This window comes from Dechloromonas hortensis, assembly GCF_009469765.1.
Lineage (GTDB): Bacteria > Pseudomonadota > Gammaproteobacteria > Burkholderiales > Rhodocyclaceae > Azonexus > Azonexus hortensis.
This window is the reverse complement of record NZ_SSSQ01000013.1, coordinates 55967-112330: the sequence shown is the minus strand read 5'-3', so window position 1 is coordinate 112330 and position 56364 is coordinate 55967. Positions and strand designations below refer to the sequence as shown.

Here is a 56364-nt window from a genome sequence, read left to right as displayed (position 1 = left end):
AAGGGCAAGGCGATCTGGGCCAATGTCGGGCGCCATCAGACGCGGCTCGATTTCGAACTGGTGGCCAAGGATGCCGGCAAATTGCTCGACCGCCTCGGGTTTGCCGACGCCGTCCGCCGCGGCACGGCAACGCTCGGCGGCGAGCTGCAATGGGCCGGGCCGCTGACCTCGATTCACTATCCCTCCTTGACCGGGCAGATGACGGTCAATGCCGAAAAGGGCCAGTTCAACAAGCTGGAGCCGGGGGTCGGCAAGCTGCTCGGGCTGATTTCGCTGCAATCGTTGCCGCGCCGGTTGACCCTCGATTTTCGCGATATTTTCAGCGACGGCCTTGCTTTCGACAGCATCGAAGGCAAGCTGGCGATCCGCAAGGGCATCATGCGGACCACCGAGCCGTTGCGCATCTACGGGCCGGCAGCACAGATCGAAATGCAGGGCGAAACCGATCTGCAGCGCGAAACGCAGGACCTGCAAGTCGTCGTCCGCCCGGAAATCGGCGGCCTGGCCGCAGTCGGTACTGCCGCCCTGATCAACCCGGTGGTCGGGGCGGCGGCGCTGGTCGCCAACACGGTGCTGCAGAAACCGCTCAATCGCCTGTTCAGCTATCGTTATCATGTCACCGGCAGCTGGAGCGATCCGCAGGTCGATAAGGCCGGCGAGACCCGGCTGGAAGTGCCCGCTGGGGCGGAGCCAAAACTGCCGGAAGAGGGGAGCAAACCTTGAGCAAACAGAATTGCCGTATCGCCGCCTTGCAGATGGTCTCCGGGCCGCGCGTCGGCGACAACCTGGCGCTTGCTGGCCGGCTGGTCGACGAGGCGGTGGCGCAGGGCGCACAACTGGTTGCCCTGCCCGAATATTTCCCGATCATCGGCGCGGCCGATGCCGACCGGGTGCGGGCGCGCGAGGATTTCGGCCACGGCCCGATCCAGGACTGGCTGGCGGCAACGGCGCAAAAGCACGGCATCTGGGTTTTTGCCGGCTCCATCCCGTTGACCGCAAGCCTGCCCGACAAGATGCGCAATTCCAGCCTGGCCTACAACCCGGCCGGCGAATGCGTCGCCCGTTACGACAAGATGCATTTGTTCGGCTTCAGCAAGGGCGAGGAGTCCTACGACGAGGCCGCCTTCATCGAGGCCGGCAGCCAGCCGGTCGCCGTCGACACGCCGTTCGGCCGCATCGCCCTGTCGATCTGCTACGACCTGCGCTTCCCGGAACTGTACCGGGCGCTGGGGGCGGTCGACCTGATCCTGATGCCGGCCGCCTTCACCGACACCACCGGCCGGGCGCACTGGGAAATCCTGCTCCGCGCCCGGGCCATCGAGAACCAATGCTACCTGCTGGCAGTCGGACAGGGGGGACGCCATGAAAACGGCCGCCTGACGCACGGCAACAGCATGATCGTCGACCCTTGGGGCGAAATTCTCGACCGCAAACAAAAAGGGCCGGGCGTCGTCATTGCCGACCTCGACCATGGCCGTATTGCCGAAATCCGCGAGAGCCTGCCGGCTCTCGCCCACCGTATTCTCTGACGGAGTTTCAATGAATCCTAACAGCGCCCTGGCCCAAGCCGAATCCCTGTTGCTCGCGCCCTTCTCGCTGACCGAAGGCGATCTGTCGCGCACCTTCGGCCAGATCCTGACGCATCAGGTCGATTACGCCGATCTCTATTTCCAGTATTCCCGTTCCGAGGCCTGGAGCCTCGACGAAGGCATCGTCAAGTCGGGTAGCTTCAACATCGATCAGGGCGTCGGCGTGCGCGCCATCTCCGGCGAAAAGACGGCCTTTGCCTACTCCGACGACATCAGTTCGCATGCCCTCGGCGACGCCGCCAATGCCGTGCGCGCCATTGCCGCGGCCGGCCAGAGCGGCAAGCTGCCGGCGCTGAAGCACGGCGCCGCAGCGCGCAACCTGTACGTGCCGCACGACCCGATCGCCTCGCTGCCGGCGGAGGCCAAGGTCAAGCTGCTCGAACGCCTGGAAAATTTCGCCCGCGCTCTCGATCCGCGCGTGCTGCAGGTCATGGCCTCGCTGGCCGGCGAGTACGAAGTGATCCTCGTTGCCGGCTCCGATGGCCGGCTGGCTGCCGACATCCGGCCGCTGGTCCGCTGTTCGATCTCGGTCATCGTCGAGGAAAACGGCAAGCGCGAGCAGGGCAGCGCCGGCGGCGGCGGACGTTTCGACTTCGGCTATTTCGACGACGAAATCCTCCAGCGCTACGCCAAGGAAGCCGTCCATCAGGCGGTCACCAACCTGCATGCCGAGCCGGCCCCGGCCGGCCAGATGACGGTGGTGCTCGGTTCCGGCTGGCCCGGCATCCTGCTCCACGAAGCGGTCGGCCACGGCCTCGAAGGCGACTTCAACCGCAAGGGCAGTTCCGCCTTCAGCGGCCGCCTCGGCCAGCGCGTCGCGGCCGAAGGCGTCACCGTGATCGACGATGGCACGATTGCCGACCGCCGCGGTTCGCTGAACATTGACGACGAAGGCAACACCACCCAGCGCACCGTGCTGATCGAGGACGGCATTCTCAAGGGCTACATGCAGGACAGCCTGAACGCCCGCCTGATGGGCGTCGCCCCGACCGGCAACGGCCGCCGTGAATCCTTCGCCCACCTGCCCCTGCCGCGCATGACCAACACCATGATGCTGGCCGGCAAGCACGATCCGCAGGAGATCATCCAGTCGGTCAAGAAGGGCATCTACGCTGCCAATTTCGGTGGCGGCCAGGTCGATATCACCAGCGGCAAGTTCGTTTTCTCGATGAGCGAGGCCTACCTGATCGAAGACGGCAAGGTGACGCGGCCGATCAAGGGGGCGACGCTGATCGGCAACGGGCCGGACGCGCTGACCCGCGTCTCGATGATCGGCAACGACCTCAAGCTCGACCCCGGCGTCGGCACCTGCGGCAAGGACGGGCAGAGCGTGCCGGTCGGCGTCGGCCAGCCAACGCTGCGTATTGATGGACTGACGGTGGGCGGAACGGCATAATTCCATATTCTTGTCATGGGATTGCCGATGAAAACACTCCTTGCTCTCGCCGCCTGGCTGCTCTGCGGCGCCGCTCTGGCCCAGCCGGCCGCCCAGGATCGTCTGAAGGCCATCCAGGCCGACCCGGCGGCACTCAAGGCCGCCGTCGAAGCCGGTAAGAAAGCCTCCTTCTTTTGTGCCAATTGCCACGGCGAAGACGGCGTCAGCAAGTCGCCGGAAATTCCCAATCTGGCCGGCCAGAACCCGGCCTATCTACTCGAACAGGTGCGCAAGTTCGGTAGCGGCGAACGCAAGGATCCGTTCATGCAGGGCCTGATCAAGGTTCTGAAGGACGAGGAGCGGGTGCAGATTGCGCTGTTCTACGCCAGCACCACGGTACTGCCGTCGCGCAGCGATGCGGCGCAAGCGGCGCAGGGCAAGGTGCTGTTCGGCAAGCTGTGCTCCCGCTGTCACGGCGAGCAGGCCCATGGCAACGAGACCTTTCCGCGGCTGGCCGGCCAGAAGCAGCCCTACCTGCGGACCTCAATCATGCGCTATCGCGACGGCACCGGCGAACGCAACAACCAGCTGATGTCGATTGCGACGGCGAGTCTGAAAAACGAGGACATCACGGCGCTGACCAATTACCTGGGCCAGTTGCCTTAATCTTTTGTCATTGTTGTGACAATGTTGATGGACATCATGGATAGCCGCTAGGGCGGCCGCTACATTGTCAGGCCTTGAAAACGCCTGACATTGCGGAGATGCCATGAAGTCCTTGTGCAAATTTGTGTTGGCGGCCTGTATTTTTGCCGCCGCCGGCGGCGAAGCGCTGGCCCAGATCGGCGATCTTCATTCGGCAATCAACAAGGCGGGCCGCGAGCGCATGCTGTCGCAGCGCATGGCCAAGGCCTATTTCCAGATCGGCCAGCAGATCGAAGTCGAGCGCTCAAGCAAGCTGCTCGACGCCTCGATCGCCCAGTTCGACCGCCAGCTGGTCGAATTGAAGAACTACGCGCCGACCGCCGAAATCAAGGACACCTACCTGAAGCTGGAAAAAGTCTGGCTGGCCTACAAGGACGTCCTGCTCGGCACGACGCCGTCGGTGGCGAACGGTCGCAAGGTGCTGGAAATTTCCGAACAGGTACTGGCCCTCGCTCACCAGGGCACGGTCCAACTGGAAAAGCAGTCGGCCAGCCAGTCCGGGCGGCTGGTCAATGTTTCCGGCCGGCAGCGCATGCTGTCGCAACGCATGGCCAAGTTCTATCAGGCGATGGCCTGGGGCATCGGCGACATGAACAGCGCCGCCGAACTGGACAAGGCGCGCAAGGAGTTTGCCGCGGCCCAGCAGGAACTCTCGGCGGCCCCGGCCAATACGCAGCAGATCAAGGATGCGCTGGAACTAGTCCGCCAGCAGTGGTTCTTCTTCGAAAATGCGCTGAACCAGAAATCCGCCGGCGACAAGCGGGCGCAGACTGCGGTGGCGACGACCAGCGAACGCATCCTCGAAGAAATGGAAAGCACGGTCGGGCTGTACGAAAAGCTCGGCCGCTGAGGCGCGGCACCGGGGCGGGCTCGAAATCCGGGCCGCGCATCCGGTAGAATGCTGGGTTTTCAGCATTTTCTGATTGGGGCTGGCCATGACGCCGCAGAACAAACCGAATACCGACGACGTTCGCATCAAGGAAATCAAGGAGCTGGTCCCGCCAGCGCACGTCTTCCGCGAATATCCGGTATCGAACCGTGCGGCGCAGACGACCTACACCGCCCGCCAAGCCATCCATCGCATCCTGCACGGCGCCGACGACCGCCTGCTGGTCGTCATCGGCCCCTGCTCGATCCACGACTACGACGTGGCGATGGACTACGCCAAGAAACTGGCCCGCGAAGCCGAGAAGTACGCCGACGACCTGGTCGTCGTCATGCGCGTCTATTTCGAAAAGCCGCGCACCACGGTCGGCTGGAAAGGCCTGATCAACGATCCGCGCTTAGACAACACCTTCCGCATCAACGAAGGCCTGCGCCTGGCCCGTCGCATCCTGCTCGAAATCAACGAGATGGACCTGCCCTGCGCCACCGAATTCCTCGACACCATCACGCCGCAATACACCGCCGACCTGATCGCCTGGGGCGCCATCGGCGCCCGCACCACCGAGTCGCAGGTGCACCGCGAACTGGCCTCCGGCCTGTCCTGCCCGGTCGGTTTCAAGAACGGCACCGACGGCAACATGCGGATCGCGGTCGACGCCATCCGCGCCGCCAATTCGCCGCACCACTTCCTGTCGGTGACCAAATCCGGCCACACCGCCATCGTGTCGACGGTCGGCAACGAGGACTGCCACGTCATCCTGCGCGGCGGCAAGGAACCGAACTACGATGCAGCCAGCGTCGATGCCGCTGGCCAGGAAATCGCCAAGGCCGGCCTCGCCGCCCGCCTGATGGTCGATTTCTCGCATGGCAACAGCCGCAAGCAATACAAGCTGCAGATGGAAGTCAGCGACAGCGTCGCCGCCCAGCTGGCGGCCGGCGAGGAGCGCATCGTCGGCGTCATGGTCGAATCCCACCTCGTCGAAGGCCGCCAGGACCTGTCGCCGGACAAGGACCTGACCTACGGCCAGAGCGTCACCGACGCCTGCATCGGCTGGGACGACAGCCTGAAAGTGCTCGACCAGCTGGCCGCCGCCGTCCGCGCCCGGCGGGTGGCAGAAGCCGCGGACTGAGCGCCGGCTTTCGTTGTTCCAGTAAAAAGGCCCGACACTGTCGGGCCTTTGTTTTTGCCTTGTCTGAGCAGTCGACCGGCTGACTTTACCTCTGGAATGCCAGATTTCATCGCGTGAAGTACGGCATCGGGCCAGATGATTCGGGTTGTTCGCTCATTTCATGGCATTTGGAATTTCAATGACTGAGTTGCGCCCTTTACAGCCAGATAACTTTCCAGAAGGCAGACTTTCGCGTCAAAGATAACCAAAGCAGTTTCAATCTGTTGGGCTGATCTGATTTCATTAAGGAGTTAGTTCCTTTCAGGTAATTGCAGCAAGTAGCCCTTGAAATGGTACTTTGATCCTCCGAGCAACGTCTTTTCGGATTGTTCATCCGAGGTAGCCGAGATTTCATAGAAAATCTCTGCGGGGTTGAATCCACCAACTATGCGATGGATTGTGTACGTGAAACCCGTGGATACGACATGAACGTGCTTTGATTGCGAGGAAGGACTTTCGAATATAACGTTGTCAATGTAGATCGGAGGAGGATCAAACGGGACATCCTGGGACGGTTCGCGCCGAGCACCAGCGTGTTCCTGCTTTTTTAGAACGATCCAAACAGCACGATCTAGGCAATATTTAGCGTTGCTTTCGCTGGCGTTGTTGCCTGGAAAACTGGCATCGTAGGTTACCGACCAACCGGCGTTTTTTACAGTTCTAAAAACAACTGGTGTTAGACGCTGCAAATTCTGAAGCTCAACGGTATGGATACCGAGTTCCATGGCTTGAAGCCGCAAATCTTGCTGGTCGATCTGAATATAGTCTGTCGGAACCTTAACGTAATTCTCGATCCAGTCTTTGTTTCGGGCCCATGCCGGGGCTCTCCACCCTCCGCGGAAAGCTGACGCCACCAGACCTTCTTTCTTTTGCGGGTCGTAGTCTTGCCATCCATAGACGCTATATTCTTGCTCGAACTCTACAAATATTGCTTTGCGTATTTCAATTAGAGCGTCCAAAAAGAGGCATTTTGCGATAGCCAGCTCTGCGGATTTTAGATAGTCCTTAGATTCGCTTTCAGCCAGTAGGTCTGCGATGAATAGATCCTGTAGTGATCGGCCAAGTACATTCTTGCAGGTGGCATCAATCGCAATTCTGGCTGCTTCAAAGTAGACACGGACAGTCGTGGGTTCGGCAACCTGTGCGTAATGTTTGGTGAGTACGCGTTGTTTGTTTAACGCTTTCAATGTTCCGGACTTTGGTACAGGTATTCCAGCGGATTTCAGTTCTCCGATGAGATCATCGAAGCTCTTTCGTTCGAGATTTTTCGCCTCATCGACGCCATTTTCTATTAGCAAAGCATAGAAAACACCCTCCAAAGCATCTTGGAGGATCACTAGGCCTGCTGAAGCGAGATACCTATCGTCTGACGCACATAATGACGCGGATCGCTCTAGCAGAGTGCGCGCAATGATGAGAGAGTGGACAGTTGTGTCCTTCATAAGGTGGCTTGTGAGTGCATTGAAGATTAGCGGCATCCTGCCGGAATTGAAATTGCATAGCAATCGCGATTGTCCGCTTGTGGCAGCCGATTGCCGACCATGAAAAAACCGCCTTTCGGCGGTTCTTTGCAATCAATACTGTGGCTTTCATTGCTTGAACGAGACTCCCGTTCAGCCTCAGAAAGTAGCGCGCAACCCGATCCGGAAGGTGCGCGGTTCCAGCGGGTGCACCAGTCGGCCGTCGATGCCTCCGCCGCAGGTGCCGCCCAGTGTTTCGCTGCGCGTGCATGAACCGCCCCAGTATTCGATGTCGTTGGCCTGCTTGTCGAACAGGTTGAGCACGTCGAGGGTCAGTTGCAACTGCGGGTTGATGCGGTAGCCGGCTTTCAGGTTGGCGATCCAGAACGGCGTCGATTTTTGCTCGCCGCTTTCTTCCAGCGCGTAGGCTCCGAGGTAGCGCAGGCGGAGGCCGCCGAACCAGGCGCCGCCGTGGTCGGCGCTGAGGCCGAGCGAGGCGGTGAGGGGGATGGCGTTCGGCACATGGCGGCCGCCGTTATCCGGGTTGGCCTGCTTGAAGCGGGCCTGCGACCAGGCGATGTCGGCATCGATGATCCAGCCATCGGCCGGCGTGATGTAGTTCGACCATTCGACGCCGTGCCGCTGCGAGGCACCCTTCGGTTCGGTAATCCCCTCGTCGCCGATGAAGACCAGCTCGGAGGCGAGTTCCATCTGCCAGACTGAAAGACTGCTGTTCCAGCCGGGCAGTGGCGCCGCCCGCATGCCGAGTTCGCTGCCTTTGGCCTTGACGATCAGCGGCACCGCCTCGGTCGTCGAACCGTCCTGCGGGTTGGTGCGGGCCGTCGCGCCGCGCGCGTCGTTGCTGTGGAAGCCGTGGCCCCAGTTGGCGTAGAACTCGGTCTGGCCGAGCAGATTGAAGGGGCCGAAGACGACGCCGAGTTTCGGGCTGGTTTGCCCAGCGTCGACCGAGCCGCCGTTGTCCATGTTGTACTGGCCGCCGAGGGCGGTGGCCTGGGCGCGGATCTGGTCGCGGCGCAGGCCGAGGTTGGTGCGCAGCCAGTCGTTCCATTGCGTGCGGGCGGCGAAGAAGGCGGCAACGGCGGTTTCGTCGATGCGGTCCTCGCGGACGGTGCCGGTCCGCCGGCGGTTTTCGGTGGTGTACAGGCCGACCTTGCTGATCCGGTCATGGCGCAATTGCAGGCCGGCGGTGATTTCGGTGTCCTTCCAATTGGGGCCGAGAAACCAGCTGTGGCTGGCCTGGCCGCCCCAGGTTGTCCGCTCGTCGGCCTGTTCGTGCTGGTCGCCCTGGCTGCCGCTGATGTAGCCGGAGGGCGCCGAGAACAGGTTGAGGCCGTAGTCGACAACATAGAGGCTGGCCTTGCTCGCCCCGTTGGCCCCGGTTTGTGCCCAGTCGCCGGCCAGACTGTAGCGGTGCGTGTGGCCGCCGTCGTTGGCCGACAGCGCGCCGTAGCGACCGATCTCGCCGCTGGCGATGGCGCGTTCCGGGACGTGCTCGGTCGCTGTCCAGTCCGCCTGATAGAGCATGCCGGTCAGCGAAAAACCGTTGGCGGCGGTGCCGGACGTCAGGCGCAGCACGCCGTTGTACTTTTCGAGATTTTCCGCCTGCTCCCACGGGCCGTCATTGCCGGCCACCTCGATGGCGCCAATCAGGTTGAGGTCGTTAAGTTGATGACCGCCGGCGGCAAGCAGGCGACGATAGTTGTGCTGGCCGAGGCCGATATCGACGAAGCTCTTGTCGAGCCGGCGCAGGTAGTCGATGCGGGCGCTGCCGGTGGTCGCGAAGTCGCCGTCCTCGGCGGCATAGACGCCCTTGCGGTACTTCATGGTGCCGACCAGTTCGGGAATCAGGAAATTGAGGTCCATGTAGCCCTGGCCGTGGGCGTGGCTGACCATGTTGACCGGCATGCCCATGATCTGGGTCGCGAAATCGCTGCCGTGGTCGAGATTGAAGCCGCGCAGGAAGTACTGGTTGGCCTTGCCGTCGCCGGAGTGCTGGGTGACGATCATGCCGGGCACCGTTTCCAGCACTTCGGCCGGGCGCAGCAGCGGGCGGTTGGCCAGTTGCTTGGCGGTGACCGTGCCTTCGTTGGCCGAGTCGGCGACGCCGGTCAGGTCCTGGCTGCCGCTGCTGACGACGATCTCCTGCAGCGTCGGCAGGCCGGCGGCCTGGGCGTGGCCAAGGTGGGCGAGGGCGACGGCGAGCGCCGTCGGGTAGAACAGGGGGTGTTGCATGGTCAAACTCCAGTAAACGACCGTCTGCCCGGGATGCTGCGGTCCACGCCTTGCGGCAGGGTGTTTTCGCAGCCATCCGCAACCCCGCAGACAGTCCATTGCATTTGCCGGCCGACGGTTCGGCACGGCACTCGACAACAGGCCGGTCTCCGGGCTGGCAAGTCTTGATGCATCGCCTTCCCGGAAACTTCGCGCCCATCGCCTTGCGGCCATGCCACGCCTTCCAGTGACTGGTGGCTGCTTGCAAGCCACCGTGATGCATCCGCACTCGCTTACCGTTGCGGGGGCAGCCGGGGCATTGCGGCAGTTCGTGCCGCGCACCCCGTTCCCGTTTCACCCCGGGCTTCTGACGAAACCCGCGGCACCTGTTGCTGTTTGTCCGGCGATGGTGCTGGCCTTGCTAGCGCGCCGGACGGCGTTAGCGGCCATGATTCAGGCGCCGTTTGGCCCCTGATGAAAAACCAGATCCTCGACGACGCGGCCGTGCTGCAGGTGCTCCGCAACAATGCGATCCATGTTGGCGTCCGTGACGTTGTAGTACCAGGTGCCGTCCGGCTGCACGCAGAGCACCGGGCCGCCCTTGCAGGCGGCGAAACAGCCAACGCGCGAACGCTTGACGCGCAACTCGCCGGCCTCCAGCCCGGCCGCCTTGAACTTGGCGCCGAGGCTGTCGAACAGCGCCTGCGCTTCGCCGTTGGCGGTGCAGCGCGGGCCGGTGCAGATCAACAGGTGGCGCTTGTAGCCGCCAATTTTCGGCTTGACGACTTCGCTCATGCCTCGATCTCGTTGGCTTCGCCTTCTGCCGGTATTTCCGTGGCCAGTACGGCGGCGATGTAGTCTTCCGGCAGGCGGTGCTCGGCGGCCAGCTCGGCGGCGCTGCGGCCGCTCGCCTGAATGCTCGCCATCCAGCCGTTGAGGCCGGTGGACAGCGAACGGCCGGCTTGTTCGCCGGCGTGCGTGTTGCGCTCGCCATCTTCGACGGCGTACTTGTTGGCGTAGCCGCGCGGCGTCACCATCAGGCCGTGCTTGATGAAGGTGTTGGAATTGCCGATCAGCACCGTCGACAGCATGCCGATGTCGGCCTCAGCCATCTTGTCCAGCGTCGTGAATTCGATGCGCTGCTTAGGGCGGTAACCTGACTTGACGATGGCGACCGGCGTCTGCGGATCGCGGTGGCGCAGGAAGAGGCGCTGCGCTTCGACGATCTGCTGGGTGCGGCGGCCGCTCTTCGGGTTGTAGAGGGCGACCACGAAATCGGCGTAGGCGACGGCATCGAGCCGGCGGGCGATGGTCGGCCACGGTGTCAGCAGGTCAGACAGCGAAATGGCGCAAAAGTCGTGAGTCAGCGGTGCGCCGACCAGCGCGGCACAGGTGTTGAGCGCCGAGGCGCCGGGCACGATCTCGACTTCGATGTCCGAATCCGGGGTCCAGCCGGCCTGGAACAGCACCTCGAACGTCGGCCCGGCCATGCCGTAGACACCGGCATCGCCCGAGGAAATCAGCGCCACCTTCTTGCCCTGGCGGGCACGGTCGAGCGCCTCGATGGCGCGGTCGAGTTCCTCGGTCATCGACTTCTTGATGACTTCCTTACCCTCGACCAGGTCGGCGACCAGGCGGATGTAGGTGACGTAGCCGATGATCGTGTCGGCCTCGGCGATCGCCGCCCGGGCGCGCGCCGTCAGGTGGTCGTTGCTGCCCGGGCCGAGGCCGACGAGCATGATTTTTCCGTGTTTTTGCTGGGTTTCAGGGGCGTTCATTGGGGAATCCTCGCGATGGAGACAGTGGCGTTGCGTCCGTCCGGGCCGCGCAACTTGTGTTTTTCGATAAGCAGATGAGAAAGGTCGGCGTTGGCTGCGAGTAGTGCGGCGGCTTCCGAGACCGAGGGGGTGCCGGTGTACTTGCGGACGGTTTCCGACGGATTCGGCACGTCGACCGCAGCAAGTACGCTCGCCGGGTAAAACACGCAGGACCAGCCGTTGTTCTGGATGACGGCGAGCAGGCCGTTCTCGTCGGCCTTGAGGTCGATGCTCGCCACCGCCCGCACGTCGTCGAGGCCGAGGCCGCAACTGGCCAGCGCCTCGATGATGCATTGGGTGATGGTGGTGGCGGGGGTGCCGCGGTCGCAGCCGAGGCCGAGGGTAACCTTCATGCCGGCCGTCCCCCGGTTTCAGGCGTTGCTTTCCGCCGTTGAGCGGCGTCGCACTTTCTTTGCTTCGCCAAAGAAAGTACGCAAAGAAAGGCGACCCCTGCGTTCGCGCCGGGCCGTTGGCCCGGTCCCCTGCGCTGCTCGCCCGACCGGGCGGCTCGCAAAACTCGCCTGCGGCTCAAACATTGCGAGCCGACGGCCCCCGGCCGGGCTGCGCTGCTCGGCGCTCGCGAAGGGGCAGGGGGCGCTGTGCCGGCGCTGGTCGTGTTCACGAGAAAGTCGCTAGTCAGCATGTCAGGTCAGAACCGGCCCCGGCCGATAAACCACCCGCTTGCCGGCGAGGCGGGCCGCCAGTTCGGCCGGCAGGGCCCGTTCGCTGATCCACAGTACCGCCGCGAAGCGCTCGATATCGACGTCCTCGAGCCGGGCGAAGCGCTGGATGTTGGCGGCCAGCGGGCCGCTGCGGCCATTGGCGTGGCGGCTCCACCAGTCTTCGCTGCCGGCTTCCTGGACCAGCGCCACTGCTTCGTCGTTCACCACCGCGGCGCTGCAGCGGACGATTTCGTCGTGCGTCGCTTCGAAGGTCCAGCCCAGTTCGCGGCCGAGCAGGTCGACGGCCAGGGTCTGGCGGGCGTCGGAGGCGGTGGTCAGCACCGGCGTCGCGCCGAGGGCGGTGGCGAGGTGGCCGGCGAGCGCGTTGGCGCCGCCGAGGTGGCCGGAGAGCATCGGGATGACGAACTTGCCGGCTTCGTCGATGACGACGACGGCCGGGTCGCTTTCCTTGTTCTTCAGGTGCGGCGCGATCAGGCGGACGACGGCGCCGAGGGAGACGATGGCGACGATGCCGTCGAAGGCGGCGAACAGCGCCGGCACCTGGTCGCCGACCTTGCCTTCATAGCAATGGGCGGCGCCGGGGGCGGCGGTTTCGGCTTCGCTGCGGAATTTTTCCGGGCTAAAGAGCTGGGCGCCGGACAGCGCGGCAACGACTTGGCCGGCCAGCGCGATGCCGTGTTTGGTGATGGAAACAACTGCGATTCTCATGGGGATGGGGTCCGTTTTCGGTGTTGTTGTGTTGTCATTCCGGGCTTGACCCGGAATCCAGCGTCTTTTCTGGATTCCCGCCTACGCGGGAATGACGGCTTCGCTGATCGCCGATTCTTCGGTCTTGGCGGCCTGGCGCTTGCGGCAGCCGCGGCGCAGTTCGCCGCGCACCCGTTTCGGGTTCTGGACCAGCATCAGCGACAGGTAATTGACCTTCTCTCCCTTCAGGCTGGCGACGTCGCGCACGATGCGCTGGTCCGGCGCCCCGGCCTTTTCGATGAAGACCGAGCTGGCGAGCAGGTCGCGCTGCTCGAGCAGGTCGATCACTTCGTCGACCAGCGGCTTGACCTTGAGCAGGGCCAGCGTGTCGAATTCGTCGAGCAGGTGGTCGATGACTTCGACACCGTAGGCGGCGGGAATAATGGCGAAGGTCTCGTCCTCTTCGGCCAGCGTCGTGCCGGTGATGGCGGCGGCGGCGGCGAAGGAGGAAACGCCGGGAATGGTCTCGACGGCGATTTCCGGCACCAGCTCGCGGACGACGCGGGCAAGGTGGCCGAAGGTAGCGAAGGTCGAGGCATCGCCTTCGACCAGGAAGACCAGGTCGCGCCCTTCGCCGAGCAGTTCGACGGTGCGCACTGCGGCGCGGGCCCAGGCCTTGGCCAGGATCTCGGCGTCGCGCGTCATCGGGAAGACCAATTCCTCGGCGTCGGCCGGCACGGCGAGGCCGCCGCGTTCGACGATGGACAGCGCGTAGGACGATTCCTCGGCCTTCTTGACCGGGTACAGCCAGCGGGCGCCGGACTGCAGCACCGACCAGGCGCGGCGGGTGATCAGTTCGGGGTCGCCCGGGCCGAGCGAGGCGCCGATCAGCTTGCCGTAGCGTTTGGGTTCAGTCATACGGATTCTTTCGTTCGATTGATTCACATTGGTGAAGTGGTTTGCCAGGTGCTTCGGGCGAGGCGGTATAAACAGTGTTCGCGCAAGGGGTGGGCAACCGGCAATGCGGGGTGCTGGAAGTTTTCTGCCGCACGGTGCATGCCCAGTCTTTCCATGACTGCCTGCGAGCGCAGGTTGCCCACGCTGGTGAAGGCGACAATCTCGTCCAGTGCCAGCTCGTTAAAGCCGAAGCACAACGCTGCACGTGCTGCTTCGCTGGCGTAACCCTGCTGCCAGAAAGGATGCGCTAGTCGCCAGCCGATCTCGACGCAGGGGGAAAACGGCAGTTCGGCGATTGGCGTGTGCAGGCCGACAAAGCCGATGAATTGGCCGGTGGCCTTGATTTCCGCTGCCCAGAACCCCCAGCCTTGCTGTTCGATCAGGCTCTGGCAGCGAATGGCCAGCGCATCGCTGGCCGCCCGGTCGAGCGGCGCGGGAAAATGAGCCATGACCTGCGGATCGGCATTCATCGCTGCGAAGGAAGCGAAATCCTTCTGTTGCCACTGGCGCAGCTTCAAGCGATGGGTCTCCAGCTCACTCACGCGGCAGCTCCGGTGGTGCGTCCTTGGGCAGTCGGCAGCCCTTCCAGCTTGCCGTCGCCATAAGTGCGCAATACTTGGGAAACGATGACTTCGTAGCCATCCAGCCATTCAGCCTGTGCCTGCTTGGCTTCAAGATGTTTGGGGTGATGCATCAAAGCCTGCAGCGCCGCCAGCGATTCCCAGTAATAGACGTTGGCGAACAGACCGGTTTGCGGGTTTTCCCAGGCTTCTTCGCCGAGATAGCCAGGAATGCTCTTGGCTGTCTCGGCGATGGCTTGATCGAGTTGGTGAAAGCGCTCATCGAACTGTTTCTTGCCGAAAATGAAGGTTGAGGAGTACATGCCTTATTCCTTGCTTGCGGTAACGATCCACACCGGGTTCTGGGCGGCCAGTCGGTGCATGTCGAGAATGGGCTGGCTGCGACTGGCCTGCAGTTGGACGACGTCCCAGGCAGCGCCGGCTTCCTTCAGCGTAGCCGTCGCCACCGCCAGGTTTTCAATCGTGACGAAATTCATCACTAGCCGGCCGCCGGGCTTCAGGCGGCCGAGGATCAGCTTGATCAGCTCGCCCAGTTCGCCGCCCGAGCCGCCGATGAACACCGCGTCCGGGTCGGGCCAACCGTCGAGCAGGGCCGGCGCCTTGCCTTCGCACAGCGTGTAATTGCCGACCCGGAAGCGAGCGGCATTGGCGCGGGCGTTGGCGGCATCGCCTTCGTTCTTTTCGATCGCCCAGACATGGCCGTGCGGGGCGAGGCGGGCGCATTCGAGGCCGACCGAGCCGGAGCCGGCACCGATGTCCCAGACGATGGCGTCGGGAGCGAGGCGCAGCTTGGCCAGCGACAGGGCGCGCGCTTCCTGCTTGGTGATCAGGCCTTTCTCGGGCGAACGCTGGATGTATTCGAGATCCTCCAGCCCGAAGGTCGGGCGGCCGACATCCGGCTGGCGTTCGACGAGCACGACGTTCGGTTCGGGAAAAGCCATTTTTGCGACGTCGACCGCCGGCATGGCGCGATGGATCGTTTCATCGGGCAGCAGCAGCCGGCAGGCCACCGACATCGTGACGTCGTCGCCGTAGCCGGCGGTGATCAGCGCCCGGGCCAGCCGGGCCGGGTTGTTGTCGGGGCCGGTGAACAGCGCGACGCGCGGGTGCAGCGCAATCGCCCGCATCAGCTTGTAGAGGCCGTGCGCCGGCGTCGCGCCGACGAACCATTCGCCGGCATCGGCCGAGTGGCAGGTCGAAATCCTGATGTCCTGCCAGGGCGTTTTGAAACGGGCGAAAGCCAGTTGCAGCGTGGACACGGCGGGGATGATCGCGAAGCCGTCGGCCCCCAGCTTGCCGGTCAGCCAGGAGGCGATACCGTGGCACAGCGGGTCGCCGGTGGCCAGCGCGACGACCGACTGGCCGGCGGCGCGGGCGGCGACGATCCAGCCCGGGACCTGGCCGAGCAGTCCGTCCATGTCCTTCAGTTCGGCGTCGGCCGCCAGGTGCGGGCGGACCAGGGCTAGCGTGCGCCCGGCGCCGATCACGACATCGGCCGTGGCCAGCCGCTGGCGGGCGCTGTCGGCCAGGCCGGCCCAGCCGTCATCGAGGATGCCGAGCAGGCAGCAGTTTTCAGTAGGCTTCATCTTCTTCCAGACGGCAAATGAACTGTCCCTCGAAATCGCAGACGAGGATGGTCAGGTGGTAAGGGCCGGGGTAACAGGCTTTCAGGCTGCGGATCGCCTTGCTCGCCAGGGCGCGGTGGAAGGCGACGGTGAGACCGAGGCCGGCCAGGCGTTCGGCGGCGAAACGGGCGGTTTCGGCGGCGCGGATTTCCTCGACCAGATCGGCCGGGGCGCCGACTTCCCGCGCCGACTCGGCGAGCAGGTCGCGGTCGATCTCGGCCTTCCAGGCGTGGGTGACGGCCAGGCCCTGGCACATCTTGGTCAGCTTGCCGACCATGGCGCCGACATAGACCTTCGGAAAGTCGCGTTTGACTGCCGACTGGAAGGCCGCCTTGACGAAGTCGCCCATCTGCACGAAGCAGGATTCGTCGAGGTCCGGCAACTGGCGCATGGCGAATTTCTCGGTGCGGCCGCCGGTGGTGAACACGACGCTGGTCTGTCCTTGCTTGGCGGCGACATCGACGGCCTGGACGACGCTGGCCCGGAAGGCGGCGGTCGAATAGGGACGGACGATGCCGGTGGTGCCGAGGATGGAAATGCCGCCGAGGATGCCGAGCCGGGCGTTCAGCGTCTTCTTCGCCATCTCGTCACCACCCGGTACGGAAATGGTCACTTCCAGGCCGTCCACCGCCAGCATCTCGTCGGCGACGGCGCGCACGTTGTCGCGGATATTGCGTTGCGGCACCGGGTTGATCGCCGGGCCGCCGACTTCGAGGCCGAGGCCGTCCTTGGTGACGAGGCCGACGCCGAAACCGCCCTTGAGGACGATTTCGCCGACGCGGTGCGGCAGTAGCCGGACGGCGGCCGTCATGTGGGCGCCGTGCGTCGCATCCGGGTCGTCGCCGGCATCCTTGACGATGACGGCGTGGGCGATGCGCGCCTCGCCCTCACCCTCGATCCGGCTTTCGTGCACGGCAAAGGTCGCCTCGCTGCCGTTGGCCAGGCGGCAGACGACGCTGGCCGGTACTTCGCCGAGCAGCAGGCCGAGCGTCGCCGCCCGTGCCGCCGCCGCCGAACAGGTGCCGGTCGTGAAGCCGGTGCGGTTGCCGCGTTCGCGCCGGCCGTCGCCCTTGCGGACCTTGGCCGGTGCGCTGGCGTCGCTGCTGTCGCTCATGCTGCCCGTTTTTGCTCGGCTTCGGCCAGGCCGAGCAGGGCGTGGATGGCGGCGACGACCAGGGTCGAACCGCCCTTGCGGCCGGCAATGGCAACCCAGGGAATGTCGTGCAGGGTCATCAGCAGGTCCTTCGATTCGGCGGCCGAGACGAAGCCGACCGGCATGCCGACGATCAGCGCCGGTTTGGCGCCTTCTTCGCGAACCAGGCGGACGATTTCGATCAGTGCGGTCGGCGCATTGCCGATGCCGACGATGGCGCCGTCGAGCTTGCCCAGTCGGTGCGCCTTGCGCATGGCCTGGACGGCGCGGGTGGTTTCCTCGGCCTTGGCCTGCTCGATGACGTCCGGATCGGAAATGTAGTGGTGGGTGGTCATCCCGAAATGCTTCAGGCGCGGCGCCGAGAGGCCGACGCAGATCATCTCGACATCGGCGACGATCGGCGTGCCGCCCTTGAGCACGGCGGCCAGGCCGGCCTGCATCACGGCCGGATGGAAGCGGGTCAGGCCGTTGAATTCGAAATCGGCGTTGGCGTGGATCATCCGGCGCACCAGCGGCCATTGCTCGGCGCTGTAGTCGTGCGGGCCGACTTCGGCGTCGATGATGGCGAAGGAGTCGTGCTCGATGGCACGGCCGGCGGCGGTCAGTTGTTCGGTAACGATATTGGCGGTCATGGCGATTCAGGCGTGGGCGTGTTGGCAGTGGGTGGCGGGGGCGTGATCGTGGTGGTGCTCATGGCCATGGTCGTGGCCATGGGCGTGGCCGCAGCCGCCGGTGGCTGTGTGGCTGTGGTCGTGCAGGTGTTCGGCCTCGGCCGCTTCGCGGTACTTGCAGCCGTCGCATTCGAGCAGGCTGCCTTCGGGCAGTTCATTGCCGCCGACCTTGCTGTCGAGCAGGTCGAAAATGCCCTTGTCGAAGCCGAAGTGGGTGCCGAGCGCGAAGGCGACCTGCGGGTACTGGCTTTGCAGGCGTTCGAGCTGGCCCTTGATGCGCTCGATCAGCACGCCGGTGAACAGATAGACCGGGACGACGCAGATCTGCGTCATGCCGAGCCGGACCTGGCGCTGGACGACCGTTTCCAGGCGCGGCCAGGTGATGCTGGTGAAGGCCAGGTCGACCAGTTCGTGGTCGTTGGCTTCGAACACCCAGCGCACCATCTTGGCCAGTTCGCCGTTGGCGCCGGCGTCGGACGAGCCGCGGCCGAGCAGGATGACGCCGGTGGTCTGCGGGTCCGGCATGGCCAGCACTTTCATCAGGCGGTCGAGCTGGCCCTGCAGCACGGCGAAAATCTCGCGGCCCATGCCGAGGTGACGGGTGACTGCGAAGTCGATACCGGGGTGGCGCAGGCGGGCGGCTTCCAGCGCCGCCGGCAGTTCCATCTTGACGTGGCCGGCAGCATTCAGGATGAAGGGGATGACGACGACCTGGCGGCTGTTTTTCGCCGCGCGGTCGAGGCCGTCGTCGAGTAGCACCTCGGCGTGCTCGATGAAGCAGACCTCGATCCGCCAGTCCGGGTGGCGCTCGCGCCACTGCGCGGCGAAATGCAGGATTTCCTTGTTGCCGTCGCGGTTGCGCGAACCGTGGCCGACCAGCAGCAGGGTGGTGTCGTTATGCATGGGGAGTCTCCGTGGCTTTGCGGAAGCGGTGCGTGAAGCTGGGGTCGTAGAGTTTCGAGCGGGCGAGGTCGGTCCAGTCGGCAGCGCCCAGCGTCGGGCTGGCGACGATCATTGCCTGGCTGCCGACCTTCTCGGCTTGGCACTTCTGTTTGATGTCGGCCAGCGTGCCGCGAATGATCTTTTCCTGGCCCGGCCAGCTCGCCTTCTGGACGACCAGCATCGGTGCGTCCTCGGCCCAGCCGGCGGCGCGCAGCGCGTCCTGCACCTTGTGCAGCAGCGTGATCGACAGGTAGATGCAGAGCGTCGCCTTGTGCGCGGCCAGCGATTCGAGGTCCTCGCCCGGCGGCATCGGCGTCCGCCCGGCGACCCGGGTCAGGATCACCGTCTGCGTCACTTCGGGCAGGGTCAGCGTCTCGCCGGCGGCGGCCATCGAGGCCATCGCCGACGAGACGCCGGGCACCACCGCCCACTCGATGCCGGCCGCCGTCAGCGGCCGCGTCATCTCGATCAGCGCGCCGTAGAGGCCGGGGTCGCCGGTCTGCAGGCGGAGCACGGTGGCGTGCCGGCTGGCCTGGTCGAGCAGCCAGGCCGTCATTTCTTCCAGCGTCATGTCCTTGGAGTCGCGGATGACGCAGCCGGCCGGCGCGTACAGCGTCGCCGCCTGGTCGACCAGCGAGCCGGCGAACAGCACGGCACCTGCCTGCTCAAGCAGGCGGCGGGCTTTGACGGTCATCAGGTCGGGGTCGCCGGGGCCGGCGCCGACGAACCAGATCTTGCCGGCCATCAGGCTGGCCTCCGGCGCACAGTCCGGCGGTCGACGGTCAAATCAGGGCAAATTGGCATGGGCTTTCCTTGGTTTGGTTCAGTGCAGCGAGCAGGTCGGCGGCGCAGCGCGGTCGGGCGCCGGCCGGCAGCAGGCCTTGGCCGGCCAGGGCGCGCTGCAGGGTGATGATTTCCGGTAGCGGCAGGCCGACGGCGGCCAGTTCCGCGCCATGGCTGCCCAGTTCGCCGGCGGCCAGCGTGGCGGTGCAGCGACCGGCCGCCATCAGGTGAATGCGCTCGGCCCAGCGGTAGGCGAAGTCGATGTCATGTGTCGCCAGCAGCAGCGTGATGCCGCGGCCGTGCAACTTGTCGAGCACGGCCAGCAGTTCCTGCTGCATGGCATGGTCGAGGCCGGCCATCGGCTCGTCGAGGATCAGCAGTTCCGGCTGCATGGCCAGCACGCCGGCGATGCAGACGCGCTTCTTCTGGCCGAAGCTCAGGTTATGCACCGGCCGGCCGCCGAATTCGCCCATGCCGACCGCTGCCAGCGCATCGGCAACGCGCCGGCGGACGCTGGCGGTATCGAGCCCGAGATTGAGCGGGCCGAAGGAAACATCCTCCGCGACGCTGGCCGAGAACAGCTGGCGGTCCGGGTTCTGGAAAACGAGGCCGACCCGGCTGCGTAGCCGGCGCAAACCGGCCCGCCCGTAATCGACGGCGGCGCCGGCGTAGCGCACGACGCCGGTCTGCGGCCGCAACAGGCCGTTGGCGTGCTGGAACAAGGTGGTCTTGCCGGCCCCGTTGGCGCCGATCAGCACATTGCGGCTGCCGCGCCGGATGGCCAGCGAACAGTCGTTCAGGCCCAGGCTGCCGTCCGGATAACGGTAGCTGACCTGCTGCAGTTCGAGCAGGCAGTCGTTCATCGCAGGCTCACCGCGAGGCTGATCAGGGCGAGGCCGGCCAGCCCGGCCAGCGCGCAGTGGCGCCGGCTGTCGGCAAAATCCGGGGTGAGGAAACACAGCGGGCCGTCGTTGTTGCGGGCCTGGGCGGCGACGTGCAGGGCGGCGGCGCGCTGCCACACCTGCAGCGTCAGGTTGGCCGCCAGTTGGCCGAGCGAGCGCAGGGCGAGGCGGGGCGTCGCGTAGCCGAGGCGGGCCGACTGGGCGGTCAAGGTGTCGTGCACGGCGGCCGAAAAGACGAACAGCGTGCGGTAGCAGAGCACCATGATGTCGAGCAGCAGTTCGGGCGCTTTCAGGCGGCGCAGCAGCCCGATCAGGTCGCTGAGCGGCGTCGTCAGCACCAGGAAGAGCAGCGCCGCCAGGGCGCCGAGCGAGCGGCTGCCGGTTTCGGCCAGTTGGTCGAGGCCGCCCGGAGCGAGGCGCCAGTGCGGTGCGCCGGCGCTGACGTCGAGCGAAAAAGCCAGCGACAGGCTGCCCAGGGCGAGAAAGAACAGGGCGGGGGCGGCGACGCGCAGGTAACGGGCGGCCGGAATGCCGGCGCCAACCACGGTGAGCAGGGCCAGGCCACCGGCGACGAGGGCGGCGGTCAACGGCCGGCCGGCGGCAAAAACCGCGACGAAGCCGGCAGCCGCGAAGAGCCCCTTGGCGGCCGGCGAAATCGCGCGCCAGCGGTTGGCGTAGGCGGCCTGCTCAATCAGCACCGGCGGTTTTCTCCGGGTTTTGCGCTGCGGCCCGGCGCAGCTTTTCGCGGGTCACCGAGACGCCGAGGTAATAGCCGATGAAGCCGGCGCCAAGCGCCGCCTGCACGGCAAAGAGCAGCGAGGCGATCTCGCCGCTGGCCGGTTCGAGCAGCGGCGCGAACCACGGCTGGTAGGTCGGGGCGATCTGGCCGATCAGTTCCATGGCCTTGTTGTCGGCGCCGGCGAAGATGCTGGCGCCGCTTGCCGGTTTGTCGACCAGCCACAGCGGCAGGACGGCGAGCAGCACGACGGCGAGCAGCAGCAGGGCGTTCTGGTGGCGCTTCATGCCTGCGCCTCGCCGGCCGGCAGTAGCTTCATGTCCTGCAGTTCCTGCGGGTTGAAGCGGGCCAGGGCGTTGAAGATGACGACGGTGAGCAGGCCTTCACTGATCGCCAGGGGAATCTGGGTGAGTGCGAAAATACCGGCGAATTTGGCGAAGGAGGCGATGAAGCCGCCGGTCGGATCGGGGAAGGCCCAGGCCAGTTGGGCCGAGGTCGTGACGTAGGTGAGCAGGTCGGCCAGGCTGGCGGCGAGAAAGATGCTGAGCGCGAAGGAGGCTTTCAGGGCGCGGGCCAGCTTGAAGACGCCGGCGGCGGCGAAAGGGCCGACCACGGCCATCGAGAAGATGTTGGCGCCGAGCGTGGTCAGGCCGCCGTGGGCGAGCAGCAGCGCCTGGAAAAGGAGGACGACGGCACCGATCGGCGCCATCGCGGCCGGCCCGAAAAGCAGCGCGCCGAGGCCGGTGCCGGTCGGGTGCGAGCAGCTGCCGGTGACCGAAGGCAGTTTCAGCGCCGAAAGGACGAAGGCGAAGGCGGCGGCGACGCCGAGCAGCATCCGCTGTTCCGGCTTGGCGCGGATGCGGCGGCGGATCGTCAGCAGGCCGCCGGCGACGAAAGGCGTCGCGGCGAGCGTCCAGCCGACGGCATGCGAGAAGGGCAAGAAGCCTTCCATGATGTGCATCTTTCTCTCCCACAGCGAGAAATGGCAAACAGCACCAGACCGGGGGAAATATGCAGATCGGAAGACGGGCCGGAGACGGAAAGCCGCCGGCGCAAATCAACAGAACCACTCCCGTCACCCCGGGGATTGGTACTACGTTTGATTTGGGCCGGTCTTCTGGCTCGCCTTCAATCTTCTCCACCAACCTTCCCATGCGATGCACAGTGGCGTGAGGTGGAGTCGTCAGGCTTACAGCAGCGGGGGCTGCGCCGGAATGTCTGCGTCTGCAGAGTCACCGGCTTCCCGTTTCACCCGCCCCGCGATCGCGAGGCAAGGCACCCAAAACGGGGGCGAGTATATACGACGAAGCCGGAATGAAAAATATCTTTTCGGCATCCCGGTGGCGGGGCGGTGATGCGGGCGGGAAGTGAAAGAAAAGCAGCCGGCTGGATGGATGGTAGTTCGATGCCGGCTGCTTGGCTACCTAATCGGCGAAGTTCGCTGCCCGTTTTTCCCGCTGCGCAGCCAGGCATTCGCCGAGGTCGGCCGAGAGCAGCATTGCTGCATTCCAGGTCGCGACGTAGTTGAGGCCGTCGGCGACGCTGTGGTCGCGGCTGTAATTCATCACTTCCTTGAGACCGCGGGTGGCGAGCGGCGACTTGCCGGCGATGGCGAGGGCGATTTCGCGCACCCCGGCGGTCAACGCTTCCGGCGAGCCGAAAATGCGGTTGGCGAGACCGAGCCGGACCGCCTCTTCGGCATCGACATGGCGGCCAGTGTAGGCGAGTTCGCGCGCCATGCCGTCGCCGATCAGGCGGGGCAGGCGTTGCAGCGTGCCGACGTCGGCGACCATGCCGATGTCGATTTCCTTGATCGAGAAAATGGCGTCGGGGGCGACGTAGCGCATGTCGCAGCAGGTAACGAGATCGAGAGCGCCGCCGACACAGGCGCCCTGGATGGCGGCGAGCACCGGCTTGCGGCAGCGCTCCAGGCTGCTCAGGCAGTCCTGCAGATCGAGGATCAGCCGGCGCAGGGCTTCGCGGCTGCGCGCCCCGTCCGGGTCGGCGATCCGTTGCTGGACGCCGGCCAGCATGGCGAGGTCGATGCCGGCGCAAAAGTTGCGGCCTTCGCCGGCCAGGATGGCGACGCGAGCGGCTGGCGTGGCGTCGATCCAGTCGAAGGCCTGGCGGATTTCCTGCCACATCGCTTCGTTCATCGCATTCGAACGGTCCGGCCGGTTGAGGCGGACTTCGGCGACGTGGTCGGCGAGGCTGAGAGTGAGGGTGGTGAAAACGGGTGGGTTCATCGGGCTGTCTCCTTGGTTTTATTGGATTTGCCCGCGATCTTACGCGATTGGCGTAGCGCCGGATCAGGCCATGCTGGCCAGCGCGTTGGCGAGTTCGTCATTGCTGCCGGCGTGATCGTCGCCGGCTGTGCGCTGCGTCTCGACCCGGACGTGGTAGCCGGCCGAGCGCAACTCTTCCGCCCACTGCTCGGCAGTGTGCCGGTCGGGGTGCCACGGCCCTTTCTCGACCACGGGGTGGGTCGAGCCGTTGCGATAGGTGGTGATGACGCGATACACGATTCAGCAGCTTGTCGGCGCTTGCTGCCGGCCGGGGCCGGCAGCCGGCTCAGGTAGCGTTCTTGCCTTTCTGCCAGAGGACGTCGCCGCGGCCACCGGCCCGGTTCAGCGTGCGGCCGAGGATGAAGAGCAGGTCGGAGAGGCGATTGACGTAGCGGCGGGCGGCTTCGGACAGCGGTTCGGCGTTGTTCAGGCGAACCATCGAACGCTCGGCGCGCCGGCAGACAGTGCGGCAGATGTGGGCGATAGCGGCCGGCCGGGTGCCACCGGGCAGGATGAATTCCTTGAGCATCGGCAGGTCCTCGTTGAATTGGTCGGCCAGTTCTTCGAGGCGGGCGACCTGGGCGTCCTTCATGATGTCCATGCCGGGCAGGCAGAGTTCGCCGCCGAGGTCGAACAGGTCGTGCTGGATATCGAGCAGCGCAGCGCGGACGGGCTCCGGGAGCTCTTCGCAGAGCAGCAGGCCGAGATTGGAGTTCAGTTCATCGACTTCGCCGATGGCATCGATGCGCAGGCTGTCCTTGGTCGTCCGGCTGCCGTCGCCAAGGCCGGTAGTGCCGGCGTCGCCGGTGCGGGTGACGATCTTCGACAGGCGGTTGCCCTTGCGTTCGGATTCGGTATTGCTCACTGCGCTCTCCTCGTTGTTATGCATCCAATTATACTGGCGGGCCGGATACAGACTGTTGCCGCCATGCCAAAGTTCGCCGCCAACCTGAGTTTTTTGTTCACCGAACAGCCTTTCCCCGAGCGTTTCAAATTGGCGGCGGCGGCTGGCTTTCGCGGCGTCGAATACCTCTTTCCCTACGATTATCCGGCGGCCGATGTCGCCGGCTGGCTGCGCGAGGCCGGTCTCGAGCAGGTGCTGTTCAACCTGCCGGCCGGCGACTGGGCGGCCGGCGAGCGCGGCCTGGCCTGCCTGCCGGGGCGGCAGGGCGAGTTCGCCGAGAGCGTCGAACGGGCCTGCGAGTACGCCATGCTGCTCGATTGCTCCCGCTTGCATTGCCTGGCCGGTTTACGCCCGGCCGGCCATGACGAGGCGGAACTGGAAGCGACCTACCTCGCCAACCTGCAATTCGCCGCCGACCGTTGCGCCAGTATCGGTGCGACGCTGCTGATCGAGCCGATCAACAGCCGTATCGACATGCCCGGCTACTGGCTGGACGACGTCAAAAAGGGTTTTTGCCTGCTCGACCAGGTCGACCGCAGCAATGTGAAGTTGCAGCTCGATCTCTACCACGCCCAGATCATCCAGGGCGACCTGGCGCGGACCATCGAAGCCAACCTCGGGCGTATCGGGCACATCCAGATCGCCGACAATCCCGGCCGGCACGAGCCGGGCACCGGCGAGATCAATTACCCCTTCCTCTTCAACTTGCTCGACCGCCTCGGTTACGCCGGCTGGGTCGGCTGCGAATACAAGCCGCTGACGACGACCGAGGCCGGCCTCGGCTGGAGAGCGCAATGAGCCCGCGCGACATCCTGCGCCGCCTGTTCGATGCGGCCATCGCGGCGGCCGATCCGATGCATTGCGCTCCGCCGCACCTGCCGCCCGACGACGGTGGTCGGCTGATCGTGATCGGCGCCGGCAAGGCCTCGGCGGCGATGGCGCGGGCGGTGGAAGAACATTGGTCGGGGCCGCTCGACGGCCTGGTCGTCACCCGCTACGGCCACGGCGTGCCCTGCCAACGGATCGAGATCGTCGAAGCGGCGCACCCGGTGCCGGATGCAGCCGGCGAAGCGGCGGCGGCGCGCATGCTCGCCAAGGTGCGCGGCCTGCACGAAAACGACCGTGTGCTGGCGCTTATTTCCGGCGGTGGCTCGGCCTTGCTCGCGGCACCGGCCGCCGGCGTCACGCTGGCCGAAAAGCGGGCGATCACGGCGGCGCTGCTCAAATGCGGGGCCAGCATCGGCGAGATCAACAGCGTCCGCAAGCACCTCTCGGCGATCAAGGGCGGCCGGTTGGCGGAGGCGGCCTGGCCGGCTTCGGTGCTGACGCTGGCAATTTCCGATGTGCCGGGCGACGACCCGGCGGTGATCGCCTCCGGCCCGACGGTCGGCGATCCGACGACGGCGGCCGAGGCGCTGCAGGTGCTCGACTTCTACGCCATCGATATTCCGCCGGCACTGCGCGCCCGCCTGCAAGCCGGCGAGCTGGAAACGCCGAAGCCAGGGGCGCCGCAACTGGCGCGCAGCAGCTTCAAGCTGGTCGCCAGCCCGCTGCGGATGTTGCAGGCGGCGGCCGCCGAAGCGCAGCGCCTGGGCATCGCGCCGCTCATTCTCGGCGACGCCATCGAGGGCGAGGCGCGCGAGGTGGGCAAGGTGCTGGCCGGCATCGCGCTGTCCTGCGGTCGACATGGTCTGCCGGGCAAAAAGCCCTGCGTCCTGCTCGCCGGCGGCGAAACGACGGTGACGCTGAAAGGCGCCGGCCGGGGCGGCCGCAATACGGAATTCCTGCTCGGCCTGGCGCTGGCCCTCGATGGCGCGCCGGAAATCTCGGCGCTGGCCGCCGACACCGACGGCATCGATGGCAGCGAGAACAACGCCGGCGCCTTCGTCGGGCCGGACACGCTGCAGCGGGGGCGCGACCTTGGCTTGGACATTCGCCAGGCGATGGCCGGCAACGACGCCTGGGGCTATTTCTCGGCGCTGGGCGATTTGCTGGTTACCGGCCCGACGCGGACCAATGTCAATGACTTCCGCGCTATGCTCATCGGCATAGAATGAGGCCCATGATGACGACACCCGAACCCGACTTTCAGACCGACCGTGCGGCGCTGGCCGGGCGCCTGAAAATGATCCTGCCGGCACATTGCCTGCTAGTCGATGACGAGGATCTGCGCCCTTACGAATGCGACGGCCTCACTGCTTTTCGCCAACTGCCGCTGGCCGTCTGCCTGCCGGAAAGCGAGGCGCAGGTCATCGATGTGCTGCGCACCTGCCACCAGCTTGGCGTGCCGGTCGTTGCCCGCGGCGCCGGCACCGGTTTGTCGGGCGGCGCGATGCCGCACGCCCAGGGCGTCGTGCTGTCGCTGGCCCGTTTCAACAAGATTCTGCGCGTCGACCGCAAGGCCCGCCTCGCCGTCGTCCAGCCCGGCGTGCGCAACCTGGCGGTGTCGGAAGCGGCGGCGCCGTTCGGCCTCTATTACGCGCCCGACCCCTCGTCGCAGATCGCCTGCACGCTGGGCGGCAATGTCGCCGAAAATTCGGGCGGCGTGCATTGCCTGAAATACGGGCTGACCGTGCATAACGTGCTGCGTATCCGCGTCGTCAGCATCGAGGGCGAAGTCTTCGAGATCGGTTCGGAAGCGCCAGATGCGCCGGGCTACGATCTGCTGGCACTGATGATCGGTTCGGAAGGCATGCTCGGCGTGGTTACCGAAGTCACCGTCAAGCTGGTCCCCAAGCCGGAACTGGCGCAGGTCGTCATGGCTTCCTTCGACGACGTCGCGCGGGCCGGCGACGCGGTGGCCGACATCATCGCCGCCGGCATCATCCCGGCCGGCCTGGAGATGATGGACAAGGCGGCGACCGCCGCCGTCGAGCCTTTCGTCAAGGCCGGCTACGACCTCAGGGCGGCAGCCATCCTGCTCTGCGAGGCGGACGGCACGCCGGAGGAAGTGGCCGAGGAAATCGGCCGCGTCACCGAAGTGCTACGGGCGGCCGGCGCCCGCGAGCTGCGCGTCTCGCAGTCGGAAGCCGAGCGCCTGCGCTTCTGGGCCGGGCGCAAGGCGGCCTTCCCGGCGGTCGGCCGCATCACGCCGGACTATTACTGCATGGACGGCACCATTCCGCGCAAGCGGCTGGCCGAAATGCTGTCGGCGATCGCCGACATGGAGCACAAGTACGGCCTGCGCTGCGCCAACGTTTTCCATGCCGGCGACGGCAACCTGCACCCGCTGATCATGTACGACGCCGCCAAGCCCAGCGAGTGGCGCTGGGCCGAAGCCTTCGGCGCCGAGATCCTGGAGATGTCGGTCGCCCTCGGCGGTTCGATCACCGGCGAGCACGGCGTCGGCATCGAGAAGATCAACCAGATGTGCGTCCAGTACAAGACGCCGGAGATCGAAGCCTTCCACCGCATCAAGTTCGCCTTTGACGACAAGGGCCTGCTCAACCCCGGCAAGGCAGTGCCCAGCCTGCATCGTTGCGCCGAGTACGGCCGCATGCACGTGCACCACGGCGATCTCAAATTCCCGGAACTGGAGCGCTTCTGATGAACCTTGACGATCTGGCCGGCCGCATCCGGGCGGCGCACGACAGTCACACGCCGCTGCGCATTCGCGGCGCCGGCAGCAAGGATTTCTACGGCGGCATGCTGGCCGGCGAAGTGCTCGATGTTGCCGAGTACCGCGGCATCGTCGCCTACGAGCCGACCGAGCTTTACATCACCGCCCGTTGCGGCACGCCGCTGGCCGACATCGAGGCGGAACTGGCCGAAGAGGGGCAGATGCTAGCCTTCGAGCCGCCGCAGTTTGATGGGGCGGGTGTCGATTCCGCCGGCGCGACGCTTGGTGGCTGCGTCGCCACCGGTCTGGCTGGGCCACGCCGGCAGCAGGCCGGGGGGGTGCGCGACTTCATGCTCGGCGCCAAGCTGATCGATGGCACGGGGCAAGTCCTCGATTTCGGCGGCCAGGTGATGAAGAACGTCGCCGGTTACGATGTCTCGCGCCTGCTCGCCGGCAGTCTCGGCACGCTCGGCGTACTGGCCGAGGTTACGCTGAAGGTGTTGCCGAAACCGGTCGCCGAGCAGACGCTGCTCTTCGCGATGGACGAGGCCGAGGCCGTCGCCCGACTCAACGAGTGGGGCGGCCAGCCGCTGCCGATTTCGGCTTCCTTCTGGCACGACGGCCAGTTGTGGCTGCGCCTGTCCGGGGCGCGGGCCGCGGTCGACAAGGCGGTCGCCCGGCTCGGCGGCAGTCCGGCGGTCAACGCCGCAAAACACTGGATTTCCGTCCGCGAGCAAACGCACCCGGCCTTTGCCGCCAGCGTGCTGTGGCGCCTGGCGCTGCCCTCGGCGGCGACATCGCCCGGGCTGGACGGCTTGCGCGCCATCGAATGGGGCGGCGGTCAGCGCTGGTATGCCGGTGAAGCCGGCGATGCCGTGCGCGGTGCGGCGGCCCGCCTCGGCGGCCATGCCGTGCTCTATCGGGCGCCGGAGTCGCTGCGCTGCCTGGAAGGCCCCTTTGCCCCGCTGTCGCCAGCCCTGCTGGCGCTGCACCGCCGCCTGAAAAAGTCTTTCGACCCGCGCGGCATTCTCAATCCCGGCCGGCTTTACGCGGAGTTCTGATGGATACCCGACTCGCCGATTTCATTCGCGACACCCCGGCCGGCCAGGAGGCCGAGGCCATCCTTCGCACCTGTGTCCATTGCGGTTTCTGCACCGCGACCTGTCCGACCTACCAGTTGCTCGGCGACGAGCTGGACGGGCCGCGCGGCCGCATCTACCTGATCAAGCAGGTTCTCGAAGGTCAGCCGGTCACCGAAAAGACGCGCAGCCACCTCGACCGTTGCCTGACCTGCCGCTCCTGCGAAACGACGTGTCCGTCGGGGGTCAAATACGGCCACCTGCTCGATATCGGCCGTCAGGTCGTCGAGGAAGAGCTGCAACGCCCGTTGAGCGAAGCGCTGCCGCGCCTGCTGTTGCGCGAAGTGTTGCCGCGCCCGGCCATTTTCGGTCCGGCCATCCAGCTTGGTCGCATGCTGCGCCCGCTGCTGCCCAACGTGCTGGCCGACAAGTTGCCGCCGACGCAGCCGGCCGCCGGGCCGTGGCCGGCCAAGGGCCGGCAGCAACGACGCATGCTGGTGCTGGCCGGTTGCGTGCAGCCGACGCTGGCGCCGAACATCAATGCGGCCACCGCCCGGGTGCTGGATCGCCTCGGCATCGAACTGTTCGAGGAGGCCAAGGCCGGCTGCTGCGGCGCCGTCCGCTTCCATCTGAACGACCAGGAACGGGCCAGGGACGACATGCGGCGCAATATCGACGCCTGGTGGCCGCATGTCGAAGCCGGCATCGAGGCGATTGTCGCCACCGCTTCCGGTTGCGGCGTGCAACTGCGCGACTACGGCCATGCCCTGGCCGATGATCCGGTGTACGCCGAAAAAGCCGCTAAAATCAGCGCCCTGACGCGCGACCCGTCGGAGGTGGTGGCCGCCGAGCGCGAAAGCTTGTTGCCGCTGTTCCGGAAAAACACGGCAGACCTGGGAAAACTGGCTTTTCATTCGCCGTGCACGTTGCAGCACGGCCTGAAAATCCGCGGTGTGATCGAGGAATTGCTGCAGGCGGCCGGTTTTGAACTGACCCCGGTCGCCGATGGCCATTTGTGCTGCGGCTCGGCTGGTACCTACTCGGTTTTGCAGGCCAAGTTGTCCCTGCAGTTGAAGAGCAACAAGCTGGGCGCGCTGACCGCCGGCGGGCCGGCACAGATTGCCACCGCCAACATTGGCTGCCTGACGCATTTGCAGGCCGGGAGCACGATACCGGTCCGCCACTGGATAGAATTAATGGATGAGGTAATCGCGTAATGGGTATGTCGGTGGCCGAGGCCGTCCGGACGCTGGACGACGAAGCGGCAAAAAAAATGAAGCGCCTGATCGAGCGCGGCGTGAAGATTCCACCTCAGCCACGGGTGCTTGAGGAGTTGCGCAAGCATTTGCAGCGCAAGGAGTTCGATGTCCGCCTGCTGTCCCGGGTAATCAACCAGGATGCGGGGATTACGGCGATGTTGTTCAAGGTGGTGACGAGTGCCGCCTACAAGCAACATCAACCTTTCGAAACGGTCGAACAGATTCTGCACGCGGTCGGCGTGCGCCAGACTTTCAACCTGGTGCAGGCGATTTCCTTGGCCGCCCAAGGCGACCTTAAGAAGAACCCGCAGGTCTATGAAGCCTTCTGGGCGCGCTCGCAGGCAGTTGCCCAACTGGCCATGCTGATTGCCGACGAGCGTATCGCGGTCTGCAACATCTTTCCCGACCAAGCCTATCTGGCGGGAGTCTTCCACGATTGCGGCGTGCTGCTGCTGATGCAGCGCTTTTCGTCCTACTGTGCCGAAATGCACCTTGGCGAACCGGGGCGCTGGGTCGAACTGGCCGAGGAAGACAGCAAGTTCAGTGCCGACCACTGCGTTGTCGGTTACATTGTGGCGCGTCATTGGCATTTGCCGGATTTCATCTGCGATGCCATCCGGTATCACCACGACATTCGCGAACTCGGCATGCATGCCTCGCGCACGATGGTGGCCATCCTGCAACTGGCAGTCGATATCTACTACCGCGACCAGCGTGTCGCCAATCCGGAGTGGGAGCAGGTCAAGGACGAGGTCCTGCCCGAACTCGGCATGAGTGACGACGGTTTGCTCGAATTTGTCGATGTCATCATCGAGCGTTTCCATGCAGGCCAGCACTGAAGCGGCTTTGCGGGCTGTTTCTGTGACAGTGTTAAGCGTCGGCGACGGCTTTCATGATAATCTTTCTCCCCAAAAGGAGAGGGAATGCCGATAGCAATTGATGCCTGCGCCGCACAACATCAGGGGGATCGCAAGGAACAGCAGGACCGCGTGGCGATCCTGCCGCACACCAGGAAAAAAGGCATCGCGCTGGCCGTCGTCGCCGACGGCATGGGCGGCCATACCGGGGGCGCGCTGGCGGCCGAGCAGGTAATCCATACCGCACGCAACAATCTCGATCATTTCGCGCCGGCCGACGAGAGCCCGCAGGTCATGCTGGAAAACAGCATGCGCGAGGCGCATACGATGATCAAGGCCTCCCGCTTCATCAATGAAAAGGACCCGCACAGCACGGCGGTGATGCTGCTGCTGCAGCCCGGCAAAGTGACCTGGGCACATTGCGGTGACAGCCGCTTGTACCGTTTCAAGGGCAATAAGCTGGTCAGCCGGACGGTCGACCACTCCTATGTCGAACATTTGCTGGCCACCGGCCGCATTACGGCAGAGCAGGCGCTGACCCACCCGAATCGCAACGTGCTGCTGACCTCGCTCGGTGGCCAGGAAGAGCCGAAATTCGATTTCGCCGAGGCCGAGAGCTTTGCCGGCGGCGAAGCTTTCGTACTGTGCTCGGATGGCCTCTGGGCCTATTTCGACGATGAGGAAATGGCCAGCGTCATCGCCGAGAATTCGGCGCGCAACGCCTGCGAGATACTCATCGAACGTGCCCGCCACCGTGGCCGCGGGGCTGGCGACAACATCTCGCTGGCGATCATCAAACTGGTTGAGGTCGAGGCGCCGAAAGTCGTGCCGCCGGTCGGTTTCGTGCCGCGCCCGAAGAACTGAGCCACCTTTTGCCCGACGTAAAAACGGCGCCACGCAGGCGCCGTTTTTTTTGAGCCGGGTGACTGCCTACTTGCGGCCGAGGCCGCCTAGCAGAGCGGCAACGACCCGTTTCGGCTTGTGCGGATCGGCCTTGGCCGGGGCGTTCGGTGAGTCCGGCACTTCGCCGCGCGGCTTGGTGTCTTCGTAGGGTTTGCTGAAATCGAAACCGTCCGCTGCGATCATCGGATTGCGTCGTGGGCGACGCTCGTAACGGTCGGCGCTGCGTTCCGGACGTTCGGAACGCTCGCTGCGCTCCGGGCGCTCGGCACGATGGGCGACCGGGGCCTTGACCGGGGCCGGGGCACGTTTTTTCTTGTTGCCCGGCGGGTATTCGTATTCCGGCTCCGGCTCGAAGCCAGCCACTTCGACCTGTTCGATCGGGCGCTTGATCAGTTTCTCGATATCGACCAAGTAGCCGACTTCGTGCGCGCTGACCAGCGAGATGGCATTCCCCATCTTGCCGGCCCGGCCGGTGCGGCCGATGCGGTGCACGTAGTCTTCCGGCGTGTGCGGCAGTTCGTAATTGATGACGTAGGGCAGGTCATCGACATCGAGGCCGCGTGCCGCGACGTCGGTCGCGATCAGGGCATCAGTCTCGCCACCCTTGAAGGCTTCGAGCGCCTTGATCCGGTCGAGCTGGCTCTTGTCACCGTGGATGGCATCGGCCTTGATGCCGGCCCGTTGTAGTTCGCGAGTCAGGCGCGAGCAGCCCTGCTTGGTACGCATGAAGACGATGCACTGGCGGATTTCACCGGACTTCAGCAGCTTGGTCAGTAGACCGCGCTTGCCGTATTCCGAAACCGGGTGCACGCGGTGGGTGATGGTGTCGGAGACCTGGTTGCGGCGGGCGACTTCGATCAGGACCGGCGACTTCAGCATGGTGTCGGCCAGCTTCTTGATTTCTTCCGAGAAGGTGGCCGAGAAGAGCAGGCTCTGCCGCTGCTGCGGCAGCATGTTCAGGATGCGGGTGACATCGGGGATGAAGCCCATGTCGAGCATGCGGTCGGCTTCGTCGAGGACCAGGGCCTGTACCGAGTTGAAGCTGACGCTCTTGTTCTCGACGTGGTCGAGCAGGCGGCCCGGAGTGGCGACGAGAATCTCGACGCCCTTCTTCAGTTCGGCGATCTGCGGCTTGATATCGACGCCGCCGTAGGCGCACATGGCGCGGATCGGCGTGTGCTTGCTGTAGGACTTGACCGATTCGAAGACCTGCATCGCCAGTTCGCGGGTCGGGGCCAGGATCAGGGCGCGTACCGGGTGCTTGGCGGGCGACGGGCTGCTGCTGGCGAAGGGCAGGATGCGTTGCAGGATGGGCAGCGTGAAGGCGGCCGTCTTGCCGGTGCCGGTCTGGGCGCCGCCCATGATGTCCTTGCCGCTGATGACCAGCGGGATGGCCTGGGCCTGGATCGGGGTCGGCTTGGTATAGCCTTCGTCGAGCACGGCGCGCAGCAATTCTGGTGCCAGGCCGAGGTCGGCAAAGGTGATTTCAGGGGCGGTTTCCGTCGGTAACACCGCCGCCGGGGTGCTGGCAGCGTCGCCAGCTAACGTATTGATTTCAGACATGGGTCAGTATTATACGCTTCCCGCGACTTGATCACCCGGATATGACCGGCCAGCGATTTTTTGTTCCAATAAGCTGTCCGGCAGCGAGTCAGGGGCTGGCTCAGGCGCCGTTCACCAGTTCTGCCAGGTGCTGGCGGTTGATCGGCTTGACTAGAATGTCGTCGAAGCCGGCCGCCAGGAAACGTTCGCGCTCTTCCTGGAAGGCATGGGCGGTGTAGGCGATGATACGCATCTGCGCGCCGCCCGGTAGCTGGCGCAGCCGGCTGCAGGTCTCTTCACCGGACAGCCCGGGCATGCTGATGTCGAGCAGGACCAGTCTCGGGGCAAGGCGTTCGGCCAGTTGCAGCGCCAGTTCGCCGGACTCGGCCTCGGCGACCGTCCATCCGAGCTTTTTGAGCAGGGCGATGGCCAGCAGGCGGTTGGTGGGGTGGTCATCGACGACCAGCGCCTGACGCTCAGTCATGCTTGTTCTCGAGGGGAAGGTAAATGGTGAAGGTGGAGCCGATGCCGAGGGTGGACTCGAGCCTGACGTGACCGCCCATGTGCTCGGCCAACTGGCGGACAATGGCGAGGCCGAGCCCGGTGCCGCCGTGTTCGCGGGTCAGGAAATGCTCGAGTTGCTTGAATTTTTCGAAGACGGCCTGCTGATGTTCGGGGGCAATGCCGGGGCCGGTATCGCGGACGGCGAAGGCGATTTGCTGCTCAAACCGCTCGACACTCAGCGTGACGCTGCCGCGCACGGTGAATTTGATGGCGTTGCTCAGCAGGTTGTTGAGCAGTTGACGCAGCCGGGTCGGGTCGACCTGGAGCGTGGCGGGCAGGCCGCCGGCCACTTCCTCGGTCAATTGGATGCCTTTCGCCTGTGCGCTACTGCGGTGGTTGGCCGTGGTTTCCCGGATGAAGTCGGCGAGCGGCAGGTCGATCGGGTTCAGCGTCATTTCACCGGCTTCGATCTTGGCCAGGTCGAGAATTTCGGAAACCAGCTTGAGCAGGTGTTCGCCGCTGCCCTGGATGATGCTGGCGTATTCCTTCTGGGCCGGATCGCTCAATTCGGCGTTGAGCAGTTCGGCAAAGCCGAGGATGCCGTTGAGCGGGGTGCGCAGTTCATGCGAAACGGTGGCCAGGAAGGCAGACTTCAGGCGGCTGGCTTCCTCGGCCTTTTCCTTGGCTTCCTCGAGGCGGGTGAAGGATTCCTCGACCGAGTCGGCCATCTGGTTGAAGGAGCGGGCCAGTTCGCCCATCTCGTCCGCTGATCCGGCGTCGAGGCGGTGTTGCCGATCGCCTTGCTGGAAGGCGCGGATGCCGCTGATCATGCGGGTGATGCGCCCGGTCAGCAGATTGGCCATCCAGACCGCAATGCCGATGACGAGTAGCACCATCAGCGCTGTCGACCCCCAGAGACCGATGGCGGTCGACGTCAGGCTGCGCTGGATATCGTCGAGCATGGCGCCGCGCTGGCTCTTGAAGCTGTTGTCCTTTTCGGCGAGCAGGGTGTTGATCTTGCCGGCGGTTTCGGTCGCCGCCTTGTGGAATTCGTCGACATTGGCGCCGATCGTGACGAAACCGAAGCCCTGCGGCGTCTTGCCGTACTGCCCTGTGTAATAGGGGATGGCGGCGGCGGTGGTCAGCTTCCACAGGCCGGAGAAAAAGATGACGAAGGAGCCGGAGCCGCCGTGCTCGGTAAGGGCATTCCAGCCGTCGCATTGCGGCGAGAAGTTCAGGTAGCGGCAGTCGAGCCCGACCGTGCCGGCCTTGGCCAGTGCCTTGGCCGGCTTCTTGTTGAGGTTCTGTTCCCTGAAGCTCGGCGTGGCGGCGAGGAATTCGTGGCTCGGCTTGCCGCTCTGCTGCCATTCGGCGTACAGCTCCTCATCCAGCCATGGGGTGGCCGGCAGTCCGCTTTGCGGGTCGTAGCCGACGATGAAGTAATCGCGCGGGTGGGAAATCGAGCGGCTCTTGTAGTCCCAGAGGAAGGCGTAATTGCCCTTGATGGCGTCGGCGATCGGCGTGTAGCGCTCTTCGGTCGGCATCAGGCGGTCGGAGAACTGGCGAATGTGGTCGTGGTCCAGCGCCAGCGTCACGTAGCCGCTGATTCGACCGTCTTTGACGACCGGCATCGCCCAGCGCACGATGCCGCGAAAGCGCTTGCCGACTGGGTTTTCGGTGCCGGCGTAGGCGGATTCGGTCGGCTGGAAAGGCTTGCCGGCTTTTTCCAGGGTGGCCGGCAGGTACGGGCCGATGAACTGAGTCGGAACGTAGGCGCCGATGACATCGGAGACGTAGATTTCGCCGGGCTTCAGCTTTTTCAGTTCGGCGAAATAGGTTTCGGCCTTGACGAAGGTATTGCTGCGGTCGACGACGTTTTTGAGGCCTTTTTCAGTCAGGTTGCCGCTGGTGACCTTGATTTTTTCCTGACCGGCGAGGTCGATGTAGGTCATTTCAACGAACAGGGGCCGTTGCTCGGCCTCGCCGAAATATTCCGGCGGCCGGCTGTGGAAGTCGCGCGCATTGTCCGGCAGTACCGGGCGGGTAACCTTGGCGGTGCGTTCGATGGCCTTTTCCGGTACCCAGGACTTGCCATCTTCGGCCAGATGCCAGGCGCCATGCTGGTAAATCGGCCGATTGCGTTCGCCGAGAAAGTGGCGGAAGGAGGCATCGGAGAGTTCAATGCCGGCGGCCAGGCGAATATCGCGATCGCGGTCGTAAAGGAAACTGGCGATTTCCTTGGCGGCATCGGTGGTCAGCGCCTCGATCGCCTCGCGTGAACGGAGGTCGAGGGCGCGGATGGAGTCGTCGGTGACGGTCTTGCCGACCGTCTTGATGCTGTCGAGCATCGCATCGGCCATGCCGCCGGCCTTAACCGAAACGTCTTCGCCAAGCTGTTGCGCGGCATGCCAGGCAAACCAGGCGAGCAGAACGAGGGGGACGACCTTGATCAGGACAAAGATCGCAATCAGCTTGCCGCGTATGCCACTGAGAAAGCTGGGCAATTTCATGTCTCTTCCTCTGGGTTGGCGGCTTGGTCGCCGAAAACCGTTGGGGGCTTAGTGTTTTGTGGCGCTCTTTTCGGCGTCCTTGGGGCCGCTTTTTTCACCTTCGGCTTCGGCGCTGGCGGCTGCCGCCTCGGCTTTCTTGCGTTTCTTGGCGGCGGCCGGCGATTCCGGTGGCGGCAGTTGCGGGGCGACCGTTTCCAACTGGTTGTCCCGCATGTAGGCGTCCATTTCCTTCCAGCCCTCGTAGATGGCCGCCTTGGGCAACCAGCTGTAGATCGAATAACAGTCTTCAATGGCACGGCCGGACTGGCGGCAGGCGCTGCCGACGGCCTTGCCTTCGGCCTGCAGGTTGGCTTCCTTCTTGGCCGGGTCTTCCAGGCCCAATTTCTGGTTGACCTGGTCGCAGCCGCCAAGGGCGAGCAGGACAATGAGAATGAGGGAAGGGCGCGTCATCATGGCTTGCGATTTTCGCACAGGTTCACGGCAAAATTACAGCAAAGGACGGGGTTTCGCCCGCCTTTGCCGCTGCTTCGCTTATTTGCCCGGGGGGCGGACGCTCAGGCCCTGAAGCCAGCTATCGAGGATCGGCATGGCGTAGGTTTCGAGCGGGAACATTTGCGGATTTCGGGTCCAGTTGAACAGCATGCCGTCGAGCAGGCTGATCAATCCGATGGTGATCTGATGCGGCGTCAGGCCGAGCCGGATCTGGCCGCGTTCCTGGGCCAGCGTGAAGGCGCGTTGCAGGATGTCGATATGGTTCTCGCCTTCTTCGAGGTGGCTGTCGCGGATATTGGCCATCTCGCCGACGTACTCGCACTTGTGCCAGAGAATCTCGAACACCTTGCGGAAGTTGGCATCGCTCAGCATCTTGCCGAGAAACTCGCGTGACGCATCCTCGATGAATTGCAGCGGGTCAGCCGCTATGCGGGCTTCGCGGTCCTCGGCATTGATCAGCAAGGGGCAGATCAGGCGTTCGATCATCGCATCGAACATTGCTACCTTGTTCTCGAAGTGCCAGTAGATGGCGCCGCGGGTGACGCCGGCTTCCTTGGCAATGTCGTTGAGCGAGGTGTGGGCGACGCCCTTGTGGTTGAACACCGCGACCGCCGTATCGAGAATGCGGTTGCGGGTGACCTGGGCGTCTTCCTTGGTTCTGCGGGCCATCTTTTCTCTCCCTTCCTGCCGCTCAGCTACCGGTCGACTGCCAGCCGCCGCCGAGCGCCTTGAACAGGTCGACGGCCGCACCGAGGCGGTTCTTCCGGCTGTTCAGGTATTCCAGTTGCGCCAGATTGGTCGTCCGCTGCGAATCCAGCACATCCATGAAGCCGGCGTAGCCTGCTTCGTAACGCGCTTGCGACAGTTCGAGGGCGCGCCGTGCAGCTGTAACCTGGGCGGCATTGGCGGTCTCCACATCAGCATACTCTTTCAGGTTGACCAGGGCATCGTTGACCTCCTTGAAGGCACTTTGCAAGGTCTTGCGATAGTTGGCCAGGCTTTCCTTCTGGGCTGCCGTCGCCTGATCGACGCGGGCGCCGGTGCGGCCGGCATCGAAAATAGGCATGCTGAGACCGAGTGCCGTCGACCAGATGCCGGCATTGCCGGTGAACAGATTGGAAAGGGCCATGCTTTCGCTGCCATACATGCCCGTCAAGCTGATCGTCGGAAAGTAGGCGGCCTTGGCGACGCCGATCCGGGCATTGGCGGCGATCAGCTTTTCCTCGGCCTGACGGACGTCGGGCCGGGCTTCGAGCAGCGTGGAAGGCAAGCCGGCCGGCGGGGTCGGCGGCAACGGCAGTTGTTCAAGTTGGCCGCTGGCGATCTTCAGTCCGGGCTGGCCGGTAAGCAGGCCGATCTGGCTTTCCGAAATGGCGCGCAGGCGCTTGACCTGGCTCCATTGCGACTGGGCTGCAGCATAGGCGTTTTCGGCCTGGGCCAATTCGAGGGCGGAGGCGCTGCCAGCGTCGAGGCGAGCCTGGACGATCTTCAACGACTTCTCGCGCGAATTCAGCGTGTCCTGCGTCACGGCCAGTTGCGCGTCGTTGCTGCGCAGCGCCAGATACTCGTTGGCAACCTGGCCGAGCAGAGTCAGTCGGATGCTGTCGCGGCCGAAACGACTGGCCAGCGCTTCGGCGCGGGCGGCCTCGTTGCTGCGCCGGACGCGACCCCAGAGGTCGACTTCATAGCTCAGCGAGAGCGCGGCGCGATGGTTGCTGTAGGTGCCTGAGCCAACCCTCTTGCCGCTGAAGGTCTCGCCGCTGCTCTGGTTCCGGCCGTTGCTGGTGCCGAGACTGACATTCGGGTAGTAATCGGCACCTGCTTCGCGTGCGGCGCCTTCGGCCGCTTCGAGGCGGGCGATGGCGGCCTGCAGATCCTGGTTGGCGTCGAGGGCTTGCTGGATCAGATTGTTCAGCGTGCTGTCGCCAAACAGCGTCCACCATTCCGGATTGACCGGTGCTTCGCTGCGCGCTTCGGCAACGGCAACCGGGGGGGCGTCCTTGAAGTAATCGGGCAGCCAGGCACTCGGGCGCAGGTAGTCGGGGCCGACGGCGCAGCCGTTGAGCAGGGTTGCTGCGGTCAACGCTGCGGCGAGGCGGATTTTCGAAGCGGATTTATTCAGGGCGTGCATCTCAGTTTTCCTCCGACTGGGCAGCATGCAAGTCGCCGGCCGGGCGCACTTGCTTGCCGCGCTCCAGCCACTTGAAGAACAGCGGAATGAATATGGTGGCGATGAAGGTGGCGGCGATCATCCCGGCGAAAACGCCGGTCCCCATCGACTGGCGGGCGGCGGCGCCGGCGCCGGTGGCCTTGACCAGGGGGAAGACGCCAAGCACGAAGGCGAGCGAGGTCATGACGATCGGCCGGAAGCGGAGACGGGCGGCCTCCAGTGCGGCATCAACGACATTCATCCCTTCGGCGTACTTCTGGGCGGCGAACTCGACGATCAGGATGGCGTTTTTCGAGGCCAGCCCGATCAGCACGACGAGACCGATCTGGAAGTAGATGTCGTTCGGCATGCCGCGCAGCCAGATAGCGGTCAGGGCGCCCATCAGTGCGAACGGAACGGCCATGATGACGGCGACCGGCAGTGACCATTTTTCGTACTGGGCGGCGAGGATCAGGAAGACCATGATGATGGCGAAGACGAATGCCTGCATCGACGAGCCGGAGCTGCGCTTTTCCTGGAAGGCCTGGCCGGTCCAGGAAATTTCGTAGCCGGTGGGCAGCGTGGCAGCTGCAACTTCCTCGACGATCTTGATGGCGTCGCCGGAACTGATGCCGGTCTTGCTGTCACCCATGATCTTGGCGGCGACGAAGCCGTTGAAGCGTTCGACCTGTTCCGGGCCGACGACGCGCTTGACGGTGCTGATCGCCGACAGCGGAATCATCGCGTTGCTGGTCGAACTGCGGACATAGACCTTGCCGAGATCTTCCGGCTTCATCCGGTAATTGGCCTCGGCCTGTAGCTGGACGCGATAGACGCGACCGGACTTGTTGAAGTCATTGACGTAGAGCGCACCCATCGTGCTTTGCAGCGTGTCATAGACGTGCGACAACGAAATGCCGAGCGCCAGCGCCTTCGGCTCGTCCACTTCGACGAACAGTTGCGGCACGGTCGGGCGGAAGAAGGTGCTGATCCGGGTGAATTCCGGGCGCTTCTGCAACTCGGCCATGAACTGCTGGGTAACCTCGTTCAGCTTCTTGGTGTCGCCGTCCACGCGGTTCTGCAGATAGACCTCGAAACCGCCGGCGCTGCCCAGGCCCATGATCGGGGGCGGGTTGAAGACGAGCGCCATGCCGTCCGACTGCATCATGCCCATCCCCATGAACTTGCCGGCCAGGTCCTGTGCCTTGCCCTCGCGTTCGCTCCAGTCCTTGAGCGGGATGAAAATGGTGCCGGCATTCGGCTTGCTGCCGCCGCCGATCAGGTCGAAGCCGGAAACGATGAAGGTGTGCTTGACGGCCTCGTCCTTGCTGATCATCTGGCGCATGTTTTCGCCGGTCTTCTGGGTTCGCTTCAGCGTTGCGCCATCCGGCAGCATCAGCGCCGAGATCAGGTAGCCCTGGTCTTCGGCCGGCACGAAACTGCCGGGGATGATGCGGAAGAAGGCCACGGTCGACCCGATAACGAGGGCAAAAATGATGCCGCCGATGATGCCGTGCTTCAGGGTCAGGCCAACGGTGCTGGTGTAGGAGCGGGTAAAGCGCTCGAACAGGCGGTTGAAGGGCTTGAACAACTTGTGTTCGGTATGCTGGGCCTTGAGCAGCAGCGCGCAGAGGGCCGGGGTCAGGGTCAGCGCGACGACACCGGAGAGGACGACGGCGACGGCGACGGTGACGGCGAACTGCTTATAGAGCTGGCCGGCGATGCCGCCGAGGAAGGCGACCGGAATGAATACCGCGCAGAGCACCAGCACGATGGCGACCAGGGCGCCCTGAACCTCCTGCATGGCCTTGATCGCGGCGTCCCTTGGCGACAGCTTTTCTTCAGCCATCAGGCGCTCGACGTTTTCAAGGACGACGATCGCGTCATCGACGACGATACCGATCGCCAGCACCATCGCGAACAGCGTCAGCGTATTGATCGAGAAGCCGAACAGCCAGAGACCGGCGAAGGTACCGATCAGCGAAATCGGCACGGCGACCATCGGGATCAGCGTGGCGCGCCAGCTCTGCAGGAAGATATAGACGACCGCCAGGACCAGCACCATGGCTTCGATCAGCGTATGGACGACTTCGTTGATCGAGGCCGAGACGAAGCGGGTGGTATCGAACGGAATGACGTAGCCCATGCCTTCCGGGAACTTGACCTTCAACTCGTCCATCTTGGTCCGCACCTTGGCGGCCACATCCAGCGCGTTGGCGCCGGTTTGCAGGAAGACACCCATGGCGATGGTCGGCTGGCCGTCCAGCGTCACGCTCTGCTCGTAGCTGTAGGCACCGAGTTCGATGCGGGCGACGTCCTTCAGGCGCAGCGCGCCGCCTGGGCCGCTGGCGCGGATGACGATGTTGCCGAACTCTGCCTCGCTCAGCAGGCGACCCTTGGCGGTCACCGTGTAGACCAGCATCTGGTCGGACGGAGCCGGTTCGGCGCCGATCTTGCCGGCTGCGTTCTGGGCGTTCTGGGCCTTGATCGCAGTTGAGATGTCGCTGGTCGTCAGGCCCAGTTGGGCCATGCGGTCCGGCTTCAGCCAGACGCGCATCGAGTAGTCCTGGGCACCGAAAATGGTCACGTCGCCGACGCCCTTGACCCGCTTCAACTCGTCAACGATGTTCAGGCTGGCGTAGTTGGACAGGAACAGCGTGTTGTATTTGCCCTTGTCCGATTCGAGCGCGACGACTTGCAGAATATCGTTCGAGCGCTTCTGGACGATCACGCCATTGCGCCGCACTTCTTCCGGCAGGCGCGGTTCGGCCGCTTTGACCCGATTATTGACGTTGACCGAAGCGATATCGACATTAGTCCCGACATCGAAGGTTGCGGTAATCGTCACCGTGCCGTTGGCGGCCGCCGACGAGGTGAAGTAGGAGAGATTTTCGACCCCGTTCAGCTGCTCCTCGATCGGCGCGGCGACCGTCTTGGCCAGCGTCTCGGCCGAAGCACCCGGGTAGGTGGCGGTAATCAGCACGGTCGGCGGAGCGATCTGCGGGTACTGCGCAATCGGCAGCACCTGCGAGGCGACCAGCCCGGCGAGGACAATGATGATCGAGATGACCGACGCGAAAATCGGCCGGTTGATAAAGAACTTTGACATGCTTGCTCCTTAACCCTGCTTGGCCGGGGCCGCTGCCGCATCCTTGGCGGGGGCGGCGCCTTCCTTGGCCGGCGCAGCGCCGGGGGCTCCCGGCTGTTCGCCCGGTGCGTGCGGGGCAACCGGGGCGCCCGGGCGCAGCTTCATCAGGTTGTCGACGATGACCTTGTCGCCCGCCTTCAGGCCGCCGAGCACGACCCAGTCCTTGCCGAACCAGTCACCGGTCTTGATCGGACGCGGCGCAACCTTGTTTTCGCTATCAGCCGTCATCACCAGGTTGCCCTGTTCGCTCTGGATCACCGCGCTCTGCGGCACCAGGAAGACATCGGCCTTTTCGCCGGCGAGCAGGCGGATGCGGACGAACTGACCGGGCAGCAGAGAGCCGTCCTTGTTCGGGAATTCGGCCCGCAACTGCTGCGTGCCGAGCGTCGGGTCGATCGTGCTGGCCAGGAAGTTCAGCTTGCCGGTTACCGGATAGACGCTACCATCCGGCAGCACCATCTCGACCCCGGTCACCGTCTTCGGCGTCAGGCGGCCGCCCGGCAACTTGGCCGCTTCGCTTTCGGAAATGCTGAAACGCACCCACATCGGATCGTTCTGGTAAACCGACGTCAGCAAGCTGTCGGAGCCGACGGAAATCAGGTTGCCGACCGATTTGGCGGCCCGCCCGCTGACGCCGTCGACCGGGGCGGTAACGGTGGTCCAGGACAAGTTCAACTGGGCCTGGCGCAAGGCGGCCTGGGCCAGTTCATTGGCGCTCGTCGCATCATCAACTTCCTTGCGGCTGACGCCCTGGACTTCGATCAGCTTCTTCATCCGGGCCATTTCGCGCTCGGTCTGGTCGGCCTTGGCCTTGGCTTCGGCAAAGGCGATTTCATAGCTGGAGCGATCAATCTGGAACAGCGGTTGCCCCGCCTTGACCGGTTGGCCTTCCTGATAAAGCTGCTTGACCAGGATGCCGCCGACCCGGGCCCGTACTTCGGCTTCCTTGGCACCTTCAGTCTGGGCCATGATTTCGACGGCATTCGGCACGCTCTGTGTTTGCATCTCGATCACGGTGACCGGCATTGGACCCATCGGCGGTTTCTGCGGCGCATCGGCGCCGGAACAGGCAGTCAGTGCCAGGGCGCTGGTGATGAGGAGCGAAAGAAGCAAGGGCTTGGCTGTACGGTACGGCAAGGCGGTGTCGAGAGGCATGTCAGGGCTCCGGGAGGGGATTTGTTTTTGATGCCTGCGATTATAGATACATTCAAGAATGTATGTAAATACTCAGTTGCGAATAATTTGCATTGCCACAAAGGCCTGAGCGGCTTCTGTTTTGGACGGGTCGGGGCTGTTTTTGTAGCCAGGACGGGAGGCGGGCGCGATTGCTAGCGACGCAAAAAAAGCCCGGTGGCGGTGCCACGGGGCTTTCATTACTTTGCTGCGAGGCGCGGCGATAGCCGCTCGTCAATTAGCCGTTGCGGCCGAATTTTTCCAGCAATTGGCCGAGTTTTTCGGTGCGTTGGCGTTCAGCGGCCTCGGCGGCGCGTTCGGCCTTGCGCTTCTCGGCTTCCTTTTTCAGGCGCTCGCGGATGGTTTCGCTGGCGTGCTTGCGATGCTCGTCGGTGACTTCGTCGGTCGAGTTGCCATCGAGGTCGAAACGGACGGTCGCCTTTTCCATGACCTTGAGGTAACGCATTGAATTGGTGTGGATGCCCAGCGCGACACGCAGGATCTTGCGCTGGATTTCCGGCATCCGGGCCAGCAGTTGCTTGTCGATGCCGATCGCCAGCGGTTGGCTGTCGCGGAAGACCGCAAAGTCGGCCTGCAGTTTTTTCAGCAGGCTGCGCGGGGTCTGGGCGGGCGGGGTTTCTGGCGTGGCGTTGACGGTATTCATCGTACGGAAGCGGCTGTGTGCATATGATCGGCCGGAGCGTACCACAGCCCCCGCTCGATTCCCGATGATTCGGCTCAATGATTGTTGACGAGCGTTATAATTTCGCGTTTACCGAAACACTTGGAGTGCCCATGTACCTAATCCGCCCCCTGGTTGCTGCCGTCGCCCTGGCGCTGGCGTTTTCCGCCAATGCCGCCAAGCCCAAGCCGGCTCCGGCTGCTAAACCCGCTGCCGCCCCGGTTGCTCCGGCCGATTTGGAACTGGCCCACAATCTCGGTCCGCAGGGTGAAGAGCGCCTGCAGGCTTTCGTCGATCACTTCAACAAGGATCACAACGGTTCGATCAAGCTGGTCCGGACAAGCAAGGATGGCAAGCCGGCAGGCCTCAATCTCGTGCGTCACTATGACATGGATGATGTGCTGAGCAAGCCGGCCAACTTCATTCCGCTCCATCAGATGATGAGCAAGGCCGGCCAGCCGTTCAGCGCCGCCGACCTGTCGCCTGACCTGAAGGCAGGCGTCGTCGATGCCAAGGGGCGCCTGGTGGCGCTGCCGCTGGTCTATTCGACGCCGGTGCTGTTCTATAACAAGAATGCGTTCCGTCGGGCCAAACTCGATCCGGAGCAGCCGCCGAAGACCTGGTTCGAAATGCAGGGCGTCCTCGACAAGCTGCAGGACGCTGGCTACTCTTGTCCCTACACCTCTTCCTGGCCGGTCTGGGTGCATATCGACAACGTTAGTGCCGTTTCCGGTGTGCCGGCGATGACCGACAAGGGGCAGCTGATTTTCAACGGCCTGCCGCAGGTCAAGCATATCGCGATGATGGCGACCTGGCAGAAGGCGGGCTATTACAAGAGCTTCGGTCGTCGTGATGAAGCCAGCGCGCGGTTCAACGAAGGCGAGTGCGCGATGATCACCACCGATTCCCGCGAGCACACCGATTTCCGTGAAGCCAAGGGCGTCGAGCTCGGCGTCGCGCCGCTGCCTTACCACGACGATGTCTACGGCGGCCGCCAGAGTACGCTGGCCGATGGCGCCTCGCTGTGGGTCGGTGCCGGTCGCTCCGCCGCCGAGTACAAGCAGGCTGCCAAGTTCGTTGCCTACCTGTTGACGCCGGAAATGCAGATCGAAATGGTCCGTAGCTATGGCCAGTTGCCGCTGACGGCCGCCGCTCGCGCCGCAGTTGGCAGCAAGTTGCTACAGGATGGCGACAAGACGATGCAGGTGGCCAAAGCCTCGCTGAATGGCAACGGCGCCAAGCCGGCCGTTCGTGCTGCCAATATCGACGCAGTACGCATCATCATCAACGAAGAACTGGAAGCCGTCTGGGTCGACAAGAAGCCGGCCAAGGCGGCGCTGGATGCAGCGGTGACGCGCGGCAACGCGGTGCTGGCGGCCAAGCCGGCGCTGAAAAAAGCGCAGCCTTTCTGATGCAACAAATGCTGCCGCGCTGGTTTGCCCATCGCGGTGGCGGTAGCCTGGCGCCCGAAAATACCCTGGCCGGCATCCGCTTGGCAGCGCGAATGGGGTTTCGGGCCGTCGAGTTCGACGTCATGCTGAGTGCGGACGGTACTCCCGTCCTCATTCACGACGAAACCCTGACCCGGACGACCAATGGCGCCGGACGCGTCTGCGAGACGCCGGATGAGATTCTGTTTGGGCTCGACGCCGGGGGCGGTGAGTCGATTCCCCGTTTTGCCGAGGCGGCTGCGCTGTGCCGGGAACATGGTCTGTTGGCCAATGTAGAGATCAAGCCGGCGACCGGCCATGAGGTGCAGACGGCGACCGTCGTCGCCCAACTGACCGCCGCGTTGTGGCAGGGGGCCGCTGTACAGCCGCTGATCTCCTCGTTTTCTCTTGAGGCACTGGAGATCGCCCGCGATCTGGCGCCGGACATTCGGCGCGGTGTGCTATTCGACAGCGTGCCAGCCGACTGGCTGGCCGAAATGCGTCGCCTGCGGGCGTTTTCCCTGCACTGCGATGCCAAGCTTCTGAGCGACGAAGTTCTGGCCGAGGCCCAGGCTGCAGGTATTCCCGTGCTTTGTTATACGGTCAACGCGCCGGAACAGGCAAAAATGCTGCTCCAGCGTGGGGTCAGCGCGCTTTTTACCGACCGGCTCGACCTCTTTGTGTCGGAAGCCGGTGTTGGCCTGGGCTTGCCGTAGCCCGGCCGGCATCAGCACTCACTGAAGGCCGGCGCTTTCATTTAAAATTACGCTTTTCGAATTCAACGCCTTTGAGGCCGCCAGCTTATGAAAAGCTCAGAAATCCGCCAGCAGTTCCTCGACTTCTTCGCCTCCAAGGGCCACCAGATTGTTTCATCCAGCTCGCTGGTGCCACACGAGGACCCGACCCTATTGTTCACCAATGCCGGGATGAACCAGTTCAAGGACGTCTTCCTCGGCTTCGACAAGCGCCCCTACAGCCGGGCGACGACCTCGCAGAAGTGCGTGCGCGCCGGCGGCAAGCACAACGATCTGGAGAACGTCGGCTACACCGCGCGTCACCACACCTTCTTCGAAATGCTCGGCAACTTCAGCTTCGGCGACTATTTCAAGCGCGATGCGATCAAGTACGCCTGGGAGTTGTTGACCGAGGTCTACAAGCTGCCCAAGGACAAGCTGACCGTCACCGTCTATGCCGAGGATGACGAAGCATACGACATCTGGACGAAAGAGATTGGCGTGCCGGCCGAGCGGGTGATTCGCATCGGCGACAACAAGGGCGCCCGTTACGCCTCCGACAATTTCTGGATGATGGGCGACACCGGTCCCTGCGGTCCGTGCACCGAAATCTTTTACGACCACGGCGAAAAGCACTGGGGCGGCCCTCCGGGATCGCCGGAAGAAGATGGCGACCGTTTCATCGAAATCTGGAACAACGTCTTCATGCAGTTCAACCGCGACGAGCAGGGTGTCATGCATCCGCTGCCCAAGCCTTCGGTCGACACCGGCATGGGCCTGGAGCGCATCTCCGCCGTGCTGCAGGGCGTGCACGCCAACTACGAGATCGATCTGTTCCAGGCACTGCTCAAGGCGGCCGCGCGCGAAACCTCCGATGCCGACATGGACAGCCCGTCGCTCAAGGTGTTGGCCGACCATATCCGCGCCTGCTCCTTCCTGCTCGCCGACGGCGTCATTCCCGGTAACGAGGGGCGCGGCTACGTGCTGCGCCGGATCATCCGTCGTGCCATCCGCCACGGTTACAAGCTCGGTGCTCGCGCCGCCTTCTTCCACAAGATGGTGCCGGACCTGGTCGCCGAAATGGGCATGGCCTATCCGGAGCTGACCCAGAACCAGACACGGATCATGGCGACGCTGAAGCAGGAAGAAGACCGCTTTTTCGAAACCATCGAGCACGGCATGGCCATCGTCGAAACCGAATTGGCGGCGTTGAAGGCGGCCGGCAACAAGGTTTTCAACGGCGATACCGCTTTCAAGTTGCACGACACCTACGGCTTCCCGCTCGACCTGACCCAGGATATCTGCCGCGAGCACGAAATCACCGTCGATGCCGCCGCCTTCGATGCGGCGATGGCGCGCCAGAAGGAACAGGCGCGTGCCGCCGGCAAGTTCAAGATGGCCGCCAACCTCGAATACGACGGCCCGGCCACCACTTTCCACGGTTACGAAGCGCTCGAGCTGAAGGCCAACGTCCTTGCCCTGTACAAGGACGGTGCTGCGGTCAACCAGCTGAATGAAGGCGAAATGGGTGTCGTCGTTCTCGACAACACGCCGTTCTATGCCGAATCCGGCGGCCAGGTTGGCGACTGCGGCGTGCTGCAGTCGGTACATGGCATCTTTGCCGTGGAAGACACGCAAAAGATTCAGGCTACCGTCTTTGGTCACCACGGTGTCGTCAAGACCGGCGTCATCACGGTCGGCAACGGCGTCAGCGCCAAGGTCGATGTATTGGCCCGGGCCCGCACCGCCCGCAACCACTCGGCGACCCACCTGCTGCACAAGGCACTGCGCGAAGTGCTTGGCGAGCACGTGCAGCAGAAGGGTTCGCAGGTCGATCCGGACAAGACCCGTTTCGACTTCGTGCATAACCAGCCGATGACCGACGAGGAAATCCGCCGCGTCGAGAACATCGTCAATGCCGAAATCCTGGCCAATACGGCCAATGAAACCCGCGTCCTGCCGATTGCCGAGGCCCAGAAACTGGGCGCGATGATGCTGTTCGGCGAAAAGTACGGCGACAGCGTGCGCGTCCTCGACATCGGCTCGTCGCGCGAACTGTGCGGCGGCACCCACGTTTCCCGCACCGGCGACATCGGGCTGTTCAGCATCACCGCCGAAGGCGGCGTCGCGGCCGGCGTGCGCCGGGTCGAGGCGGTCACCGGCGATAACGCTTTGCACTACATGCAGGACATGGAAACCGCCCTTGGTGGGGTTGCCGGTACGCTCAAGGTCTTGCCGAAGGACGTCCATGCCCGTGTGGTTTCCGTCCTCGATCAGGTCAAGAAGCTGGAACGCGAACTGGCCGCGCTCAAGGGCAAGCTGGCCTCGGCCCAGGGCGACGACATGCTTGGCCAGGCAGTCGACATCAAGGGGGCCAAGGTGCTGGCGGCGAAGCTGGAAGGGGCCGATCTCAACGCGCTGCGCGAGACCATGGACAAGCTGAAGGACAAGCTGAAGTCGGCCGCCATCGTGCTGGCTTCGGTGGTCGATGGCAAGGTGACGCTGATTGCCGGCGTCACCGCCGACCTGACCGGCAAGGTCAAGGCCGGCGAACTGGTCAATCAGGTTGCCCAGCAGGTCGGCGGCAAGGGCGGTGGTCGTCCGGACATGGCGCAGGCTGGCGGCACGCAGCCGGAAAACCTGCCGGCGGCACTGGCTTCGGTCGCCGCCTGGGTCGAAGGCAAGCTGTGAGAGCAGCATTTGCGCTGATCTGCATATTGGCGGCCGGGTCGGGCCTGGCCGCCGAACTGGATCGGACTCCGCTGGAGGCGGCGACGGTCGACGGTCAAAAAGTGCGGCTTTTCCCGAATGGCCGCTGGGAGTTCGTCGATGTGGCCAAGGCCGCCGAGGCGAACAAGCTGGCCGCCGAGTATCCGGAGAACAAAACCCGTCCGATCGAAGCCCAGGGGGGGCTGTTTGGCGGCGTCGGGCGGACGATCATGCCCGGCGACAAGGATTACAACCGCGGTTCGCTGAACCCGAAAGTACGCTGAACGCAGGCGAAAAAACGGCCCCGTTTGCCTGGCAAGCGGGGCCGTTTTCTTTGCTGGATCAGCGCAGCAGGCGACCGGCCGGGGCCGGCGCTTCGTAATCCCGAATCACTTCGCCTTCGATGACGTAGCCGTCATCAGCCTTGGCCGTCGCCGCTTCGCGCAACTGCTTGCGCAGACGCCGTGTTTTCCACCACAGCCAGCCAGCCAGTGCCAGGCCGCCGACTGCGACCACGGCGAGGGCGACCAGCGAGAACATGAAGCCCAGTACCAGCAAGGCCGCGCTCAGCATGAAGGCGAGCATTTTGCCGAGCAAGCCGGCAGGCTGTGGCGTCAGGCGGGCCTGTTGGCGAAATTGAGCGTGTTCCTCAGTGGTCATCGAGACTCCGGTGCGAGGTTGGGAAAGGCGGTTTGGTCTGTCGTACTGGCTGATCTTGCGGCAGCGCGACTGGCTTGTCTGTGGCGATTTGGTGCGTCTTCTGTAACAGGTTCAGGATGGCGCCTGGTCGGCCGTGTTTTGGCCGATGCCGTTGGCCCATTGCAGCGCCCGGGTCTGGGCGCGGTTGAGCGCTTTTAGCGTCAGCCTCGGCAGGCTTTGCAGGCTGCCGGCGAGCATGTCGAGATCGCCCGTTTCACTGCTTTCAGCCAAGTGGAGCAGGGTGCCGAGCACACCTTGGCCGGTGCACAGGGCGTCGCGCACCTCGTCGGCCAGGCCGAGCGGAGCGACGATTTCTTCAATCGGCAGGCCGATCAGTGCCGGCATCAGCGACATGATGCCGACCATGAAGGCCTGGTCGGCGAGCGCGTTGTTGTCTGGCTGCAATTCCTGGGCCAGCAATTCCATCAGCCGGCCGCGCGTCGCGGCAAGCAGCAGCAGGGGGTTGGCCGTGCCGTTCTGGTTGCCGGAAGCGAAGAGCAGCAATTGCAGCCAGCGCTGCAGTTGGCGCCGACCGAGCACGGTGATGGCGTGGCGCAGCGAGGTAATGGTTTCACTGGCGCCGGCGCCGACGGAATTGGTCATCCGCAGCAGGTTGACCGTCAGACCCGGCTCCGGCTTCAAGGCTTCTTCCAGTTCGCCAGTGTCGGCATCGCCGAGCAGCAGGCCCATCAGCTTCATCAGCGATAGCTGGGAGTGATCGAGTTTCTTGCCGGCAATGATGGTCGGCTTGGCGAAGTAGTAACCCTGGAACAGCGAAAAGCCGAGCTTCAGGCATTGCTCCATCTGCTGACGCGAATCGACCTTCTCGGCCAGCAAGGTCTTGCCGAGCGGCTTCAGTTTCATGACCAGTTGCATCAGCTGGACACGTGACAGCGGCTGGATATCGACCTTGACCACTTCGACCAGCGCCAGCAGCTCGGCAAACTGCGGTTCGAGCTGGATGACGTCGTCCAGCGCCAGCGTGAAGCCGGCCGCTTTCAGAGCCTTGCAGCGGTCGACGACGGCGGGCGTCGGCGGCACCGTCTCGAGAATTTCCAGGACGACCGATTGCCGTGGCAGTAGTTCGAGCAAGTCGCTGAACAGGAATTCTTCATCGACGTTGATGAAGCCGCGGCATTGGCCGAGCGCGTCGGCGACGCCGAGTTCGGTGAAGGCGTTGGCGATGACGGTGGCCGTGGCGCGCACGCCGTCGGTGAATTCGGCAGCATTGCGAGAGCCGCTGCGAAAGAGCAGTTCGTAAGCGAAGAGCCGCTGCTCGCGATCCAGGATGGGCTGGCGCCCGAGAAACAACTGGTCAGCGGCAACTTCACTCACGAAAACTCCTTAAAACGGTAATTGAATGCCCGGCCAGGCGGCGGTGATGGCCTGCCGGAAAGCGGCCTGGATGCGCGCCAGCGCCGCGTCGTTGTCGGCTTCGAAACGCAGCACGACGACCGGCGTGGTGTTGGACGGGCGGGCCAGGCCGAAACCATCGGCGTATTCTACGCGGAGGCCGTCGATGGTGATCATTTCCTCGGCCCCGTCGAACTTGCCTTCGGCCTTTAGCTTGTCGATCAGCGCGAAGGGTTCGCCTTCGGCCATCTTGATGTTGAGTTCCGGGGTGGACGGCGAATTGGGCAGGTTTTTCAGCAGCGGATTGGCATCGGCGGCGCGAGCCAGGATTTCGAGCAGGCGGGCGCCGGTGTACAGGCCGTCGTCGAAGCCGTACCAGCGTTCCTTGAAGAAGGTGTGGCCGGACATCTCGCCGGCCAACGGGGCGCCGGTTTCCTTCAGCTTGGCCTTGACCAGCGCGTGGCCGGTGTTCCACATCAGCGGCACGCCGCCGTGTTGGCGGATCCACGGGGCGAGCAGGCGGGTGCATTTGACGTCGTAAATGATCTGGCCGCCGGGGACGCGCGACAGCACATCGGCCGCGAAGAGCATCAACTGGCGGTCCGGGTAGATGATTTCGCCGTCCTTGGTGACGACGCCGAGGCGGTCGCCGTCGCCGTCGAAGGCGATGCCGATTTCGGCGTCGGTTTCACGCAGGGCGCGGATGACGTCGGCCAGGTTTTCCGGCTTCGACGGGTCGGGGTGGTGGTTCGGGAAATTGCCGTCGACTTCGCAGAACAGCGGCACGATCTCGCAACCGAGGCGCTTGAACAGTTCAGGGGCAATCGCACCGGCGACGCCGTTGCCGCAATCCATGACGATTTTCATCGGCCGCGCCAGCTTGACGTCGCCGACGATCTTGTCGATATAGGCGGCGCCGACGTCGGCGCTGCGGCGCTTGCCCTGGCCGTGCTTGAGGTCGCCGGATTCGGCGCGCCGCTTCAGGTTCTGGATGGCGTCGAGGGCCAGTGTCGTGCCGCCGATGACCATTTTCAGGCCGTTGTAGTCGGGTGGGTTATGGCTGCCGGTGACCGAGACGCAGGAGTTGCAGCCCAGTTCGTAGGCGGCAAAATAGGTGACCGGGGTCGGCACGCAACCGACGTCGATGGCGTCCACGCCGGCGGCGCAGATGCCGTCCATCAGCGCACCGGCCAGTTCGGGGCCGGACAGGCGACCGTCGCGGCCGACAGCAATGGCGCTCTGGCCTTGTTCGGCGGCCAGCGAGCCGAGGGCGTGGCCGATCCGGCGGACGACGTCGGCGGTCAGCGATTTGTTGACGATGCCGCGAATGTCGTAGGCCTTGAAGATTTCAGCGGGGAGTTGGATCATGATTTTTGGGCTATGACGTTTGGGAAATGAAGAAGTGTAAGAGTCTTTGCGGCAACCAGTCCAGATTTCCCGGGAAGGCGCCGCTGACAAAGCCGACATGGCCGCCGCCGGCTGGCTGTTCAAGGCGGACGAAAGGGCTGACCTCGGCCGCACTCGGTAGATGATGGGCCGGCAAAAACGGGTCGTTTTTCGGGTTGACCGCAAGGGTCGGCACGGCAATCGATTTCAGCCAGGGTTTGGCCGAGGCGCGCCGCCAGTAGTCGTCGGCGCCGGCAAAGCCGTGCACCGGCGCGGTGACGGCATCGTCGAACTGGTGCAGGTTGATCGCCTGCTGCATCCGGGCTTCGTCGAACAGTCCCGGGAACTGGCGCAGGCGTGCGGCCGAGACGGCTTTCAGTGTTTTCAGGAAGTGCCGGGTATAGACGCGATTGAAGCCGCTCGCCAAATGGTGGCCGCAGGCGGCAAGATCGAGCGGAGCGCACAGCGCGACGACACCAGTGACCACCTCGGCCGCCGCCTGGCCTTGTTCGCCGGCCCATTTGAGCAGCGCATTGCCGCCCAGCGAGACTCCGGCGGCATGCAGCTTCTGGCCGTGATTGGCGGCCTGCAGGCGGCGCAGGATCCAGTCGATTTCGGGCGAATCGCCGGAATGGTAGGCCCGCGGTCGCCGGTTCAGTTCGCCGGAGCAGCCACGAAAATGCGGCATGACGAAGCGCCAGCCAATCTTCCTGCAGGCGCGCGCGGTCGAGATGGCGTAATGGCTGCCGGCACTGCCTTCGAGGCCGTGGAAGAGAACCAGCAGGGGCGCCTCGGGCGGGCCGTCGAGATGATCGACGTCGATGAAGTCGCCGTCCGGTGTCGTCCAGCGCTCACGGCGCAGCGGCAGCGGCCGGGGCTTGATGAGCAGCGGCCAGATGGTCTGGGCATGGCCGCCGGGCAGCCAGGATGGGGCGCGGTAAGGTTTGCCGGCAGCGCTCAATGCAGGGTGTGCGGCACGGCTTCGGCCATCGCCTGATGATTGTCGTCGGCGGCCGAGGCGTGGCGACTGACCAGGCGCCAGCCGTGGGCACCGCGGACATAAATATGGGTGACATGCAGCGGGCCGTGCGGGCTGGGGTCGTCGCCGACGTAGAGCACCTCGGTCAGGTGATGCACGGCCATTACGGCGCCTTGCCAGTGGGTGACGACTTCCGGCTGGACACGGATCTTGGCGTTGGCAAAGATGCTGCGCCAGCTTTCGCGGATTGGCACCAGGCCGAGCAGGCGAATGCCGGTTGGATGAACGCAGAGCGTTTCCTCATCCTCGGCCCAGAGCAGCATCAGCAGGTCGGCATCGCCTTTGGCGATGGCTTCGTAGAAGGCGCGTTCGGCGTCCTCCGGTGCAGCGTAATTGGCGGACTGGCTCATTGGGCGATCCGTTTCATGCAGGCGGTAAAAACCAGTTGCGGTGACAGTTTATTCAGGCAGTCGAGGTGGCCAAGCGGACATTCGCGCTTGAAGCACGGGCTGCACGCCAGTTGTAGGCTGAGAATGTCGGCCTGGGCGGAGAGCGGCGGCGTGAAGCCGGGCGACGACGAGCCGTACAGCGTGACCAGCGGCCGGTCGAGAGCGGCCGCAACGTGCATCAGTCCGGAGTCGTTGCAGACCACCAGGTCGGCCAGGGCCAACAGGTCGACGGCCTGGCCGAGCGTGGTCGCGCCGCACAGGTTGCGGCAGCGGCCGGGTGCCAGTTGCGCGATTTCTTCGGCGACGGCGTGATCCTTCGGCGAACCGAACAGCCAGATGGCACAGCCCTGTTCGGCCAGCAGTTCGGCGAGCACGGCAAAGTGGGCGGCCGGCCAGCGCTTGGCTGGGCCATATTCGGCGCCCGGGCAGAAGGCGACGATGCGGGCTGGGCGTTCAAGGCCGAGTTCGCTCAGCGTCTGTTGCTGCTCGCTGGCGGTCGACCGGATTTTCGGGTAGGAAATCGGGCGCGGCAGCGGTGCGTCGGGCGCTTCGGCCAATTGTGCGAAGCGTTCGACCATCAGCGGCAGGGCCGCCTTGTCCAGCCTGTGGCGGCGATTGATCAGGCCGTAGCGCGACTCGCCGGTGAAACCGATGCGCAGCGGAATGCCGGCCAGGAACGGGACCAGTGCCGATTTCAGCGAGTTGGGCAGGACGTACACCGCGTCGTAGTCACGGGCGGCCAGGTTGCGGGCGAGGCGCCAGCGTGGCTTTAGCGAGAGCTGACCGTGGCCGAACGGGCTATCGACGACGTCGCTGATTTCATCCATCCGGTGCAAGACCGGCGCGACCCAGCGCGGCGCTAGGGCGTCGAGCTGCAAACCGGGATATTTGGCTTGCAGCCGCGCGAACAGCGGTTGCGCCATGATGGTGTCGCCAATCCAGGAAGGGGCGACGATTAGAGCCTTCTTCATGCGAAAGCGGCGGGCTTTCGGCCCGCCGCCCGGATCTTAGTGATGGCCCTTGGGCGCTTCGCCCGTGAACACGTACTTGGTGCTGCAGTACGGGCAGGTCACTTCGCCGGTTTTCAGCACGTCGAGGAAGACGCGCGGATGCTGGCTCCAAAGCGGCGCGTTCGGCGTCGGGCAGTGCAGCGGCAGGTCGTGGGCGGTGACTTCAACGGTCAGCTTGTCGGACATCTATTTTTCTCCCTGGATCAGACGGTGGCCAGCCAGTCGGCGTGGGCAGCAGAGCGGCCATAGACCACGTCGAAGTACTTTTCCTGCAGCGCCTTGGTGATCGGGCCGCGGCTGCCGGCACCGATCTGGCGGTTGTCGAGTTCGCGGATCGGCGTCACTTCGGCGGCGGTACCGGTGAAGAAGGCTTCGTCGGCGCAATAGACTTCGTCGCGGGTGATGCGCTTCTCGACGACCTTGATGCCCAGTTCGCCAGCCAGCTGGATCACCGTGGCGCGGGTGATGCCTTCGAGGCAGGCGGTCAGGTCCGGCGTGTAAAGCGTGCCGTTGCGCACGATGAAGATGTTCTCGCCGGCGCCTTCGCAGACATAGCCTTCCGGATCGAGCAGCAGGGCTTCATCGTAGCCGTCACCCGTAGCCTCGTTGTTGGCGAGGATGGAGTTCATGTAGTTGCCGGACGCCTTGGCGCGGACCATCGTGATGTTCACGTGGTGGCGGGTGTAGGACGAAGTCTTGATGCGGATGCCGCGCTGCATGCCTTCCTCGCCCAGGTAGGCGCCCCACGGCCAGGCAGCGATGATGACGTGCACCTTGGCGCCCTTCGGCGAAACCCCCATCTTTTCCGAGCCGTAGAAGGCGAGCGGGCGCAGGTAGCCGGATTCGAGATTGTTGGCGCGGATGACTTCCTTCTGCGCTTCGTTCAGTTCTTCGGCGGTGAACGGCATCTGCATCTGGAAAATGTGGGCCGAACGGAACAGGCGCTCGGTATGTTCCTTCAGGCGGAAAATCGCCGTGCCGCGCTCGGTCTTATAGGCACGGACGCCCTCGAATACGCCCATGCCATAGTGCAGGGAGTGGGTGAGAACGTGGGTGGTGGCTTCGCGCCAGGGCACCAGCTTGCCGTCTTGCCAAATAAAGCCGTCGCGATCCGACATGGACATGTTCGATTCTCCGTGTTACGCGTGTAAAAGCCCATAATTCTAGCCGAAATCAGCAGGTAAAATATCGCTTTTGCCGATTGAGACCGAGCATGATCTGGAAACCCAATGTCACCGTTGCCGCGGTCGTTCAGCGCGACGGCAAATTCCTGCTGGTCGAGGAAGAAACCGACGCCGGCCTCGCCTTCAATCAACCGGCCGGCCATCTCGAAGAGGGCGAATCGCTGGTCGATGCCGTGGTCCGCGAGGCGCTCGAGGAAACCGCCTACAGCTTCAAGCCAACCCATCTGGTCGGGATCTATAACTGGAAACATCCGAGCAAGGATGTCACCTACTTGCGGTTCGCCTTTGGCGGCGAGTTGCGCGGCTTCGATGCCGAGCGCCAACTCGACGACGGCATCGTTGCCGCCCGCTGGCTGACGCTGGATGAAGTGAAGGCGACGCAGGCCCGGCATCGCAGTCCGCTGATCCTGCGCTGCATCGAGGACCAGATCGC

General features: G+C 64.4%; 56 protein-coding genes and 2 riboswitches (2 of these 58 only partly in view). Of the genes, 18 read left to right on the top strand and 38 right to left on the bottom strand.

What is annotated here, in order from left to right; translation table 11 throughout:
• The 6 genes from GH663_RS17660 to aroG all read left to right on the top strand — a co-directional run.
• Positions 1–723: the end of a YhdP family protein gene (locus GH663_RS17660; RefSeq protein ID WP_153132979.1), read on the top strand. Its footprint begins 3204 nt before the window's first position; 723 of the gene's 3927 nt are visible here — the last part of the coding sequence; its start codon lies off the left edge, out of view; the stop codon is at positions 721–723.
• The gene (locus GH663_RS17655; protein ID WP_153132978.1) at positions 720–1529 is read left to right on the top strand and encodes a carbon-nitrogen hydrolase family protein; all 810 of its coding nucleotides are present in this window, start codon (positions 720–722) and stop codon (positions 1527–1529) included. Before GH663_RS17660 ends, GH663_RS17655 begins: the two co-directional genes overlap by 4 nt.
• 10 nt (positions 1530–1539) lie before the next feature.
• Positions 1540–2985 (top strand): metalloprotease TldD, encoded by a 1446-nt coding sequence (tldD, locus tag GH663_RS17650; protein ID WP_153132977.1) that lies wholly within the window; start codon positions 1540–1542, stop codon positions 2983–2985.
• A gap of 27 nt (positions 2986–3012) precedes the next feature.
• Complete coding sequence (locus GH663_RS17645) at positions 3013–3630, top strand: c-type cytochrome (protein WP_066882568.1); 618 nt, start codon at positions 3013–3015, stop codon at positions 3628–3630.
• Positions 3631–3733: 103 nt separating this feature from the next.
• Positions 3734–4519, top strand: coding sequence for a type IV pili methyl-accepting chemotaxis transducer N-terminal domain-containing protein (locus GH663_RS17640; protein WP_153132976.1), 786 nt, complete (start codon positions 3734–3736; stop codon positions 4517–4519).
• 85 nt (positions 4520–4604) lie between these two features.
• Positions 4605–5684 (top strand): 3-deoxy-7-phosphoheptulonate synthase AroG, encoded by a 1080-nt coding sequence (gene aroG / locus GH663_RS17635; RefSeq protein ID WP_153132975.1) that lies wholly within the window; start codon positions 4605–4607, stop codon positions 5682–5684.
• 290 nt (positions 5685–5974) lie between these two features.
• Here the strand turns inward: aroG and GH663_RS17630 are convergent, their stop codons facing one another.
• From GH663_RS17630 to GH663_RS17530, 21 genes are all read right to left on the bottom strand, one after another.
• Positions 5975–7060 carry a hypothetical protein gene (locus tag GH663_RS17630; RefSeq protein ID WP_153132974.1) on the bottom strand — a complete coding sequence of 362 codons (1086 nt, stop codon included), beginning with the start codon at positions 7058–7060 and terminating at the stop codon, positions 5975–5977.
• Between the two features lie 282 nt (positions 7061–7342).
• Entirely contained in the window at positions 7343–9436 is a 2094-nt protein-coding gene (locus GH663_RS17625) for a TonB-dependent receptor (protein ID WP_153132973.1), read from the bottom strand.
• Positions 9437–9559: 123 nt separating this feature from the next.
• Positions 9560–9815, bottom strand: a riboswitch (cobalamin riboswitch).
• A 53-nt stretch (positions 9816–9868) separates the two neighbouring features.
• Positions 9869–10210: a (2Fe-2S) ferredoxin domain-containing protein gene (locus GH663_RS17620; RefSeq protein WP_153132972.1), complete on the bottom strand. Its 342-nt coding sequence runs from the start codon at positions 10208–10210 to the stop codon at positions 9869–9871.
• Entirely contained in the window at positions 10207–11193 is a 987-nt protein-coding gene (gene cobJ, locus GH663_RS17615) for a precorrin-3B C(17)-methyltransferase (RefSeq protein ID WP_153132971.1), read from the bottom strand. Before cobJ ends, GH663_RS17620 begins: the two co-directional genes overlap by 4 nt.
• Positions 11190–11585, bottom strand: coding sequence for a cobalamin biosynthesis protein (locus GH663_RS17610; protein ID WP_153132970.1), 396 nt, complete (start codon positions 11583–11585; stop codon positions 11190–11192). Before GH663_RS17610 ends, cobJ begins: the two co-directional genes overlap by 4 nt.
• A gap of 291 nt (positions 11586–11876) precedes the next feature.
• Positions 11877–12623 carry a cobalamin biosynthesis central domain-containing protein gene (locus tag GH663_RS17605; protein WP_153132969.1) on the bottom strand — a complete coding sequence of 249 codons (747 nt, stop codon included), beginning with the start codon at positions 12621–12623 and terminating at the stop codon, positions 11877–11879.
• A gap of 81 nt (positions 12624–12704) precedes the next feature.
• Positions 12705–13520 (bottom strand): precorrin-2 C(20)-methyltransferase, encoded by an 816-nt coding sequence (gene cobI / locus GH663_RS17600; protein ID WP_153132968.1) that lies wholly within the window; start codon positions 13518–13520, stop codon positions 12705–12707.
• 23 nt (positions 13521–13543) lie between these two features.
• A complete protein-coding gene (locus GH663_RS17595) occupies positions 13544–14101 on the bottom strand; it encodes a GNAT family N-acetyltransferase (protein WP_246181629.1) in 558 nt (185 codons plus the stop codon).
• A complete protein-coding gene (locus tag GH663_RS17590) occupies positions 14098–14442 on the bottom strand; it encodes an antibiotic biosynthesis monooxygenase family protein (protein WP_153132966.1) in 345 nt (114 codons plus the stop codon). Before GH663_RS17590 ends, GH663_RS17595 begins: the two co-directional genes overlap by 4 nt.
• A gap of 3 nt (positions 14443–14445) precedes the next feature.
• Positions 14446–15726: a precorrin-6y C5,15-methyltransferase (decarboxylating) subunit CbiE gene (gene cbiE, locus GH663_RS17585; RefSeq protein ID WP_153132965.1), complete on the bottom strand. Its 1281-nt coding sequence runs from the start codon at positions 15724–15726 to the stop codon at positions 14446–14448.
• The gene (locus tag GH663_RS17580; protein ID WP_153132964.1) at positions 15713–16879 is read right to left on the bottom strand and encodes a cobalt-precorrin-5B (C(1))-methyltransferase; all 1167 of its coding nucleotides are present in this window, start codon (positions 16877–16879) and stop codon (positions 15713–15715) included. The genes cbiE and GH663_RS17580 overlap by 14 nt, the downstream gene beginning before the upstream one ends.
• Entirely contained in the window at positions 16876–17550 is a 675-nt protein-coding gene (locus GH663_RS17575) for a precorrin-8X methylmutase (RefSeq protein ID WP_153132963.1), read from the bottom strand. The genes GH663_RS17580 and GH663_RS17575 overlap by 4 nt, the downstream gene beginning before the upstream one ends.
• Positions 17551–17556: 6 nt before the next feature.
• Positions 17557–18492, bottom strand: coding sequence for a sirohydrochlorin chelatase (locus tag GH663_RS17570; RefSeq protein WP_153132962.1), 936 nt, complete (start codon positions 18490–18492; stop codon positions 17557–17559).
• Positions 18485–19276 (bottom strand): precorrin-4 C(11)-methyltransferase, encoded by a 792-nt coding sequence (gene cobM, locus GH663_RS17565; RefSeq protein ID WP_153132961.1) that lies wholly within the window; start codon positions 19274–19276, stop codon positions 18485–18487. The genes GH663_RS17570 and cobM overlap by 8 nt, the downstream gene beginning before the upstream one ends.
• A 37-nt stretch (positions 19277–19313) precedes the next feature.
• Positions 19314–20177 (bottom strand): energy-coupling factor ABC transporter ATP-binding protein, encoded by an 864-nt coding sequence (locus tag GH663_RS17560; protein ID WP_153132960.1) that lies wholly within the window; start codon positions 20175–20177, stop codon positions 19314–19316.
• Positions 20174–20914 (bottom strand): cobalt ECF transporter T component CbiQ, encoded by a 741-nt coding sequence (gene cbiQ, locus GH663_RS17555; protein WP_153132959.1) that lies wholly within the window; start codon positions 20912–20914, stop codon positions 20174–20176. Before cbiQ ends, GH663_RS17560 begins: the two co-directional genes overlap by 4 nt.
• On the bottom strand, positions 20904–21239 hold the full coding sequence (locus GH663_RS17550) for an energy-coupling factor ABC transporter substrate-binding protein (protein WP_153132958.1): 336 nt from the start codon (positions 21237–21239) through the stop codon (positions 20904–20906). Before GH663_RS17550 ends, cbiQ begins: the two co-directional genes overlap by 11 nt.
• Positions 21236–21913: an energy-coupling factor ABC transporter permease gene (locus GH663_RS17545; RefSeq protein WP_153132957.1), complete on the bottom strand. Its 678-nt coding sequence runs from the start codon at positions 21911–21913 to the stop codon at positions 21236–21238. Before GH663_RS17545 ends, GH663_RS17550 begins: the two co-directional genes overlap by 4 nt.
• A 129-nt stretch (positions 21914–22042) precedes the next feature.
• Positions 22043–22250, bottom strand: a riboswitch (cobalamin riboswitch).
• A 126-nt stretch (positions 22251–22376) separates the two neighbouring features.
• Positions 22377–23198: a crotonase/enoyl-CoA hydratase family protein gene (locus GH663_RS17540; RefSeq protein WP_153132956.1), complete on the bottom strand. Its 822-nt coding sequence runs from the start codon at positions 23196–23198 to the stop codon at positions 22377–22379.
• A gap of 63 nt (positions 23199–23261) precedes the next feature.
• A complete protein-coding gene (locus GH663_RS17535; protein ID WP_066883920.1) occupies positions 23262–23474 on the bottom strand; it encodes a PTS sugar transporter subunit IIB in 213 nt (70 codons plus the stop codon).
• A gap of 49 nt (positions 23475–23523) precedes the next feature.
• A complete protein-coding gene (locus tag GH663_RS17530) occupies positions 23524–24102 on the bottom strand; it encodes a cob(I)yrinic acid a,c-diamide adenosyltransferase (protein WP_246181628.1) in 579 nt (192 codons plus the stop codon).
• Positions 24103–24165: 63 nt separating this feature from the next.
• Between GH663_RS17530 and hyi the strand changes: the two genes are divergently transcribed.
• The 7 genes from hyi to GH663_RS17495 all read left to right on the top strand — a co-directional run bounded on the left by hyi (position 24166) and on the right by GH663_RS17495 (position 31759).
• On the top strand, positions 24166–24939 hold the full coding sequence (hyi, locus tag GH663_RS17525; protein ID WP_153132954.1) for a hydroxypyruvate isomerase: 774 nt from the start codon (positions 24166–24168) through the stop codon (positions 24937–24939).
• A complete protein-coding gene (locus tag GH663_RS17520) occupies positions 24936–26198 on the top strand; it encodes a glycerate kinase type-2 family protein (protein ID WP_153132953.1) in 1263 nt (420 codons plus the stop codon). The genes hyi and GH663_RS17520 overlap by 4 nt, the downstream gene beginning before the upstream one ends.
• Positions 26199–26206: 8 nt before the next feature.
• Entirely contained in the window at positions 26207–27688 is a 1482-nt protein-coding gene (locus tag GH663_RS17515; protein ID WP_439329192.1) for an FAD-linked oxidase C-terminal domain-containing protein, read from the top strand.
• Complete coding sequence (gene glcE / locus GH663_RS17510; RefSeq protein WP_153132951.1) at positions 27688–28761, top strand: glycolate oxidase subunit GlcE; 1074 nt, start codon at positions 27688–27690, stop codon at positions 28759–28761. Before GH663_RS17515 ends, glcE begins: the two co-directional genes overlap by 1 nt.
• Positions 28761–29996 (top strand): glycolate oxidase subunit GlcF, encoded by a 1236-nt coding sequence (glcF, locus tag GH663_RS17505; protein ID WP_153132950.1) that lies wholly within the window; start codon positions 28761–28763, stop codon positions 29994–29996. The genes glcE and glcF overlap by 1 nt, the downstream gene beginning before the upstream one ends.
• 5 nt (positions 29997–30001) lie before the next feature.
• Positions 30002–30877 carry an HDOD domain-containing protein gene (locus GH663_RS17500; RefSeq protein WP_246181630.1) on the top strand — a complete coding sequence of 292 codons (876 nt, stop codon included), beginning with the start codon at positions 30002–30004 and terminating at the stop codon, positions 30875–30877.
• Between the two features lie 84 nt (positions 30878–30961).
• A complete protein-coding gene (locus GH663_RS17495) occupies positions 30962–31759 on the top strand; it encodes a PP2C family protein-serine/threonine phosphatase (RefSeq protein WP_153132948.1) in 798 nt (265 codons plus the stop codon).
• A gap of 66 nt (positions 31760–31825) precedes the next feature.
• Here GH663_RS17495 and GH663_RS17490 read toward each other — a convergent pair whose 3' ends face one another.
• From GH663_RS17490 to GH663_RS17450, 9 genes are all read right to left on the bottom strand, one after another.
• On the bottom strand, positions 31826–33283 hold the full coding sequence (locus GH663_RS17490; RefSeq protein WP_153132984.1) for a DEAD/DEAH box helicase: 1458 nt from the start codon (positions 33281–33283) through the stop codon (positions 31826–31828).
• Positions 33284–33461: 178 nt separating this feature from the next.
• The gene (locus GH663_RS17485; RefSeq protein WP_153132947.1) at positions 33462–33824 is read right to left on the bottom strand and encodes a response regulator; all 363 of its coding nucleotides are present in this window, start codon (positions 33822–33824) and stop codon (positions 33462–33464) included.
• Positions 33817–36354, bottom strand: coding sequence for a sensor histidine kinase (locus GH663_RS17480; RefSeq protein ID WP_153132946.1), 2538 nt, complete (start codon positions 36352–36354; stop codon positions 33817–33819). The genes GH663_RS17485 and GH663_RS17480 overlap by 8 nt, the downstream gene beginning before the upstream one ends.
• A 48-nt stretch (positions 36355–36402) precedes the next feature.
• Entirely contained in the window at positions 36403–36804 is a 402-nt protein-coding gene (locus GH663_RS17475; protein ID WP_153132945.1) for a hypothetical protein, read from the bottom strand.
• A gap of 81 nt (positions 36805–36885) precedes the next feature.
• A complete protein-coding gene (locus GH663_RS17470) occupies positions 36886–37515 on the bottom strand; it encodes a TetR family transcriptional regulator (protein WP_153132944.1) in 630 nt (209 codons plus the stop codon).
• Positions 37516–37537: 22 nt separating this feature from the next.
• On the bottom strand, positions 37538–38977 hold the full coding sequence (locus GH663_RS17465) for an efflux transporter outer membrane subunit (protein WP_153132943.1): 1440 nt from the start codon (positions 38975–38977) through the stop codon (positions 37538–37540).
• Between the two features lies 1 nt (position 38978).
• Positions 38979–42104 carry an efflux RND transporter permease subunit gene (locus GH663_RS17460; protein ID WP_153132942.1) on the bottom strand — a complete coding sequence of 1042 codons (3126 nt, stop codon included), beginning with the start codon at positions 42102–42104 and terminating at the stop codon, positions 38979–38981.
• A 9-nt stretch (positions 42105–42113) separates the two neighbouring features.
• Positions 42114–43298, bottom strand: coding sequence for an efflux RND transporter periplasmic adaptor subunit (locus tag GH663_RS17455; protein ID WP_153132941.1), 1185 nt, complete (start codon positions 43296–43298; stop codon positions 42114–42116).
• Positions 43299–43554: 256 nt separating this feature from the next.
• Entirely contained in the window at positions 43555–43980 is a 426-nt protein-coding gene (locus GH663_RS17450; protein WP_153132940.1) for a ProQ/FINO family protein, read from the bottom strand.
• A gap of 131 nt (positions 43981–44111) precedes the next feature.
• Here GH663_RS17450 and GH663_RS17445 point away from each other — a divergent pair, with 131 nt between their 5' ends.
• The 4 genes from GH663_RS17445 to GH663_RS17430 all read left to right on the top strand — a co-directional run bounded on the left by GH663_RS17445 (position 44112) and on the right by GH663_RS17430 (position 49155).
• Positions 44112–45410 carry an extracellular solute-binding protein gene (locus GH663_RS17445; RefSeq protein ID WP_153132939.1) on the top strand — a complete coding sequence of 433 codons (1299 nt, stop codon included), beginning with the start codon at positions 44112–44114 and terminating at the stop codon, positions 45408–45410.
• Entirely contained in the window at positions 45410–46144 is a 735-nt protein-coding gene (gene ugpQ, locus GH663_RS17440; RefSeq protein WP_153132938.1) for a glycerophosphodiester phosphodiesterase, read from the top strand. The genes GH663_RS17445 and ugpQ overlap by 1 nt, the downstream gene beginning before the upstream one ends.
• An 87-nt stretch (positions 46145–46231) precedes the next feature.
• On the top strand, positions 46232–48853 hold the full coding sequence (gene alaS / locus GH663_RS17435; protein ID WP_153132937.1) for an alanine--tRNA ligase: 2622 nt from the start codon (positions 46232–46234) through the stop codon (positions 48851–48853).
• The gene (locus GH663_RS17430; RefSeq protein ID WP_153132936.1) at positions 48850–49155 is read left to right on the top strand and encodes a hypothetical protein; all 306 of its coding nucleotides are present in this window, start codon (positions 48850–48852) and stop codon (positions 49153–49155) included. The genes alaS and GH663_RS17430 overlap by 4 nt, the downstream gene beginning before the upstream one ends.
• 58 nt (positions 49156–49213) lie before the next feature.
• Here GH663_RS17430 and GH663_RS17425 read toward each other — a convergent pair whose 3' ends face one another.
• From GH663_RS17425 to GH663_RS17390, 8 genes are all read right to left on the bottom strand, one after another.
• Positions 49214–49531: a UbiA prenyltransferase family protein gene (locus GH663_RS17425; RefSeq protein ID WP_153132935.1), complete on the bottom strand. Its 318-nt coding sequence runs from the start codon at positions 49529–49531 to the stop codon at positions 49214–49216.
• A 111-nt stretch (positions 49532–49642) separates the two neighbouring features.
• Positions 49643–50905 (bottom strand): EAL and HDOD domain-containing protein, encoded by a 1263-nt coding sequence (locus GH663_RS17420; protein WP_153132934.1) that lies wholly within the window; start codon positions 50903–50905, stop codon positions 49643–49645.
• A 9-nt stretch (positions 50906–50914) separates the two neighbouring features.
• On the bottom strand, positions 50915–52291 hold the full coding sequence (locus GH663_RS17415; RefSeq protein ID WP_153132933.1) for a phosphomannomutase/phosphoglucomutase: 1377 nt from the start codon (positions 52289–52291) through the stop codon (positions 50915–50917).
• Positions 52292–52301: 10 nt separating this feature from the next.
• A complete protein-coding gene (locus GH663_RS17410; protein WP_153132932.1) occupies positions 52302–53270 on the bottom strand; it encodes a YheT family hydrolase in 969 nt (322 codons plus the stop codon).
• Positions 53267–53698 carry a YybH family protein gene (locus GH663_RS17405; RefSeq protein WP_066883967.1) on the bottom strand — a complete coding sequence of 144 codons (432 nt, stop codon included), beginning with the start codon at positions 53696–53698 and terminating at the stop codon, positions 53267–53269. The genes GH663_RS17410 and GH663_RS17405 overlap by 4 nt, the downstream gene beginning before the upstream one ends.
• Positions 53695–54708, bottom strand: coding sequence for a lipopolysaccharide heptosyltransferase II (gene waaF / locus GH663_RS17400; RefSeq protein ID WP_153132931.1), 1014 nt, complete (start codon positions 54706–54708; stop codon positions 53695–53697). The genes GH663_RS17405 and waaF overlap by 4 nt, the downstream gene beginning before the upstream one ends.
• Positions 54709–54744: 36 nt before the next feature.
• On the bottom strand, positions 54745–54933 hold the full coding sequence (locus GH663_RS17395; RefSeq protein ID WP_153132930.1) for a zinc-finger domain-containing protein: 189 nt from the start codon (positions 54931–54933) through the stop codon (positions 54745–54747).
• A gap of 17 nt (positions 54934–54950) precedes the next feature.
• Entirely contained in the window at positions 54951–55871 is a 921-nt protein-coding gene (locus GH663_RS17390) for a branched-chain amino acid transaminase (RefSeq protein WP_153132929.1), read from the bottom strand.
• 89 nt (positions 55872–55960) lie between these two features.
• Here GH663_RS17390 and GH663_RS17385 point away from each other — a divergent pair, with 89 nt between their 5' ends.
• A protein-coding gene (locus tag GH663_RS17385) for an NUDIX hydrolase (protein ID WP_066883974.1) crosses the window boundary here: on the top strand, positions 55961–56364 show its 5' portion. It continues 43 nt past the right edge of the window; the window shows 404 of its 447 coding nt (coding positions 1–404); its start codon is at positions 55961–55963; the stop codon falls past the right edge of the window.

Bases quoted from the DNA above. Each gene is read 5' to 3' on its own strand.
- tldD (WP_153132977.1), top strand. From the start codon at position 1,540: ATGAATCCTAACAGCGCCCTGGCCCAAGCCGAATCCCTGTTGCTCGCG.
- GH663_RS17645 (WP_066882568.1), top strand. From the start codon at position 3,013: ATGAAAACACTCCTTGCTCTCGCCGCCTGGCTGCTCTGCGGCGCCGCT.
- GH663_RS17640 (WP_153132976.1), top strand. From the start codon at position 3,734: ATGAAGTCCTTGTGCAAATTTGTGTTGGCGGCCTGTATTTTTGCCGCC.
- aroG (WP_153132975.1), top strand. From the start codon at position 4,605: ATGACGCCGCAGAACAAACCGAATACCGACGACGTTCGCATCAAGGAA.
- GH663_RS17625 (WP_153132973.1), bottom strand. From the start codon at position 9,436: ATGCAACACCCCCTGTTCTACCCGACGGCGCTCGCCGTCGCCCTCGCC.
- GH663_RS17620 (WP_153132972.1), bottom strand. From the start codon at position 10,210: ATGAGCGAAGTCGTCAAGCCGAAAATTGGCGGCTACAAGCGCCACCTG.
- cobJ (WP_153132971.1), bottom strand. From the start codon at position 11,193: ATGAACGCCCCTGAAACCCAGCAAAAACACGGAAAAATCATGCTCGTC.
- GH663_RS17610 (WP_153132970.1), bottom strand. From the start codon at position 11,585: ATGAAGGTTACCCTCGGCCTCGGCTGCGACCGCGGCACCCCCGCCACC.
- GH663_RS17605 (WP_153132969.1), bottom strand. From the start codon at position 12,623: ATGAGAATCGCAGTTGTTTCCATCACCAAACACGGCATCGCGCTGGCC.
- cobI (WP_153132968.1), bottom strand. From the start codon at position 13,520: ATGACTGAACCCAAACGCTACGGCAAGCTGATCGGCGCCTCGCTCGGC.
- GH663_RS17590 (WP_153132966.1), bottom strand. From the start codon at position 14,442: ATGTACTCCTCAACCTTCATTTTCGGCAAGAAACAGTTCGATGAGCGC.
- cbiE (WP_153132965.1), bottom strand. From the start codon at position 15,726: ATGAAGCCTACTGAAAACTGCTGCCTGCTCGGCATCCTCGATGACGGC.
- GH663_RS17580 (WP_153132964.1), bottom strand. From the start codon at position 16,879: ATGAGCGACAGCAGCGACGCCAGCGCACCGGCCAAGGTCCGCAAGGGC.
- GH663_RS17575 (WP_153132963.1), bottom strand. From the start codon at position 17,550: ATGACCGCCAATATCGTTACCGAACAACTGACCGCCGCCGGCCGTGCC.
- GH663_RS17570 (WP_153132962.1), bottom strand. From the start codon at position 18,492: ATGCATAACGACACCACCCTGCTGCTGGTCGGCCACGGTTCGCGCAAC.
- cobM (WP_153132961.1), bottom strand. From the start codon at position 19,276: ATGGCCGGCAAGATCTGGTTCGTCGGCGCCGGCCCCGGCGACCCCGAC.
- GH663_RS17560 (WP_153132960.1), bottom strand. From the start codon at position 20,177: ATGAACGACTGCCTGCTCGAACTGCAGCAGGTCAGCTACCGTTATCCG.
- GH663_RS17550 (WP_153132958.1), bottom strand. From the start codon at position 21,239: ATGAAGCGCCACCAGAACGCCCTGCTGCTGCTCGCCGTCGTGCTGCTC.
- GH663_RS17545 (WP_153132957.1), bottom strand. From the start codon at position 21,913: ATGCACATCATGGAAGGCTTCTTGCCCTTCTCGCATGCCGTCGGCTGG.
- GH663_RS17540 (WP_153132956.1), bottom strand. From the start codon at position 23,198: ATGAACCCACCCGTTTTCACCACCCTCACTCTCAGCCTCGCCGACCAC.
- hyi (WP_153132954.1), top strand. From the start codon at position 24,166: ATGCCAAAGTTCGCCGCCAACCTGAGTTTTTTGTTCACCGAACAGCCT.
- GH663_RS17520 (WP_153132953.1), top strand. From the start codon at position 24,936: ATGAGCCCGCGCGACATCCTGCGCCGCCTGTTCGATGCGGCCATCGCG.
- GH663_RS17515 (WP_439329192.1), top strand. From the start codon at position 26,207: ATGACGACACCCGAACCCGACTTTCAGACCGACCGTGCGGCGCTGGCC.
- glcE (WP_153132951.1), top strand. From the start codon at position 27,688: ATGAACCTTGACGATCTGGCCGGCCGCATCCGGGCGGCGCACGACAGT.
- glcF (WP_153132950.1), top strand. From the start codon at position 28,761: ATGGATACCCGACTCGCCGATTTCATTCGCGACACCCCGGCCGGCCAG.
- GH663_RS17500 (WP_246181630.1), top strand. From the start codon at position 30,002: ATGTCGGTGGCCGAGGCCGTCCGGACGCTGGACGACGAAGCGGCAAAA.
- GH663_RS17495 (WP_153132948.1), top strand. From the start codon at position 30,962: ATGCCGATAGCAATTGATGCCTGCGCCGCACAACATCAGGGGGATCGC.
- GH663_RS17485 (WP_153132947.1), bottom strand. From the start codon at position 33,824: ATGACTGAGCGTCAGGCGCTGGTCGTCGATGACCACCCCACCAACCGC.
- GH663_RS17480 (WP_153132946.1), bottom strand. From the start codon at position 36,354: ATGAAATTGCCCAGCTTTCTCAGTGGCATACGCGGCAAGCTGATTGCG.
- GH663_RS17475 (WP_153132945.1), bottom strand. From the start codon at position 36,804: ATGACGCGCCCTTCCCTCATTCTCATTGTCCTGCTCGCCCTTGGCGGC.
- GH663_RS17470 (WP_153132944.1), bottom strand. From the start codon at position 37,515: ATGGCCCGCAGAACCAAGGAAGACGCCCAGGTCACCCGCAACCGCATT.
- GH663_RS17465 (WP_153132943.1), bottom strand. From the start codon at position 38,977: ATGCACGCCCTGAATAAATCCGCTTCGAAAATCCGCCTCGCCGCAGCG.
- GH663_RS17460 (WP_153132942.1), bottom strand. From the start codon at position 42,104: ATGTCAAAGTTCTTTATCAACCGGCCGATTTTCGCGTCGGTCATCTCG.
- GH663_RS17455 (WP_153132941.1), bottom strand. From the start codon at position 43,298: ATGCCTCTCGACACCGCCTTGCCGTACCGTACAGCCAAGCCCTTGCTT.
- GH663_RS17450 (WP_153132940.1), bottom strand. From the start codon at position 43,980: ATGAATACCGTCAACGCCACGCCAGAAACCCCGCCCGCCCAGACCCCG.
- GH663_RS17445 (WP_153132939.1), top strand. From the start codon at position 44,112: ATGTACCTAATCCGCCCCCTGGTTGCTGCCGTCGCCCTGGCGCTGGCG.
- ugpQ (WP_153132938.1), top strand. From the start codon at position 45,410: ATGCAACAAATGCTGCCGCGCTGGTTTGCCCATCGCGGTGGCGGTAGC.
- alaS (WP_153132937.1), top strand. From the start codon at position 46,232: ATGAAAAGCTCAGAAATCCGCCAGCAGTTCCTCGACTTCTTCGCCTCC.
- GH663_RS17425 (WP_153132935.1), bottom strand. From the start codon at position 49,531: ATGACCACTGAGGAACACGCTCAATTTCGCCAACAGGCCCGCCTGACG.
- GH663_RS17415 (WP_153132933.1), bottom strand. From the start codon at position 52,291: ATGATCCAACTCCCCGCTGAAATCTTCAAGGCCTACGACATTCGCGGC.
- GH663_RS17405 (WP_066883967.1), bottom strand. From the start codon at position 53,698: ATGAGCCAGTCCGCCAATTACGCTGCACCGGAGGACGCCGAACGCGCC.
- waaF (WP_153132931.1), bottom strand. From the start codon at position 54,708: ATGAAGAAGGCTCTAATCGTCGCCCCTTCCTGGATTGGCGACACCATC.
- GH663_RS17395 (WP_153132930.1), bottom strand. From the start codon at position 54,933: ATGTCCGACAAGCTGACCGTTGAAGTCACCGCCCACGACCTGCCGCTG.
- GH663_RS17390 (WP_153132929.1), bottom strand. From the start codon at position 55,871: ATGTCCATGTCGGATCGCGACGGCTTTATTTGGCAAGACGGCAAGCTG.